Below are 41,779 nucleotides of genomic sequence, written 5' to 3' on the forward strand. Positions count from 1 at the left end.
AACTGCGCCGCGCTAGGCGACCAATGGCCGGGATTGAGGGCAAACATCGGCCCGTGAGCCGTTGCCAGCGGGTCACTGGCCGCGCAGCCCGCCAGCATGCCGGCTGCGCACATGAGGATAATCAGGCGAGACAACATGCGTGAGCCCTTCATTATTTGAACCAGTTGGCTGGGTTCACGATCCCGGAAATATTGAAGTCCACACCGCCGCCAATGTAGGCGGCGATGCCGGGAAGCATGATCGTGATGAAGGCCGTGATGGCGGTATAGGCGGCGATTTCGCCGAGGATGACGATTTCGGTCTGCACCGGATCGGCGGTGAACGTGGTCGAGACCTTGGTGTTCAGAAAATCCGTCATACCCCCCGTGAACAGCGATAGAAGCGCTGTGACGAGGAGCAACAGGATCGCCAGGCCGATCAGCTTACCGAGCCAGCGGTCGGGGATACCCTTGGTATATTCGAAAAGATATCCGATCAGGAGGAATGGGCCGATAGCTACGAGAAGGCCCGTCAATGTTGTCGAGATGAGATAAACCGCGAACACGAGGGCAAGAGCGATGAAAAAGACGACAAGAACAAGCTCGATTTCAATGCCAAGCACGTATGGTTCGAGCACGCAGGTCATACATTTTGCTTTGTTGTAGATAATCTGACCGGCGATCCAGAATGTATTGAATGTATGGTCAAGACTCTGCGGGATGCTGCTCGTATCTCCAGATGAAAAGGTGCTGGCGACAAAGCTTGGCAGCGACTTCATGAAAAGCGTCTGGACGTAGGAATCATAAAGCGACGTTGAAGCAATAATGCCCACCACGATCGCCATCGTTGATACCTTTGAGATGCCGTAACGTATATCCAGGCTGCCGGTCATCATGAGGTATCCGAGGATGATGACCCAGATGACCAGGGCAGCGGAAAGAGGCGGTAATGCCGCCGACAACGCGGAGCCAACATCGCTATTCAGCGATTGCAGGAACCCCGTGCTGTACTGGTTATACATAAACTCAAAGAGATTGATGGTCGTGGTAGGGACGCTCATTAGTTTGAGGTCTTTCCAGCGACATATTGTCCGCAAATGGGCGGGGCGTCTTTCCCATCCGCCTTGCACAAAGCCCTGATTTCAGCGTCGCCTTGAGCCTTGGTCTGACCGCCGTTTGGCAGAGGGACGAGTCTGTCCTGCACCGATGGTGGTGCAATGACGTACACGTAGTAGGCCCCTCCACCTGCGATCACGCCGGCACCAATCAGGGCGTAGATGATGAGTTTCATTGTCCCTGACATGCCGAAGGCTCCCCGCCGAGAGTTTGGGCATCGCTGCACAGCGTTGAGAGCGTTTGTTCGCCGCCCTGTGCGTTTTCTTGTGCGGCAGCTTCCTGGCCCGCGCGGTTCTCCTCGAACGCCAATAGTTGCAGGTTTTGCGCCTGGGCCTGTTGGGCCTGGACATAGTTCTGTTCGGCGGAGAGGCGGGCCTGGATTGAGGCGACCTGCTGGATTGTCTTGGCGCTGTTCAGCTGGCTTTGAATCTGCGGCAGCTCTTGTTCGCGGGCCTCCAGAGATTGCAGATTTTGTGTGGCGATCGCCTCGAAATTCGCGGTCTCATTCGCGCCCTGTTGGATCTGCTTTGAACCGAAATCCGAGCCGGCCGGGATATAGACCTTGTTCATATTGTAATATTGTTGCGCGAGCGAGCCGACATTGCCGCTCAGCGAGGAGGGCGGACTGATCCCGTCAAGCATGTTTGGCAAGATGCTGGTGTTGGGCACCGTGTCCTGCATGGCCGATTGATCGAGCTGTTGCGCCCATTGGTTCGGATTCACGTTCTGCGAGAGCGCGTTATATGTCGATTTTAGCTCATTATATTGGCTGACGAGTTCAGAATATTGCTGCTTGGCTTCATTTAGCTGGTTGACGATTTGCGCCAATGAGGCGCTATCGATCACCGGGATTTGCGCCATGGTGGGTGAAGCAAAGCCGAGGATGGCGATCGCGCTGGCGATTCCGAGCCGGCGAGAGGGCTTGAGCATTTGGTCCTCCTATTCAACTTCCTCGTGGAACCGCGCCATGAACGCCGGCAGCCAGGCCGCCGGATCGTCGCCGTGGGTGGCGCGTAGCTGTTCGACAAACCCAACCGAGGATTTGCGGCTCGACAGGATCGCGACGAACTCAGGCAGAGCGGACAGGTCGAAATCGATGATCGCGGAGCCGCCATGCCGCTTGATGAGCAGTTGCCGGGAGTTGGGCAGCATGTCCTCGGCAATGGCGCGGAACTCGCCGGCGGTGAAGTTGAGCCGTTTGCGGTAGAGATGTTCTTCCGCACCAGGTGTTGGGCAGAACACCAGGGTTTGGCACTGGCGCAAGATGCTATCGCCCTGCGGTGAATCGAGCACCGGCGCGGGCTCCTGCGTCGCCAGAAGCACCACGGCGTTGCTCTTGCGGACGGTGAGCATGAAATCCGCCCAGATTTTGGCGAACAGCGGATTGAGCAGATAGAAATTGAACTCGTCGCAGGACAGCACAAAGCGGCGGCCATCGAGCGCCTGGCTGATGCGATAGAGCAGGTAATTCGCGGCCGGAGCACAGACGGTCCCATTGTCGAGGATGGCCGTCAGATCAAACCCGACCGTGGTTGCCTCAAGCGACACGTCATCACGTTCGCCATCAAAGGCCCAGCCGAGCGACCCGCCCTTGCACCAGCGTTCGAGGCGCGCGCCTGCCCCCATCGGATTGCGCCAGTCGAGGAACTGACGCAGCCCGGCCAGCGAGCGCATGTCCGGGGCCAGGCGCAGCAGGGCTTGAACGCCTCGGGTCAGGCGAGCGTCATCCTCGGGCGGGAGCGGGCCGTGCCCGTCTTGCTGGATCAGGGCGGTGAGCCACTGAACCAGGAAGGCGACCGATTCAGGGGTGTTGTCGAGCGCCTTGAGGGGCGCCAGGCCGCTATCCCGCCCTGCCCTCACCACCAGATAGCGGCCGCCGACAGCACGGCACAGCAACTCGCCGCCCCGGTCCTTGTCGAAGAACACCACCGCGCCGTTGCGCGCCGCGAAATATTGCGGGAACAGCGCCAGCAGGAACAGCATGAACGTGGTTTTGCCCTGGCCGATCTTACCGAAGATCGCCGTCATGCCGACATCCTCGACATGGGGCACGTAATCATAGGCCGTGCCCGCCGTGGTGCGGAAGCGCGCCATGGCCGGCCCCCACTTGCCGGCACGTTGGCCGCGCGGAAAGGCCTCGAAGCCAGAGAAGGCCGCGAAATTCCGTGTGGTGATGGTCCCCGGCCGGGTGCGCCATTTTCTGTTGCCCGGTAGTTGCGCGAAATAGGCCGCTTCCAGCCCGGCGCTTTCTTGCGCGACCACGCCGCCACTATTGGCAATCACCGTGCGGGTTAAGCCGGACAACCGATCCAGCTCCTCGATCGTGTCCGCATAGACCGTCAGCGAGAAATGGTGCTCGCCCATAGCGATCTTGCCCGAGGCGAGATGATCCTGGGCGTCCGCAAGGTCGCTGATCTGCGACTTGGCTTTGTCATTCGCAGCCGTCATCTGGGCGGCTTTCAGGCCAAGCCGTTTTTCAGAGGTATGCCGTGCGTGAAAGTCGAAAGTATGGACCATCACCACCGGGCACGGCAGGGAAAAGACCCCATCATACATGCCGGCATAGGTCTCAGACGGATATTCCCGATAACCGAAGATCGCGCCGAACCGAGACACCCCCGGCCCGCGCAGTTCAAAGGCGCGGCGGCCGAAGATCGCGCGATCGGTGTAGAGGGCGGCACCGAGCGGGCCGCTGACCAGGGGCACCGGCGCCGCCGTGCCCGTCAGGATCAGGCGCAGCGCCTCGGCGATTTCGCTGAAATAGAACTGGCCATTGGCGGCTGGCCGCAGGCCCAGCCGGCGAACATCATAGGGAGCGAGGGTTTGGCTGATGGTTTGCCAAACCTCCTCTAGCTGGCGGATGCCTTCGGCGGTTGCGTGGGGCTTCTGGCGTTCCCGTTTGCCACCGAACAAGGAGCCCGTGGCGCCGCCCGCCTTGCCGCCCAGCGGATTGCGGGGGGAGACAATCACCGTCAGATACCAGGTGTTTTGGTAGAGGCGCCCAGCAAGGACGCGCTCGCGATAGGCGCGATCGAGCGAAGCCGCGAACTCATTGGACATAACCGCGTGTGCGAGTTGCCCAGCCCCAGGCCCGCGCACGAAGGCGGAGTGCAGCGTCACATTGTCATCTGCGACGTTCTTGCAGAGCGCATTGACCGTGACCAGGCTCGCGGCGCGATCTGCATCGGCCGCCAGCTCATAGGGAGCGCCGGGAATTTCGGCCATGGCAAGAACGCTGCCGTCATCCATGAGCAGGATGTCCGGCCGAATATGTCCGAGATACGGCAAATAGCGTTCAGCGCTGCGTTCCGCCCTGATTCGATTACCCGGCATTGGGCATCCCCCTGCCCTGCTGGACCTTCATCGGGAACGGCGCGGGGGACGCCCCGCCCCAAGCCTGATTTTCACCGGCGCCGGTGGCCTTGGTGCGGAACCACAGCCAGGCCACACGGGGAGCGTTGTAGTCGTATCGAACGAGCCAGCGCGCCCCGAACCAGAGCGGCAGCACCAGCGTCAGATAAAAGGGATTGTGTCCAAAGATGACGATCATGGCGCCGATCATGATCATCACCACGGCCATCTCGATCGGCAGCCCGAGAAACAGCGCGGGCCTTGTCGCGGCGACAAATAGCGGATCGCGCTGCCGCTCGGTCATGGCTCAGCCACCGCCCACGAAGGTTGTCACGAGGTAGGAGCTGCCAAACACCAGCACCAGGCCGGCCGCGAGCCAGCCGATCGCATGGAAGCCCATGCGGCCGGTCCAGCACATGAAGCCGACTGCGGCCACGGCGAGCACGGCAACCCCCTCGCCGAATGGGCCGAGGATGAATGTCGCGATGTTGTCGATGATGGTTGTCGGGCTGGTGCCGCCAGAAACGACCTGCGCATGGGCCACGGCGGGCAGGAGGAGGCCGGCCGTCACAAGGACGGCGGGCTGTAGCCATGAACCCCGGCCCGTTTTGGTAGCCGTCCCAGCCGCGAAATTTGCCGCGCGATCGCGCAGCCTAGTGAGCCTTTGTTTCACCGCGAGTTTCCTGTTTAGAGGGTTGAGCGAGGCCGCTGGGGCCAGAAGCGCGGGACGCTTGAAGCGTCACCGCATGCGCCGACGCGAAGCCTGCCGGACCGATCGAGTTCGGGAACACATCCCAGGCAGGCGCATGCCGAGGGACAGGTGAATTTGAGAGGGTGGTAGGTTGGCTGGATTTGGCGCCGCTTGCCCTTGGGGCTGTTACGCCATCTGCGGGATCGATTGCCGGTACAAGGTATTTGGCGGTTGAGACTACGCGGCTGACATAGCCGTTCTGGAAACCTTCCCAGGCCGAGCCTGTATTGTAGCGTGACAGCGCCGCCAGGAGGGCCGCTTGGCGCCCCTGCCCGCCCGGCCGCTGGTAGTCCTGCACTAGGAGTTTCCCGGCTGCTCGCACCGATGCGCAAGCGTCGAATGCCGTGGCGATCGTCAAGCTCAAGCGGGCGAGGTTCGCGCTATCGATCTGCATGAGGCCGAGATCAACTGAATGCCCAGCGGCAATCAGATGTGTGGCAACGGCAATGGCGCCGCGGGCACCCTGCGGCCGCACGGTCTGGCGCGTCGTGTTGTCGTGTATCGCTAATGTGTTGAACCCCGATTCGGCACCTGCAACCGCGGCTAGCGTCGTTGGTGCGACCTCAGAGGCGCAGCGACTCGCGAGCACGAGGAAATGGGCCGGGGTGATCAGCAAGCTGCTGGCTCCTGTGCAAAACATGGTCGAGATCGGGTGACAGCAAGCACGAGTTGCATTCTTAGAAGAGGTGGCGTTAAAGTCAATAAAAGGTGGCTTTTAAAATGATTGAAGACATCTGTTTGCTGAAAACAATAGGGTTGCCTTATCGTCACGAGATGGCACGACCTAAGCGACTGACGATTGCAACGACCTTGAGGTTGGATGCTTCGACCGTAGAGCGCCTGGATAAGGTTCTCGGCGATGATGAGAATCGAGCCGAGTTCATCCGTAGCGCCGTCGAAACCGCGATCGCGTTGAAGGAGATTGGTCTCCCCGGCGATGTGAATGAGGTTCTCTTTGCGAATGAGACGCTGGTTGAGTTCTTGGCAAACGCCATGCGGCGGCTGATTGAGACCCGGCGGGCAATGCGGGGCAATGAAGCCGCGACGCTCAGGGATGGCGGAACAAAATAAAAGCGGATTCGAATATGTGGGCGTAATTAAAAGTGCGTTATGTTTCTTCTTGGACTTATCTCCGGCTTTGCAGATCAGTGCAAAAATGCCGAGTGCTTTTTTCATCCGTCGTTTAGAATTCACCGTCCTATGGCGGGAGCCGTAACCTGCTTACTGGTCTGTGATTGAGAAATCCCCAAACAGGTGAAGATTTAAGGTGCCGCAAGTTTGGGTTGCAAGAAGCTATCGTATTACACGTTAATGACACTTGCGATCCGCAGCATTCTATCGACGGGATTATTGAATCCTTCGAATTTCACTCGTGCAATAAAGAACCGGTGTTGATTTTCAGCGAGATGTGATCGGCGCAGGCCTGGCTTTTCCATCGGGGGTTGTCCGATGCGTGGGAGCTCGTATCCGTAATCGCGCCAAGCGGATGGTCCGGTACATGGATTACAATCTGGTGGAACCAGAGTGGTAATCCGAAGCGGTAATCAACACCCGGGCAAATTCTCCGGAATCCGCAGTCTGGCGTTGGAATCGGCGCCAGAATGCAGCGGCTACTGTTCTAAAGGAGCGGTAATCCGGAAGGGACGAACCGCCCTTGGATTGTGCGGAGGTTCCGCAATAGTAATGAGAGTGATAAACGACAGCCGTGATCCCGGTTGATTTTCCGCACCCATGTCCGAGAACCACCGGCCTGCCGTCCCCGCCTGGAAAATTTGTGGGAAGCCCACGAACCGTGCGCCCGCGCGCCACGGCAGAATCATCCGATACAAACAGAACGTCTTGCATTTTATCGCGAATGCGTCTCTGTAAGTCTATAAACGCCGCATGATCTCCGGGAGGAAAAGCTGTGGAAAAGCCGCCGGGACGCCTTGGTCCCGCACCGATCCGACGCACGCAGAGCCAGCGCACCGGCGCCATGCAGGAGCGTCTCTGCAAGGCCACGCTCGATGTCCTGGCCGATATCGGCTACGAASGCGCCTCGACCACCGAGATCTGCCGCCGCGCCGGCGTCTCCCGCGGCGCGCAGACCCATCACTACGCCTCGAAGCGCGATCTCATCCTCGCGGCCTACGACCACCTGCTCGGCACCTGGGAAGTCGAGCGCAAGCGCCTGCTGGCCGCTTACGAAACGGTCCCGCTGGAGCCGGAAACCTATATCAGCTTCCTCTGGGCCAAGTGTTGATTTTCAGTGAGATGTGATCCGAGCAGGCCTGGCTTTTCCATCGGGGTCTGCCCCACGCGTAGGAGCGCGTATCCGCACTCGCGCAAATGGGCAGTTTTGGTACATGGGTTACAATTCGGTGGAAACAGAGGGTCAATCCGAAGCGGAAATCAACACGGGCATCTCAGGGGGAGCTATGAAGTGCCTTGGCCTCGCCGTCCCGACCGGGCTGATGGCGTGCTTCCGTGAGGAATTCATGGACAAGGTTGACCGTGTGCCGTTCATGAGCGGCCTTGCCGTCACCGACCCGACCTGCAAGGCGCTGCGCGCCGGCCACCGGGTGCCGATCGTCTCGACCGGACGGCCCGGCGAGCGACCGGCGCTCAAAACCCCGAACCGCCTCGGGCGCGCCGCGCCGGCGCCGGGCCCTGATGCGGATCAAGAGCCCGGCCCGGGCTGAGCGGAAAGCTGCGAAAATCCCCGAACAGAAAATCAATATCTTGATCCGTATATTGGCACCATATGACTTATAACACGAAATAACCGTCTTTTTTGGGGCCAATCAGGTTTTTTAACTGATTTCCTGATATATATGTATAGCGCGATTTCATTACAGGCGGAGGACTCTCTGTGCGACTACTTGTTGTTGGAGCCGGATCCACGGGTGGTTATATCGGCGGTCGTCTTGCGCACATCGGACGAGACGTTACTTTTCTCGTCAGACCAGCGCGAGCCGCAGATCTGCGCGAACGAGGGCTACGCATTGTCAGTCCCCATGGCGATATAACACTGTATCCGAAAGTCGTGACGGCTGGACAAATCACAACCCAATATGACGCGGTACTCCTCACTGTGAAAGGTTTTCATCTCGATGCGGCGGTTTCGGACCTCGGACCGGCGGTCGGCCCGGAGACCATGATCCTTCCAGTTCTCAACGGCATGCAGCATGTTTACACTCTAGTCCGACGGTTCTCTCCACATAGCCTCATTGGCTGTACCTTAAAGGTCGCTACCATTCTTGAAGACGACGGACACATTGTTCAATTAACGCCACTCCAAGAACTGGCATATGGCGAATGGCACGGCCGTATAACCGGGCGTATCACGGAACTCGATCAATTTATGCAGGGCGCCTCAATCGGAGCACGATTGTCCAATGCAATACGTCGGGAAATGTGGGAGAAATGGATCCTGCTTTCAGTACTTGGGGCGAGCACATGCTTCATGCGCGGAACAATTGGGGATATCGAAGCTTGTTCTGGCGGTAGCGCGTTCGTGCTGGGATTATTCGATGAGATCGTTAATATTGTTAGTGCAATCGGCGACGCCCCATCCGACGACTTCTTAAAATCAACTCGAGTGCAATTAATGAAGGAAGGGTCTTTACTGACATCATCGATGTTCCGCGATCTCCAACGCAACAGGCCGATTGAGGTTGAAAATATCGTAGGCGACCTCGTGCGACGAGGCATCCGGGCTGGTTTAGAAGCCCCTCTACTCTCCGCAGCTTATGTTCATCTTCGTATCTATCAAAATCACATTGCCTCTATTGAATAGATTACGGAAAACAGCCCTCCCGCCAAGAGTATCAAATCGATCTCGATTTATTATATGACATGGGTGTTGTCCAAAACCATAGATGATAAGTGTCTGTCCAAGAACATCTTGAATCTCTGGAATCATTTATGATTCCATGGTGGTAGCCTCGATTCGAGGAACTGCCGATGTGGACTGTCGAGAACCGCGCCCGTTATGGCCGCAGCCGGCTTCGCTACCCCAGCGACCTGACCGACGAAGAATGGACGCTGGCCAAAGCGGAGATCCCGCGCGCCAAGCGTGGCGGCAACGCTCCTGGCCTCAACAGCGGCGCTTCCGCCATGATCGTGGCCGATCGCGCATTCGCCGAGACACAAGGGATCGCTCCGATGGGCCGCTTGGTGGCCTATGGCGTGGCGGCGGTCGAGCCCGGCTTCTTTGGGCTTGGACCCGCGCCAGCCGTCCGCCAAGCTCTGGAGCGCGCGGGATGGACGCTTTCCGATGTCGATCGGATCGAGATCAACGAGGCCTTCGCCGCCGTCCCCCTGGCGGTCATCAAGGAGCTTGGCATCGCCCCAGACATCGTGAACGTCGAGGGCGGAGCGATCGCGCACGGGCATCCGATCGGCGCGACTGGAGCGGTGCTGACCACCCGTCTGCTGCACTCCTTGCGGCGCGACGGCCTGCGCCGCGGCGTCGTCACGCTCTGCATCGGTGGAGGGCAAGGCATTGCGCTCGCGTTGGAAGCGCTCTGACGCGTTCGGGGGGCTTATCCTATCCTCGTCGGATGAGAAGTTGGCAGGCGCCCGCGATATCGGTGCCGATGTCGGGCACAATGACGCGAAAGATTTTAACGCATCGTGAGTGGGTCGGTGATGGCTTCTATCACGTGCTTTGCGACGCTGTGCGCGCCGCCGAAAGTTCACGAATCGTTTCATGCCAAGCGCGGAAGTCGGCCTATCCGCGGGCGGAAGCTTTTTAGGACTGTAGAAAACCTAGGAGTGCGCTTTCCGTCGCCCGCGGATTTTCCTCACACATGAAGTGTCCAGCAGCAACGGCCTCGCCCGTCACGGTCGTCGCCCATCGCTTCCAAGTCTCTATCGGCGAGGCCGTCGCGCCGGAGGCAATCCCCTTGGAGCCCCAGATCACGTGCAGCGGGACAGCGATTTGCCGCTTTCGGTCGAGATCTGCCTTGTCGTGGTCGAAATCTTGGTAAGCCCCAGCGCGGTAGTCTTCGCAAAGAGCCTTCACACGGCGGGGATCGTGCAGCGCCGTCAGGTAATGGGAGACCGCTCGAGCATCGAATCCGGCAGCAAATACCGGCCCGAAATAGCCTTCCGGGTCCGCGGAAATCAGCTTCTCCGGGACAGGAGAAGGCTGGGCAAGAAATGTCCAGTGGTAAATGCGCAGCGCCGATATACGGTTGAGAGTCGCCCAGTAGTCGTAGGTCGGTAGAATGTCCAGAACAGCGACACGTTCGACCTTGTCCGGATGATCGAGGGCGAGCCGGTAAGCGACCCGGCCTCCGCGGTCATGGCCGGCCAGGCAGAATTTTGCGTGACCGAGCTTTTCCATCACCGCCACCATGGCGTTGCCCATGGCGCGCTTGGTGTAAGGCGTATGGTTGGTATCTGTCTCGGGGATATCCGACCGGCCGTAACCTGGAAGGTCGGCGATAACGAGTGAGAAATGGTCGGCCAGCGCCGGCGCCACGCGATGCCACATCACGTGGGTTTGGGGATAGCCGTGGAGCAACAGCAGAGGCGGTCCTTTGCCTCCGAGCCGCACAAAAATGCGTCCGGCCGGCGTCTCGACGTGCATCTGTCCAAAGCCGGGAAAGAGATCGGCAAGCTCGTCCATAGTCTACCTCATCCGTTTACGTGGTCTGCGTCCGATAGACCATCAGCAGCGGCGTCGGTGGGCAACGACAAGCCTCCGACGGCGGCACGGCACGCGGCAAGTCCCTGGCCCACAGCCATGCCCTGCCACGTCGAGTCGTCGCTGTGAAACGCCCCACGGATCAGCTTCTTGATCTCCATGGCTTCTGGAGCAGTCGGATCGCCGTGGGCGTGAAGCCAATTGTCAGCGCGAAGCGCCGTATCGACCTTGTCGATCGGCTGAACCCCGCATTCCAAAGAAACGGCATCGACGATAGCGTTTGGGAGCAGGGCAGGCATCGCACTCAAACCATCCCCGTGGACCTCCGCTGAAATCGATCCTCCGCCGTAAATTGAAGTCGCCGCCGCTCCGATCCACGATCTCGTGCGGGCGAAGCCAGGATCGTCGCGCCGGCGGTGGATGATCGGTTCGGCATAGCCGTGGGGACCGAGCCCTGTGTGGAAGTCGACGATCATGACGCGAGCCGCACCAGCGAGATAGGATTTCAGGATCTCGGTCAGAACCATGCGGGACCAACTCGGCGCGGTTCCACCGAAGAATAGGCCATCGGGATGGCGCCATTGTCCCCCCGTCACCGCCTGCAAATACGCGCCCATGCCGTTGCGCTCCCGCCAAGCCGAAAGCCCAGCGGCGCTCGACGCCTGCGCCGCGGTCGACCAGCTCGCCGGACAGAGGTCCTCGGCGATCTCCTCATAGCGAGAGTTGTCCGGCAAGGGGCGATCGAAATCAATCCAATTCCGATTGAGATCGACATTGTCTTCGTTGGTACGACGCAGCCACGCGAAGCCATAAGGATTGACTGCGTGGACCAGGAGCGCCGCGGCGTCTTTCGGCAATCGGCGATACTCGCCACGAAGCATCCATTCGATCTGGGTCGCCGAACCGAAAAAGCCCTCGACACCATGAACGCCCGACAAGGCCACGAACACTCGGCTGGCGGAGCGGTCGCCGAACCAAGCGATGTCGACCGACAGATCGCCGCCGTCTGGGGCACGCGCATCATGTGTGATGCGTTCCAATTGCCCGCCATGAATGCCGGCTGCTTCGACGAATTTAGAGCGTGCCTGATCGTAATTTTCACCTAAACTATTCATTGCGCGATAATCTCCGACGAGTGATGACTATGCATGTACGGATCGCATGGGGGTTTGATCCTGGCCCTGGGTTCGCACTGTGAGGTATCGGCACAGTGTCCGTAGCTTTAGCGGCCCTGGAACGGGAAGGCAGGACGTGGCTTCTTCGCGTTGAACGCTTCGACAGAAGCGGGGAGAGCGAGCTTCACGTCCTCACTCTCGAATAGTGGCATGGCGATGTCGAACATCGCTTCATCAGCGGCGGTAACGCCGCCCGTTGTCCATAGGCGGAGCAGCGCCTTGTGAGCGACGTGAGCACGAGTTGGACCTCTCGCAAGCTTGGCGACAAGCGCGGAGGCCTCGCGGAGTAGATCCTCGTCCGGCACGACGCGGTTGATGACGCCGTACCGCTCCATGACACGCGCGGGCACCTGCTCGGAAGTCAACGCCCATTCCATCGCCTTTGATCGCCCCGCGCGTTCGGCGATGCGATAGACGCCGCCCAGCATGGTGACGATTGCAAGCGACTGCTCCGGGTGGCCGAAGCGCGCCGTTTCACCAGCGATGATTACATCGGCCCGCACCGCGAGTTCCAGACCGCCGCCAAAGCAAAGCCCCTGGACCGCTGCGACGGTAGGCATCGCTAATCGCTCGAAGCGATTGAAGCTGTTCATGTAGCGTTCGAACAGGGTGCGCAGTTCGCGGCTGGTCATCTCCGGCCAGGGGACGATATCCCCGCCAAAGCTGAAGTCGTCACCCTCCGCCCGCACAAGCAACGTCCGCGCGCTACTGTCGCCGATAGCGGTAAGCGCCGTTTCCAGCTCATCGATCATCTGGGGCGACAGGCGGTTCTGTGGCGGATTGTTCAGGATAATCGTGGCGATGCTGTCTTCGATCGTATGCGTCAGATGAGCCATGAGCTTTTTCCTCTTCAGACCAAATGCTCTCGGAACCAGGCAACGGCGGCCGCGCTCGCTTTCGGAAACTGCCCGACATAGGGATCGAAATGGCCTCCGGGGATCGTCACGAGCCGCTTCGGCTCCAGCGCGCGTTCATAGGCGGCCAGCGCGACGTCGGTGACGGTGATCGTGTCGTTCAACGCCACGACCATCAGCAACGGCGTCGGCGACACGCGTGAAACCCACGCACCGGGTTCATACATCCGGGCGGCCCGAGTCGAGCGAACCGTCACGCTGTTTTCCCAGACGCCGGCCGGTAGAGGCTGCAGGTAGAATTCAATCGCGTCCTTGGACCGATATGATGCCGGCACGGAAGGGTCTGCGTTCACGATCGCCTGGCGGCGCGGGGGCTCGCCGCGAAGTTGAGCGCGCTCGTCCTCTGAAAACGCGTGTTCGATCGCCGCGATAGCGTCCGGAGGAATGCGGCGTAGTCCTTGTTCATAACCGCTGATCGTCGGCACCTGGGCGACCACGGCCTTGACCCGCCGGTCCGTCGCGCCGAGTACGATGACGTGGCCGCCGGCATAGCTCGTCCCCCATAGGCCTATCCGCGAGGCGTCGACTTCCGGCTGCGCCTCCAGGAAGGACAAGGCGCGACGCCAGTCGGCGATTTGCCGCCAGGGATCGACGTCCTGGCGAACGGCGCCGTCGCTGGCGCCAAAGTTGCGATGATCGTGCAACAGGACAGCGAAGCCTGCGTCAGCGAAATCACGGGCGAAGGGCTCGATGCCATGCTCCTTCACGCCAGCATAGCCGTGAGCCATCGATATGGCGGGGCGCGGGCCGGCCGCGTCCGCCGGAACAAACAACCATCCCCTGAGACGATCGCCGCCATCGGTCTCGAATTCCACGTCCCTGCGATTGATCATGTCAGGTCCTCTTGCAAATACGGGCATATAAGACTTAATATAGGGGCATATGAGATGTTATGCAATCCGGTTAGCCCCATGACCCACGCGCATGAGACGGGAGGACTTCTTTTGAGCACGAGCAAGACCCTGGCAGCTTCAATCCCGTTCAGGAGTTCGGGATACGGATCGTACGTATTACTGTTCATTCATGGCTTCATGGACGCGGGCGCCGTATGGGATCGGGTGATCGCTGCGTTGCACGCAGATGTGCAGAACATAACGGTCGACTTGCCGGGCATGGGCTCGCTCTGCGCCTATGATGGCGAGATATCGCTCCGAGGCTATGCGGCGGGGGTTGGCCGGCTGGTTGAGAATCTCGGCAAGCCCGTGGTCATCGTCGCGCAAAGCATGGGTGCACAGATTGCCGAGCTTGTCGCGGTCACTAATCCTCGGCTTGTGAAGGGGCTCGTTCTGTTGGCCCCGGCGCCGCTCGGAGGGGTGCATGCTTCGGCGGAGATGGTCGAACCATTCAAGCGGCTCGGTGGAGAGCCTGTCTTGCAACGGCAAGCGCGTCGGAACCTCTCGCACGCGCTCTCACCCCAGGATGAGGCGCTGTTGGGCGACCTGGGCGACGTCGTGAAGCCGTCCGTGGTCTCCGCCCTGGTGGATGCCTGGAATAATGGCGATCTGGCCGGCGCCGAGCCCAGCGCCTTCACAGGTCCTGTCCTGATCATCCGGGGCGCTGCTGACCCCTTCGTCACGCGGGAGATGGCGAAGACCGAAGCCGAGCGCTTCGCCGAAGTCCGTAGTGAGGTGGTAGCTGAGGCCGGCCACTGGGCTCACATCGAACAGCCCGCACGCATCGCCGCACTCATAGACGGCTATCTGGAGGGTATGGATCGGTCTTCCGCCGCCGAGGGTGCGCTGGATTGGAAGGGCGCCTTTGCTAAGCGAAATGCGACGGCTTTCGCCGACGCCTTCGCCGAGGATGTGGTGCTGGAAGCATCCGTCTTGTACCAGCCCATCAGCGGCCGCGAAAACGTGAAACGCGTTATGGAGGCCGCCAGCAAGGTCTACGAGAGCCTCGAATTCACTGATGAGACGGCCGGCGAGTCCCGTCAGTATGTCGAGTGGACAGCGCGCGCCTTCGGGGGCGTGAATCTCAACGGCGTCACGGTGATCACACGCAATGACTCCGGCGCCATACAGCGCGTCGCGATCCACCACAGGCCGCTGGGCGGAGCCCTGCAATTTTCTGCGGAGATCGGTCAGCGCCTGCGGGGTGTGATCGATGCGTCCCATTTTCTGGCGGCGGAGGATCTGCCGCACGCGAACCGGAGTTAACGCCGATGATTCTCGATGCAGATGACCTTGACGCGGCGCAGACCTACAAAATCTTGATCTCGACGATCGTGCCGCGCGCCATCGGATGGATCAGTACTCTCTCGAAGGATGGGATTCCCAATCTGGCGCCATTCTCCTTCTTCACGGTCGTTGGTCGCAAGCCTCCGGTCCTGTCCATTACGATTCAGCACAAGTCGGACGGCGTCACGCTGAAGGACACTTACGTCAACATTCATGACACCGGAGAATTCGTTGCAAACCTCGTGACGCTCCCACTCGCGGAGAGAATGCACAAAACCGCGTTCGAGCATCTGCCCGAGGTCGACGAGTTCGAAGCGGCAAGCCTCGAGAAGGCTCCGAGTGTGGTCGTACGTCCCCCACGTGTCGCCCTGGCCCCCGTTGCTATGGAGTGCAAGTTGGAACGCGAATTCACCGTCGGCGACTTTGGCGACCACGTAGTGTGGGGCCGCGTGGTGCGTTTCCATCTTCGGGACGATATTTATAATCCCGCAAACAGTCACGTTGACACCGCGGCCCTTGCGCCGGTCGGCCGGCTCGCGGCCGAATACACGCTGGTCGAAAACGTGTTCACCACGCCGCTCGAACCGACAATTTTACAAGAGCGCCAGGGGACGCGCATGCACCGCCTCGACGGACGCCCAGCGGATTGGTCGGCCGTCGGCCAGAAAAACTGGTCGCCGTCTGGTTCCGTCCTGGAGAAATGAAGGTGTCGAGCCCTGAACCCGATATCCCCGGCCTTTGCAACTGCACCAAACTCAGGCGGGCGGCTCGCCACGTCTCCCGCTTCTACGACGTGCAACTCGCGGCCTCGGGGTTGCGCGTAACCCAGTATGCGATCCTCGGACTCCTCAAGCATCGGGGTCCGAAGTCGATGCTTGAGCTGGCGGCGCTGATGACCATGGATCGCGCTACGATCGGACACAATTTGCGTCCCCTTGAACGGGATGGCCTGGTCAAGATCGAGGTTGGTCCCAATGATCGCCGTGTCAGGATGGTCTCCGTTACCCAAGCGGGTCTGGAGCGGGTCGCGTTAGGACGGCCGGGATGGGATCGGGCGCAGGCCGAGTTCGAGGCCGAATTCGGCGCCCATAACACAACGGCCATGCGTGAGATGATGGATAGGGTTGTCGCTTGCGATCTAGACGGAGCGGATCGCAGCTGACCAGCAGAAGAAGCACAGAGGGTCTCCAGGACGCGGCAGGTCCTGAACGTGCAGGCCTGAGTAACCGCGAAGGCCGACCCGGAATGAGATCGCCATTTTGGACATCCCCAATCTGGTGCTCACGCAGTGACATGACTTGGAGGACGCAATGACAGCCGAAGTAGTCACCAACACGACGATACCGGTTCGGCATGTGAAAATCGAACTTCCTCAGACGTTTGAGCATGCACGAGCGACCTTTGAATCAATCCTTCCCAAATTTGACGGCCGGATCTCCAATCTCTTGCGTGAAGGCGAATTCGAGGGCGCAAGAGAAAAACTCGAGAGCGGCCCGGAGCTTGCGATTTTTCAGAGCCGCGACCATGGAAACGTATTGAAAGTCGCCGGATTGGCACGCAAGGCATTGCAGTACGACGTCGGAAATCCGCTCACCGCATCAAGGATGACCAGGCATCAACTGGCTGCCGCGCTCTACGCGCCATTCCGTGTAGTACTGTACGAGAACGAGAATAGCCATGCGGTGTTCGAATACGACAAGCCATCATCGCTATTCGGACAATTTGGGGACAAGGAGGTTCTGGCGGTCGCGCAGACGCTTGATGCGGCGATTGAGCGGACCCTTCAACAGGTGAGCAAAGCAAGCCTGAACAAATAATGGGCCGACCGCGCTCCCTGCGTCCGAGCAGATAAGGGAGCTATGGTTCGCCGACGCGCAAAATTGCGGGCCTCCGCACTCAGGCGATGATTCCGATAAACTGCCCGCTCGGGTCGATCGGTGAAGGCGTGAACCTCGGAAAAGGTCCACTGATGTTTCGACATTATTCGGGACTCGGGCCCCGCTCAAGATAGGTCGAGAGCGCGATGTAGCTTCTCGTCCCCTTGAAGCCTTCAATTGCGTGGATTTTCTCGAGCAATTCCTCAAGCGATTGGGTATCGCGTGTCCGAACCTTCAACAGCATGGAGCTTTCTCCGGTTGACGAATGGATCTCCTCAATGTCCGGGAATTTCCGAAGTTCGAGAATCTGTCTGGTCACGGTCCAGTTATCCGTCAGAACGTGGACAAATGCCAATAATGGCCGTCCAATCTTCGCTCCATCAAGTTGAGCCGTCGTGGCCTTGATGACTCTTTCCTGCTTCAGCCGCTTCGCTCGCTCATGGACGGCGGGCGCGGACAGATGGAGTAGACGGCCCAATTCTGCGTAGCTGCGCGTCGCGTCCTCCGCGAGGAGGCCTAATAGCTTTCGGTCAGTTTCGTCCAATCTGGCGGGTGGTGACGGTCTTTGCCGAACCGCAGTCGTTTCTGACGTCATAGAGGCGCCCTTCCGTTGATTTCGAACGTAGTACGGCAATATCGTAGTTTCACCTTACCCCATAAGGATATGCACCATTTACTCTGAACGTCTAGAGGTCGCCATGAACGGGTTGAAGACCGCCATCATCGTCCTGGAGACCCTGCCGACATGGCAGAAGCTCAACGTTACCGCCTTCCTTGCCACCGGCATCGGCGATGCGTCTCCGAACGCGATGGGCGAGATTTATCACGACGCCGCGGATCGGCCGTTCACGCGTCTTTTCGGTGAGCCCATCGTCATTTTCACGGCACCGCAAGGGATTCTGGTACATGCTCTTAATCAAGCTCTTACGCGCGATCTGACGCGCGCTGCCTATGTCGATGCGATGTTCTTTCAACCCAATGGTGAAGCAGGCCGAGCCGTTTTCCGACGAGAACCTCTAGACGCCCCTAACTTGGTCGGGCTCGCCTTGCGTGGCCCACGCAATGAGGTCAACGGCGCCACCAAAGGGGCGCGGCTACATACGTAACGCTCGAAAATCGGCAGGCCTGACGAACGCGGGGTTGCGTCAGCAGCGATCCAAGTCACTCAAAAACTAGGAGAAGGTACATGAAAACTGTCGTGCAGCATGTCTTATCGCGTCTGAATGACATCGGCGTGGAACATGTCTTCGGCGTTCCTGGCGATTTTGCGTTTTCGGTAAACGATGCGATTGTAGCACATCCGGAAATCCAATGGATCGGATGCAGTAACGAGCTCAACGCAGCTTATGCGGCTGACGGTTACGCACGTGTGGCGGGCGTCGGCGCGATCTGCACGACGTTCGGCGTCGGGGAGCTCAGCGCGAACGCCGGTGTTGCGGGGTCCTATGCAGAGAAGCTGCCCATCTTCCATTTGGTGGGGATGCCGAGCGTCGCGACACAGGCATCGGGCGCATTGGTACATCATACCCTCGGAGACGGAAACTTTGACGTCTTCCGGCAGATGGCGGATGCGATCGTCTGCGCCAGCGCCGTCATGACGCCGGAGAATGTGGTCGCGGAAACCGAACGCCTGATCGCGGCAGCATTGTACCACCGTCGGCCGGTCTACATGGCTTTTCCGTCCGATCTCGCAGACAAGCCTGCTTTGGACCTTCGGTCTCAAATCCCCACGTCGGCCAGTGATCCCGCGATGTTGACGGCCGCTGTTTCAGGAATCATCGCGGGCCTCAAAGCTGCGAAGACCGCCTGTGTTTTGCCAGGAATTCTCTGCGCTCGGCTCGCTCTCGAGCGGACCATGACGGAGGTGATCGAAGCAACGAATCTTCCGTTCGCCACCATGTTTGGTGATAAGGCCGTACTCGACGAACAGCATCCGTCGTACATCGGCATGTATGCAGGCCGGATGATGAACGAAGATGTCCGAGCCTTCGTCGAATCTCGCGACTGCGTCCTGATGGTCGGCACAGAGATGAATGACTTTAACACGGCGGCTTTTACGTCACGTCTCAATCCGCAATGCCTGATCACGATTTCCCATCACGAAACGAAAATCGATGGAAGGGTCTTTCCCAGTGTCGAGATCGAAGACCTGTTGCACGAACTCGCAAGAAAGGCCCCGAGGTTTGCAGATCAGCCGCATCCTGCTGTCCGCAAAGCGGTCGTTCCGCTACCGTCCGGCGGGGTCATCAAAGCAGGCTTCTTCTATCCGAGGTTCGAAAGCTTCCTGCGCGACGGAGACATTGTCGTCGCCGAAGCCGGAACAGTGTCGATGGGGATGGCCTTTGCCCACCTTCCCAAGGGGGCGGCATTTCTCAACCAGACATTGTGGAACGCCATTGGGTGGGCAACGCCCGCGGCCTTTGGCGCGGCTATCGCTGCGCCGGACCGTCGCGTCGTCCTCTTCACTGGTGAAGGATCGCATCAACTAACGGCCCAAGAGGTGGGCCAGTTTGCCCGCTATGGCCGACGCCCGGTCATATTCATTCTGAACAATGGCGGCTATCTGATTGAGCGTCTGCTGTGCCGCGAGCCGCAAATTGAATACAACGACTTGGCGCAGTGGCATTACGCCGAACTTCCAAGAGCGTTGGGTTGCGACGACTGGCACACCGTCCGGGTCGAGACCGAGCAAGACCTCGACAAGGAGCTCGGGGCGATAGGATCGTCAAACACCGCCAGCTACGTGGAAATCGTGACGCCGCCGGATGAGGCGTCACCGTTTGCATTGAAGATCCATGAGAACATCGCTTCGCTGTATGGGTCAGGCGTCGAGCAACACGCCTGAACCTATTTTGTGGAAGCGTGGCTATCGCTGGCTAGGGCGATAGCCACGCTTCTGATACGCAGACGTTGGGGTCGCCGTCTGCCAGAAGTGGATGAACAGCACCTGGGTCTCGGGTCTTGACAGGCTATGCCGACATCGCGCTCGCCTCGCTAGACCCCACCAAGTCGGACCCACGTCCATTATCGAGGAATGATACCGAGAACACCGGCGATTGCAGCGGGACCCAGACGGAGGCCGAATGAGTGAAAATTGCTCGCTAAAACCTCTTTCTGCCGTCAGCAGGTTAGCCGAGCGGATTCAGTCCGATCACCAGTTTGTGCAGCCAGAAGGCAACGACTGTCCATGAGGTCGTGCCGATGACGAGGCTAAGCAGATCGCCGCGCAAAGTCCCTGCAGGATAGATTGTGCCTACAATTTGATCGTGACGACGCGACACGACAAAGTCAATGATAGCCCAGATCAGAAATGAGCTAAACAGGATGACGTCACGTAGCATGCCGATAGACGCGAGATGGCCAAAGGCCCATGCGATCACACCCGCAAGCATCGGGTGGCCAAGCCATTGTTTCAGGTGGTTGCGAGGCACATACGCGGCCGCGATGAGGATAAAAGCTGCCAGGGTGAGTAGGATGGTTAGGTAATGTAACCAACCAGGGGGGGCGTACAGCCGGTAGGAGGCGTCCCGTGCTTGTCCAAAGCCAACGATCATTAGGATGAATCCGATCGCAGATATCAACGAGTAAATCCCCTTCCAGCCCACCGCTCCAAGTCGGGTTACCTGCCGGTCACGCCAAGCTTTTGCGAGTATTCCAAGTGAATGCATACTCAGAAAAATCGCCATGCCTAGAAAGAATAAGAACACGGAATATTCTCCATAATTACTTTATTTCGTTTTCGGATTGCATTGAATTCTGTATGGTGTATCAGGTCGCCATTCGAATAACCATCTTCAACATCCCGGCCATAAAAGTTCATCTCGATCCTTCGGGCAGACCTGCAGTCATCCCGAGCAAAGATCAATCCGTTCTTGCGGCTGATGATCCAGAACACTGGTTCATCAGCTGGACACCCGCATTAACACTGTGCCGGTTCTTGAATTCGTAATTCACTGAGCCGGTGGTGAATTGGAGGCGGGTGGAGGGAGGCGTGGTCGCTATTCGGGCTTTAGCAGGCCGCTACAGAACCCTTGTCCTGGTTTAATTTGACTGATTCTATTCTCCCGAGAGGAGAATGGGATGCGTGACCTGCTCCCCGATTTGTCCGCGACTATAAGTTAGCGCTGTTCGAATTTGGTCCGTTCTGGAGCGAGTTGCAAATTCGGTCGGGATGAACCCGTCGAGGCTCGTGTGCGGCCGGTTGAGATTGTAGTCGATCCTCCATTTTTCGATGATGTGGCCGGCGACGCTTTTGCAGGCGCTGTACTCGGTGCGCTCGGAGCGGATGCTGATGGAGCAGATCAACCGCTTTGACCTTGGCGGGCCGACGCCGGATGAGAACACGATCCGGCAGTTCCGGAACAACTGAAATCAACTACTATTAGTGTCCCCTTTTTTGATGAATACGAGGCGATCCCAAGATATGTCAGAGACGCCCCGTAGGTCGTTCTGAGCTTCAATCCGCTGGATGCAACTCATACCGGCCTGCTCTGCCAGAGAAATTGTCTCGTCTGGTCCTACTTCAAACATTCGCCGTCCAGGCGGTGGCGGTCCATGACGAATCGAGAATACCACGACTCCCCCTGACCGGATGAGGGCGCTGATTAAAGGCATGGCATGCTGTCTTTGGCTTTGATCTAGGTGCATCCAAACCGCAGTCAACATTATGACATCAAACATCTGGCGGCGTTTGGTAACGGTTGGTAATTCGGGTAGGCAATCATTTAGCCATTCAATGCGGCGGGATTGGTGCAACTGAGCCGCTCGTCTGCGCAGTTCGGAGACGGGTTCGATTGCAGTGACATAATATCCTAATTGCGCAAACCCTGCAGCATCACGGCCTGTTCCCGCCCCTATATCGAGTAGGTGGGAAGGCGCCGGTGGTATGCAGTACATTATTGGTCTATGAACAGCCTCGAATGAAATGCATTCATATTCCTGAAAAAGCTTATCTATTTGATTCGCATACCCTTCGGTTCCGCTGAGATCAGTTCCTTTCATCTGTTAGTCACCTTCCAGATCTGCATGTAGACATTCCGCCTGGGTGGTAGCAGATTGTCAAAACCCAAATGTCAATCGTTAAACGCTTCCAATGCAAGTGCGATGCCTTGTCCCCCACCGATACAAAGCGTGACGACGCCGCGCCGCAGGCCGTCGCGCCGCATCGAATGAAGCAGGCGCGTGGTCAGCACCGCTCCGGTCGCACCGATCGGATGCCCGTGCGCGATCGCTCCGCCTTCGACATTCACGATGTCTGCGGCCAGGCCGAGTTCCTTGATAATCGCCAGCGGGACTGCGGCGAAGGCCTCGTTGATCTCGATCCGGTCGATGTCGGAAAGCGTCCATCCCGCGCGCTCCAGGGTCTGGTGGATGGCTGGCACGGGTCCCAACCCGAAGAAGCCGGGCTCGACCGCCGCCACGGCATATGCCACCAGGCGGCCCATCGGAGCGATCCCTTGTGTCTCGGCGAATGCGCGATCGGCCACGACCATGGCGGAGGCGCCGCTGTTGAGACCAGGGGCGTTGCCGGCGGTGATTGTGCCGTCTTTGCGGAACGCCGGCTTCAGCTTGGCGAGACCATCGAGCGTCGTGTCCGGCCGCGGCGCTTCGTCGACGGCGAAGCTCTCCTCACCCCTTCGACCTTTGATCATCACGGGGAAGATCTCAGGGGCAAACTTCCCCGCGACTGTGGCTTCGGAGAAGCGTCGCTGAGATCGCTCGGCCCATTCATCTTGTGCCTCGCGGCTGATCTGGCAACGCTTGACCATATCCTCGGTGTGCCAGCCGGAGTGTTCACCCGAGAAGGCGTCGTTCAGCCCGTCACGCAGCATGCTGTCGACGATCGCGCCATCGCCCATGCGGTAGCCCCAGCGCCCGCCTTCGACGAGATAGGGCGCGCGGTCCATGTTCTCCATGCCGCCCGCGACGGCGGCGTCGTAAAGCCCGAGTTGCACCTCCTGGGCGGCGGTGACGATTGCCTGCGCGCCGGACCCGCAGACGCGGTTGATAGTCATGGCCGGTACGGAGACGGGCAGACCTCCGTCGACGCCGGCCTGGCGCGCGGGATTCATGCGGTTACCGGCCTGGATGACGTTGCCCATCACCACCGCACCGATCTGCCCGGGCGCGATATTGGCCCGGCCTAGGGTTTCGCGGATGGCGCCCGCGCCGAGCTCGGTGGCGGGAATGCTATTGAGCGCGCCATTGTAGGCGCCAATTGCGGTCCGCACGGGGTGCGCCAGAACGATGTCGCGTATCATTTACGGCTCCTGTCTGCTGGGGATTGCGGCAATTGAGCTTCAGTGAAGAGGCACAAAAGCTCTTCGGTGACCTCGTCGGGGTTTTCCATCCAGGCGTTGTGCGCGCCGCTTGAGAGGATTTTGCACGATGCGCCGGGGATCATCCGCGCGAGTTGCTGCGCTTCGTCGATCGAGAAGAAGCGCTCCTCGGGCCCGACCAGCACAACGGCCGGGCTGCGGATGTTCGGGACCACGGACGTCGCGTCATGGGAGCGGCAGGCCTCGATCTGCCGGATGAAGTCTTGCGGCGTTTGCGAAGCCGGCTGCGCCGTCAAATGGGCGATGATCTGTTCAAGCGCGTCTGGATTGTCGAAGAAGGTATTCTGGCAGCACCAGAGAAGCTGCGAATGGACGAGGATTTCGCGCGGCGTTCCGCTCAGCGCCATCCTGCGCCATAATTTCACCCGCGCGTCGGTCTGCGCGTTGGGACGCACCGTAGTCGAGAGAAGCGCGAGCGAGCGCACATGCTGCGGGTGCGCCCCGGCGAGATGCTGTGCGATCATGCCGCCCATAGAGAAGCCGACGACATGCGCCGGCGATCCAACCACCTGGGTCAGCAGCTCCGCGACGTCGCCGGCCATGTCAAAAATGCTGAAGGGGCCGTCTGGCGCTTGGGTCGATCCCACGCCTCGGTTGTCCATAGTGATGACGCGATACGTGTCAGGGAGGCGGTCGACGATGGGCGCCCAGACGTCTCCGGGAAATCCCAGACCTTGGATAAGGACGACCGGGTCGCCCCAGCCTGTCTCCTGATAAGATAGGCGAACTCCGTCAGACGTCGTGATATGTGGCATATTATAGTCCTCCGCCAATTCGAACAGTTGCGCCGGTGGCATAACTTGCCTCCGACGAATGGAGCCACATAACAGCCGCCGCTATTTCATCAGGCTCGCCCACGCGCCCGAGTGGCACCTTGGCGGAGAGCCGCTCTGGTCTGCCCGGGTCTCCGCCCCTTGCGTGAATCTCTGTCTGGGTGGTGCCTGGCGAGACAACGTTTACTCTGATGTCGTGCGGGCCAAGTTCTTTGGACAAGCCGATCGAGAAAGCTTCAATAGCCGCCTTCGATGCGGCGTAATGGACATATTCGTTAGGTGCTCCCAATGTGGCGGCAATAGACGAGATGTTCACGATCGAACCCGGCACACCATCAGCGATCCAGCGTGCGGCAAGAATCTTGCAGCTAAGGATTGTGCCGATTACGTTTACGTCGAAAGACTTGCGCAGAATGTCCTCTGGTAAATCGACGAGCATCCCGATTCTGCCAGTGATCCCTACATTATTGACGAGATGAGTTACTGGGCCAATCGCGGATGAAACATCGTTGATTAGCGCGGCGATTTCGCTGCTCTCAGCAGATGCGTCACATTGACGTGCGTAACCCTTTCGTCCGGCAAGCTTGATTTTCGCGAGAACGTCTTCAGCCGCAGAGGAATCCTCTACATAGGTAATTGCCACATCGTAGCCAACATGGGCGGCGCGAAGCGCGATGGCTCGGCCGATACCTCTGCTTCCGCCGGTTATCAGAATTACGGGTGTTTCCTTCGACATCTTATTTATCTCGTCTGGTGTTGTGAGTCTTGTGTTCTGCATGGGACATGACTGCCTCCGCCGACGCATCGAGAAACCTACCAGACAGCTCCGGGTCAGTAACAACCCGGGAGATCAGCAATGCGCCAACCATGGTAGACAATGCGGCAATCACGCGGTCGCGGGCCTCCTCATCCGGTTCGTCTGAAATCAGACTTTCGAGAAAGCCGAGATGCGTTTCGATCTCGCTCGAAAATACCTCGCGCAACTTGCCGCTATGCCTGGATGCGTCAGGGCCGAGGGCGGCGAAGGCGCAGCCATCTCCTGGATCGTCGCGATGCCGTGTGGAAAGGTAGGCCCGGACGACTGCCGCGAATGGATTTTCCTGCGTATGTGCCACAAGACGCAGCCACTTCATCCGACTCTTACCGAGAGCGCGGGCACATGCTTGCGCTGCGAGATCTTCCTTCGATTCGAATTTCTTGTAGAAACCGCCATGCGTGAGGCCAGCCGCACTCATCAGCTCGTTCAAGCCAATTCCATCGAAGCCTCGCTCCCGGAAGAGACGGCTGGCGGCGGCAATCACCATTTGGCGATTTTCCTCTGACTGGGCTCGGCTAACTTTCATTTGGAACTCCAGTTGCTCAATCGAGTGACTCTTCCAATGCGGACGCCAATATTTCGTCCGAGCGGTGAGGCGCGGTATCGGCGGCGTCGACAAAGATGACGGTGAGAAGCGCAGAGATTGCGGCGATGGCGGCAGCGGCCAGCAACACTGCGGAGAAGCCGCCTCCAAAACTCAGCCTGCCAATATCGAGCATCGTGTCACGCGCTGTCACAGGAGTCTGCGCTACGACGCCTGCGAGATCGCCGGCAATGATCCGGGAGACCAACGGGTCAGACGTTCCACTGGCCAGTGGCCCGAGTTGAGCGTTTGCTGCCGCCTGCAGGAAATAGTGCTGGGTCTCGTCCGTCAGGATAGCGCCAAGGCCCGTGATTCCGGTGACGAGGCCGACGAAGCGGAGCGTACCGCCGATACCCGACGCCATCCCGCTGCGTTCCGGCGGGATGACGCTCATAGAGACCTTGGCGGTTTCGCCGTTGAGCAAGCCTGCACCGCAGCCCGTGATCACCATGCCGATTGCCACGACCAGGAAGGGCTCCTGCGTGGCGACGACGACCGCGGTCAATAGATTTCCGGCGACAACGATAACCAGACCGATGGTCAACAGCATCCGTCCCGAGATCCTCGCCGCGAGGGCAGCAGCAACCCGAGGGAAAAAGAACAGCGGCAGGGCAAAAGGGAGCATACGCACACCGGCTTCCGCCGGGCTGTACCCGAAGCTGTTCTGTAGATAAAGCGGCAGGTAGGTCATCATCACCTGGGCTGCAGACGCGAAACCCAGCATGGCGAAGCTGCTACCGAGGAAAGTTCGTTTGCGGAAGAGCCCGAAATCCACCATCGGCCGCCTTTGCACCAGTTCCGCTACGACGTAGAGACACAGAAGAATCGAGGCCGCGACGAGTTTTACGACAGTCGGTCGGCTCGACCAGCCATCGCCGTTGGCGTCGATCAGGGCCCACACCAGCGCGAACAATCCGGTTCCGAAGAGTGCCATACCGGCGAGATCGAGCCTTTGAGCGTCAGGGTCGCTGGACTCTTCCACTGACGCCAGCGCGAGCAACAGCAAGCCGATCCCCACGGGAACGTTGACGAAGAACGCATAGCGCCATCCGAAAGCGGAGGTTATAAGTCCGCCGACCAGCGGGCCAAGGGCAACAGCGACGCCGATGACCGTGCCCCAAAAGGCGAAGGCTTTGGAACGGTCGGGACCGCGAAAGGTGTGCCCCAGCACGGCGAGCGCCGCGCTGAGCTGGATTGCCGCGCCGATGCCTTGCAGGGCACGGGCAGCGTTGAGGACGATCGTCGTTGGCGCAAGTCCGCAGAGCAACGAAGCGAGCGTGAAGAGAACGAGCCCGAATGTCAGCAGGCGGCGGCGGCCGAAACGGTCGGCAAGCGCGCCAGCTGGCATCAGCAAGGCGGCGAAAGTGAGGATATAGGCGCTGACAACCCACTCGATGTCCGTGAAGGCGGCGTTGAGGTTGCGGGCGATGGCCGGCAGGGAGACGGCGACGATATTGGAGTCCAGCATGATCATAAAGGACACGCCAGAGGCGCAGAGAAGCACCCGCGCGGCGCGCCCGCTGACCCATCGCTCCTGCTTTGGACGGTCGGTGTCACAAAGCACGTCCTCGAGTGGTTGCGCGCTGGCGATGGCCTGATCACGCGCACGAAGACCTCGGGGTATGCCGTTCTTGTTGGTCATGGCGATGTGTCTCTGAAACTGGCGCGGACGCCGGCCGGTGCGGTGCTATCGAGATGGGGCAATTCTGTTCTGGTAGACGCTGAGGTGGACGAAAGCCGCCGAGAGCAGCGGCGCACCGAGCCCGGCCTGGGCGCCCCGGCGCAGCATGTCGCCCACAATGTCCTCCACCTCGATCGGTCGTCCACGCTGGATATCGCGGAACATCGACGATGCGAGCGGAGACCCCTTCCTGGTTAGTTGCTCGCGCGCCGCCTTCAGAAACCCCTCGGACGGGGGCTCGCCGACGGTCTTGACGATGGTTACGACCTCATCGAGTAACTGGAGTGCGAACTGGCCGCCCGCACAAGCTTCGATCTCACCGATCGTTCCGCGCATCAGGCAGGTGATTGCGCCGAGTGCCGCCAGCAGGACCCACTTCTCCCACATTTCGCGACGGATGACATTGGAGAGCCTGGCACCGATCGCGACGCCTTGCATGAACTGGTCGAGGGCCGCGATGCGTGGACTCATGGTGCCATCCAGTTCTCCATAGGCGAGATCCTGGAGCGGGTTGAGTTGGATGATCCTCCCGTCGTCCTCCAACACCGTAGCCACTTTCAAGGCACAGCCGACCACGTTATGCGGAGGGAACCCCTTGGTGAGAACGTCTATGTGCCGCATACCGTTGAGTACTGGCAGGATCATCGTTTCCGGCCCTACCGCCGGCGCGATGTCGGTGAGCGCGGCATCGAGCTGGAATCCCTTCACTGTCAGAAGCACCGCGTCGTAGGGGCCGGTAATTTCGTCCGCAGTCACGATTTTCGGTTGCAGCGTCGCATCGCCGTGAGGGCTCACAATCTGCAGACCGTTTTCACGCAACTGCGACGCGCGCGCAGGCCTGACGAGAAAAGTGACATCTCGACCGGCTTGAGCGAGGCGTCCGCCGAAATAACCGCCCGTCGATCCGGCTCCAACAACAAGTAAGCGCATGATGATATTCTCCGTATATACTCACGCGGCGTTGCTCATTCGGCCGCGATAGAGGAGCCAAGACGCGGGTAGTCCGTGTAGCCCTCTGCGCCACCTCCATAGAAAGTCGCGCGATTGTAGGAATTGAGCGGCGCGTCCTTGCGGATGCGCTCTGGAAGGTCGGGGTTGGAGATGAACAGCCGCCCGAATGCGATGGCGTCGGCATGACCGGCCGAAACCGCCGCATTGGCCGACGCCGGCGTGTAGTTGCCGGCAGCAATCAGGACGCGGGGCCAGGTCGGCCGGAACAGCTCCGACGCCGAGGGAACATTCTTGTGGTCGACATCAGCCTGCCCGGCACCGCTCGCGCGGGGTTCAATCAGGTGGAGATAGGCAAGTTTCAGTTTAGCAAGCCCCTGGATTGCAAAGCCGTATAAGTGTTCGGGTTCGGCTTCGCCGCTATCGTTGGCGACTCCGAAGGGAGAGAGCCGCACGCCGACCCGATCGGGGCCGTAGACCTCGGCGACGGCTTGCGCGACCTCGAGCAGGAAGCGGACGCGATTCTCGATCGATCCGCCATAGGCGTCGGTGCGCGTATTCGTTCGGCTCTGAAGGAATTGCTCGATCAGGTAGCCGTTGGCGCCGTGGATCTCGACACCGTCGAAGCCTGCAGCGAGCGCATTGCGCGCGGCCGCCCGATAGCTATCGATCACACCAGCGATTTCCGCGACCGTCAGGGTGTGCGGCGTCTCGTAGGGCGCACGCTCGAAGGTGGCAGTATAGGCGCTGCCTGCAGCCGCGATGGCCGAGGGCGCAACCGGAAGCGCGCCGTGCGGCTGATGGCTGGAATGCGAAATGCGCCCGACATGCCAGAGTTGCAGGAAGATCAAGGCGCCAGCTTGATGTACGGCGTCTGTGACAGCCGTCCATCCCTGCACCTGCTCAGGCGAATAGATGCCGGGGGTCGCAGGCATCCCCTTGGCAGACGGTGATATTGGAGAGCCCTCGGCGATGATCAATCCACCGGGCGTTGCCCGCTGGCGGTAGTACTTGACATTGAGCGCATGCGGCACATCACCGGGCTCGCCGGCGCGCATACGGGTAAGAGGGGCCATGACGATGCGGTGACTCAGATCATATCGGCCAAGGCTAAGTGGAGAGAAGAGAGGCTGAGCCATCAAAGTGTTGATCCTTTCTACAGGCGGAGACCGTCGACGGGGCGTGGGCCGCGACACTCTTGCTCCGTGAGGGGCAGAAGAATCGCACAAGACACGCCCGCTATCGAGCCTGTCGATCTGCGGTCACTCTACAGCCTAATGATGTCATACGCAATCAGAAACGCGAATCCAATCTGCCGGCCAGCTTCGCCTGAGCCACAAAAAGGCAACGGCTCGATGTCAAGTTCGAGTGTTTATGCCGCCCCATTTGGGTAACTCAAGGACATGGTTTCTGGTAGAAGGATCCTATGAAAACGTTGTGTCGGAAGCCGGCGGGAATCAAGACTCGACAAAATATATCGACTCCATATATGACATGATACATCAATATACCTGCAATCCCGAGCGACTGAATAGCGCTTCGGCGGGATGCGCTGAGATAGGAACGCTTGTGGGATGACGAACTGGACATTCCCGTAGCGGTCACGAAAAAGGATGCAATGAAATGAAAATCGAAGGTTCGGTTGCGCTTGTTACTGGTGCGAATCGTGGAATTGGTGAAATATTTGTTCGAGAGCTTCTTCGCCGTGGAGCGAAGAAAGTATACGCCGGGGCACGGGACATTGCGTCTTTGGGAGCAGTGGTGACCAATGACAGGCGGATTGTACCTCTCGAAGTCGACGTGACCAACCCCGATCAGGTCGACGGAGCGGTGGCGACGGCACAGGATCTGACCCTGCTCATTAACAACGCCGGTATGGCGGGATGGCAAGGGGTGCTATCAGCGCCCGACGTCAAGATCGCGCGGGACGAAATGGAGGTTAACTATTTCGGTGTACTCCTCATGTCGCGGGCGTTTGCACCAATCCTGGCGGCCAATGGCGGCGGAGCGATCGTCAATATCTTGTCAATGTTGTCGCTCGTTACCTTACCCGCGGCCGGAACCTATTCCGCCTCAAAGGCGGCAGCTCTGGCCCTGACCCGCAGTCTCCGGGCAGAATTGAAGCACCGGGGGACAGCGGTGATCGCAACCCTACCCGTTCAGGTCGAAACTGCCATGGGTCAGCCGCTGCCCGAACCACGGCTGAAGCCCGAAGAGGTGGTGCTTGATACACTCGACGGCGTCGAGCGTGGAACGGCAGAAGTCTTTCCGGGCGCACTCACTCGCAATGTTGCAGAGGCTTTTGAAGCAAGCCCGAAAGCTGTTCAGGCGCAGTTGTCAGAAATGCTGCCTGCGATGGGGGGCTCTGTTGCAAATTCTGGTTTCCTCTGATGGGATTGGATGCAGGCTGGTGGAGTGCACCGCCCCGGGTTTGCCGGAGGGGCTCTGTTGCAAACGGCTGGCCCCGGTATCGCATTAGCCATTTGGGTGCGTTTGCGGGAGGGGGCGAAATCCTACGCTAAGCCGAGGACGCGCTTCCCATAGTCTCTAAGATCGCCTTTTGGACCGACATATCGGTAGAGAGTGACGCGCTCGATGCCGAGTTCACAGTGCCGAAACCATCACGCCGGGCGCCAGGCTCGCCTCCACAATCGCCCGCTTCACCGACCTCGACCACCGCCGGCGCGCCCCGCGTGTGATTACCCCAACCCGCTCCTTCGAAGCACTCGTATGAGCACTCGTACGAGCCGCTCCTATCGCCTCAACCCGATCCGCTTCAAAAATCTCAGAAATACTGACGTCGCTCATGCCCACAATCATCGGGAATAGTCCGCGTCAGCACAACAATGCCGGCCCGACAGCACTTACGCTTGCCTGGCAGGGCTCTTCAACGCTGATTTCTGATCTGGCGTGAGTCTGATGTGCCACACTGCGGCGAGAACTGATTTTCTGGATGATATGGGGATCCCCGGGCGGCGGGATTTCGGATTCTTGGGAAGGCAATCGATTCGGAGGTTGCCATGCCTACTGCGAGTCCTTCAACGGCTCGCTGCGTGATGAACTGCTCAACGGGGATATCTTCTACACCTTGGTGGAAGCGAAGATCCTGATCCCGGCTTGGCGGCAGCACTACAATACCGTCAGGCCACACAGTTCGCTTGGATATCGCCCGCCGGCCCCGGAAACCGCTACGCCGCCACGGCCACCCTCCAGTTCCGCTTCGCTCCACCGACAGCCGGCCATGGCGGCGGAGACAACAATGCACTAACTTCCAACACGGACTACTCAATGGGGGCCGGGGGTGTTGACGGTGGAGGTTTATGTGGCCGGCTTTTACACCGCCGTGTACAGCCCCCGCATCATGAGCATCTTTCAATGCTGCCGCAGTTACTAATGGTGAATATTGGCGCACGATCTGCGAGACAGCGAAGTTATCGCCGCGCCTGCTCACTTCGATCAGCCGAACGATGGCCGTTTACAGCAGGTTTGTGGAAGCTGAAAATCACCCCGGAGCGTCACGTTTATGGGCAAGCAGCGCCATGAGGCGCCGGTCACGCCAGGCAGATCGCTCGCGCAACTGTTCCTCCGAAAGTGCCTGCCGACGCTGCTGTTCGACCTTCTCAATCAGATCGTCATGCCACTGGCTTGCAAATCCTCGGGAACCGGCGATCCGCTCATACATCGGGCCAAAGCGCCGCGCATAATCTGCGACACCGCCAGGGGCGTTCAGGTCGATGGTCTCAAACGGTCCTATGAAGCTCCAGCGCAGGCCAAGACCGGAGGAAACGGTCCGGTCCACATCTTCGACCGACATGATGCCGTCGGCGACGAGCCGCCATGCTTCTGCGAGCAGGAGCCCCTGCAGGCGGTTCAAGGCGAAGCCCTCGATCTCGCGGGTCAGTTCGACTGGTTCCTGGCCGACGCTTTCCATTAGCGTGCGGACGCGCCGAACCGTCTCGGGCGCCGTCCATGGGGCCGGAACGAGTTCTACCACTGGCACGAGATAGGGCGGATTGACTGGATGAGCGATCAGGCAGCGATCGCGGCAAGCGACGTGCTCCGTGAACACGGAGGCCGGAATGCCTGACGACGAACTGCCGATCAGCGTGACCGGCCCGACGACTCGATCGAGTTCCGTAAAGATCTTCTGCTTCTGCTCGACGGTCTCAAAGACGCTTTCCTGGATATAGTCGGCGTCCCTGACGGTCTCCGCCAACGAAGCCGCGACCACTATTCGTCCGGCGATCGCGGCCGCATCCTCGATGAGATCGACCGCTTTCAGCGTGCGCAGCCGATCGGCGATGACCTCGAGGCTCCGCTCGGCAGCGCCCTCGACCGCATCGAACATCGCGACATCGTGACCCGCTCGCGCGAAGACGATCGCCCAGGCTGACCCGACAAGACCGGCACCGATAACCCCGACTTTCATCCACTTCTCCGAAATCACTCAACTATGAACGCTGTTGCCGCCGGCTCAGAACGCGACGCGGTCGGGCCCTTTGAGCGCGAGGATGTCGCGTGCCTCATCAGGCGTCGCAATATCCAGCCCGAGTCCCTCGAGAATCTGGCGGACGCGGCGAACCTGCTGGGCATTCGATTCCGCGAGCTGGCCCGCATCGATCCATAGCGAGTCCTCAAGGCCAACCCGTACATTGGCGCCCATCGAGGCGGCCTGCGCCGCGATCCGCATCTGATTCCGGCCGGCCCCGAGGACCGACCACCGGTATTGGTCGCCGAACAGCCGGTCGGCCGTGCGCTTCATGTGCATCACATCCTCGGGGTGTGGACCTATGCCGCCGAGAATGCCGAAAACGGTCTGGATGAAGAGCGGCGGCTTCACCAGTCCCCGGCCGAGGAAATGGGCTAGATTGTAGAGGTGCCCGACATCGTAGCATTCGAACTCGAACCGCGTGCCGGAATCGCTGAGCGTGCGGAGCACATATTCAATATCCCGGAAGGTGTTGCGGAAAATCAGGTCCCGCGAATTCTCGAGGACCTCGCGCTCCCAAGGATGCTGAAAATCCGTGAACCGGTCGAGCATGGGGAACAGGCCGAAATTCATCGACCCCATGTTCAGTGAGGCTACCTCCGGCTGGAACCGAGCTGCCGGCTGAACCCTCTCCTCGACCGTCATATATGGCGCGCCGCCGGTCGTCAGATTGATCACCGCCCCGGTGCGTTGCTTGATGCGCGAGAGGAACCGGCCGAACGCCTCGGGCGACTGGTCGGGCCGCCCGGTCTCTGGATCGCGTGCGTGAAGATGCAGTATCGCGGCACCAGCCTCCGCCGCACCGACCGCGGAATCGGCGATATCCTCCGGCGTCACCGGTAGATGCTTCGACATGCTCGGCGTATGGATCGCACCCGTGATGGCGCAGGTGATGATCACCTTCTGCTGCCGGCGCTGTTCTGCACTCATCGCCCTTCCCCCTTTTTTGCTCTCACTCATATCAATTGTCTCACCCGGCAAACCGCGCCTCGGGAACACCCCTCACGCCAAGGTCGTAAATGGCGAACAGCGAGCCGCGCATCACCCCATCTTCCGGGAATCGCGGCAGCGGCGGCTTCGCCATCGATGTGACATAGAGGATGTCGAGATCAGGCCCGCCGAACATCACGCTCGTGACCTTCTTGACCGGCATGTCGATGATCCGCTCGATCTCACCATCCGGACGGTAGCGGACAAGCTGGCCGGCATAGACATGGGCACTCCAGACACAGCCTTCGGCATCGACCGTCGCGCCGTCGAAACCGCCACCATTGGGAAGGCTGCCACAGAAGCGCCGCTTGTTGGAGGGCGTGCCGTTGTCGCTATCATAATCATAGGCCGAAATCTGCCCGGACCACGTATCCGTGAAATAGAATGTCCGTCCATCCGGGCTCCAGCACGGACCGTTGCTGACGATGATGCCGGATTCCAGCCTGGTCACCCGCAGATCGGGGTCGAGGCGGTAAAGCGCGCCGTTGGGTCCTTCCTCGAGCGTGTCCATCGAGCCGGCGACGAACCGCCCCTGCCGGTCGACCTTGCCGTCATTCAACCGGTTATTGGGGCGATCCGGCTCGGGATCAGCGATTAGGGATAGATCACCAGTGGCGAAATCGAGAAAGTGGAAGCCGCGGGCCAGGGACACGACCGCACCACCCGATTTGCGCAGACACATCGAGCCGATCTTCTGCGGCACATCCCAGGCGCGCACCTCGCGCCCATCGGCGGTGCAGCGAAAGACACGACCATCGAAACTGTCGATCCAGTAGAGCCGCTGCTCGTCGACATCCCAAAGAGGCCCTTCACCGAGTGTCGTCTTGACGTCGACAAGAACTTCGATCCGCATCACCCACTCCTCACCCAACGAACCGTGTTTCAGGAATTCCCCGCACACCAAGCCCTGTCACCGCGAACACGGCACCCGCCTCCCGCTCCAGCCGCCTGCTGCCGAGAAACGGCCTTGCCATCGACGTCACATAGAGAATGTCGAGATCGGCGCCACCAAACATGACGCTCGTGATACTGTCGACGGGCATTCCGATCAGCCGATCGATCGTGCCATCCGGCGCGAAGCGCACAAGGCGCCCGCCATAAACTTCGACCGACCAGACGAAGCCATCCGCATCCACGGTCGCGCCGTCGGGATAGCCACGCAGATGCAAGGCGAAATCGGCGAAGACCCGGCGGCTTAACAGATCGCCGGTCGCCGTATCATATTTGTAGGACCAGATCCGGCGCTGCATGCTGTCGGCGAAATAGAAGGTGCCGCCATCCGGGCTCCAGCACGGCCCGTTGCTGACGGCGATGCCGTCTTCGAGTTGGGTCACGCTGCGGTCCGAATTCAAGCGGTAGAGCCCGCCCAATCCTTCCCGCTCTTCGTAATCCATGTAACCAGCCAGAAAGCGGCCTTGACGATCGACCTTGCCGTCGTTGAGGCGCGTCCGCCGGATACCGCTCTCTGGATCGGCAATCGGCGTCGCTCGACCCGACGCGAAGTCGAACTCGTGAAAGCCGTTACGCAGGCTGACGATCGCACCGCCCGCCTTGCGCAAGCACAAGGAGCCGATGTGTTCGGGTACGCACCAGGATTGAAGATCCTTGCCCTGAGCATCGGCGCGATAGATCGTGGCGCCGTGGCTGTCGATCCAATAAAGCCTCTGCTCGTCGACATCCCAGAGTGGACCTTCACCAAGGTCGCAGGCCGGAACCGGCAGCGTCTCGACTCGAACCATCATGACACCTACAGCGTTTCGACGTTGCCGCACACGCCGAGCGACTGGCCCGAGACATTGGCCCCGAGCGGCGAAATGAGGAACACGGCCATGTTGGCAACGTCGTCCGGCGTCACCATGCGACGTAACGAGACGCTTTCGAGATACTGAGCTTCCATTTCCTCGTAGGAGACGCCGACCTGTTCGGCCCTGGCCCGGATGACGCCTTCCATCCGCGGTCCCTGGACGATGCCGGGAAGGATCGCATTGACCGAGATCCCCGCCGGTCCGAGTTCCTTGGCCAGGCTCTGAGTGAGCCCAATCACGCCCCATTTCGCCGCGGAATACGGTGTACGGTACGCATAGCCGTGGCGGCCTGCCGAGGAGGACATGTTCACGATGGCGCCACCACCCGCCGCCTTGATAAGCGGCACGGCACGACGCACGCAGAGAAATTGCCCGGTCAGATCGATGTCGATGCAGCGGCGCCAGTCATCGGGGTCGATGTCTTCGACGGCACCGGTCGGCCCGGCAATTCCCGCATTGTTCACCAGCGCGTCGAGCCCGCCGAGACTGGCATGTGCGGCGTCGAACATTCGATCGACCTGCGACCGATCCGAGACGTCGCAGACAGACGTCGTCACCCCAAGCCGTACGCTGCACGCCTCGAGCGCCTGCGCATCGACGTCGCAGATATGAACCCTCGCACCTGCGGCCACCAAGGCTTCGACGATTGCCAGGCCTATCCCCCCGGCTCCGGCCGTGACGACAACCCGCCGGCCCTGCGCTTCCATTTTCATAATCTTGATTTCTCCGCTCTGTGTCAGGCCTGGCGTTCACGCATCGCGAGCAATGCGGTGAGCACGACCAAGCCGAAGATGATGTTGCGCACGGCATCAGGCAGTACCGTCCCGGCCAGCAGGGTGGAGATCGCGGTCAGGAGCAGCGCGCCGCCGAGCATGCCGAGATAGTGGCCCTTGCCACCGCTGATCAGCGTGCCGCCGACGACGACGATTGCGATCGAGGGCAGGAGGTAGCTGTTACCCATGCCGAGACTGGCTTGGCCGGAGAAGCCTGATAACAGGATACCAACAAGGGCGCTGCAGAATCCGGACAACGCATAGACGCCGATCGTCGTGCTGCCGACGCCGACGGCGCTAAGCCGCGCGACGGTCACGCTGTTGCCCACGGCATAGATGCGTCGTCCGAACGGCGTGCGTGAGAGACCGATCACGGCGGCCGCGACAAACAGGATCAGAAACCAGACGACCGGCGTCAGGCCGAGGAGATGCCCGGTCATGAACCAACGCTGTGCCGGCGAGGCAAAACCCGACGGCGTGCCGTTGCAGTAGAGCAGGGCCAAACCTTCGAGGATGCCGTTCATTGCGAGCGTCATCACGATCGGTGGCAGGCCCAGGAAAACGATGCCGACACCGTTCACAGCGCCGAACAGCATACCAACGCCGAGACCCATTGGCACGGCCCACAAGGCGACAACATTCGAGCCATTGATGATCGCCGATGTCAGAATGCCAACGAAGCCGATCATCCAGGGAATCGACAGATCGAGACCGCCAGTCAGGATCGCCGCCCCCTGGCCGAGGGCGAGAATCGCAAGGAAGGATGTCAAAACCAGGAGCGAGTTGATGTAGTCGAGATTTGCCAGCGCCGTGCCGAAGGCAAGCTGCGAGACGGCTAGCACCACAAAGAATCCCAGATAGGCCGGCCAGATCGATCGCAGCGTGTCTCGATTGCGTACCAACCAACCAGGGCCTTGGCGTCCCGCTCTCGATTTGGCGGATCGTTTGTGCTGAAGCGTCGCTGGCACGGCTTTGGCGGCAAGGCCGATTCCACGCTTTGCCGCGGTCAATTTGGTCCGCCACAGCTGGAGATAATGTGCTGCCGGCGACCGCCGGTTGAGCGCCGAGCCGAGCACTGCAAGCAGCAGAACAACGCCTTCCGCGATCGAACTGTAATAGGCGGATACGTTGAGAACCAGCAGAATGTTGACGACCATCATCAGCGTGTAAGCGCCGATGATTGATCCGATGCATCCACCACGACCACCGCCAAGCGCCGTACCGCCAAGCACGACGGCGGCAAAAACCTGCAGCAGCATCGGCTGGCCGATCAGGGGATCCGCCGACCCAGTCTGCGCCGAAATGAAGGCACCGGCTGCGCCATACAGCATGCCGGCGATGACATAAGCGGCAAATTTCGTGCTGCGCGTGCGAATGCCTGTCGCCCGCGCCGAATCCTCATCGCTGCCGACGGCATAGAGGCTGACGCCCAATCTGGAATTCTTCAGTAGGTACCAGAATAATGATGCAACGAGCAGAACCGCGACCGGTGCCGGCAAAACATTCGGGATCGCTGTCCCTGTGAATACTGAAGAGAAGCCGGCAGGAATCGTGCCGCCCGGCTTGTTCATGATCAACAGCGTGACGCCCTGCACGACGAACATCGTCGACAAGGTGACGACGATGGATTGCATTCTGCCGAAGGCCACGAAGAAACCGTTGACCGCACCGACGACAGCACCCACGCCGATAGCGACGAAGAAGAACAGAAACTCGGAAACCCCGTTTGGTTTCATGCCGACGGCCAAGATCACATTGGCCAGTGACACGACCGCACCGGTGGATAGGTCGAAGCCACCCGTCAGCACCACGAAAGTCTGCCCCATCGCTGCGAGAGCAAGCGTGGCACCGCCCGCCGACATGAAGCTGAACTCGAAATAGTTGAACGAGCCCGAAGACACCGAATTGACGATACCGAAAGCGACGAAAAATGCGCACCAGGCCACGATAAGACCGCGATGCCGACCCAACCGCGCAAAGGGCGATGAATGACCGGGCCAGATCCTTGCGGAGAGCGCCGCGCTCATCGATTCCCTCCGGCGTCAAAATCGGCATGGACTCCGTTGAGTGCGGCGCGCATAATCACCTCTTCATCGATCTGGTCGCCGGCGACGGTCGTGACGATCCGCCCCTGATAGAGAATCATGACGCGGTCGCACATATTGACGATCTCGGGAATTTCCGTGGAGTAGAACAGGATCGACCCGCCTGCATCGACGAAGTCGCGCATCATCACATAGATCTGGTGCTTGGTTCCGACATCGACGCCGCGCGTGGGGTCGAACAGCAGCAGGATCCGGCTATCGGCCAGCAGCCATTTGGCAATGACGAGCTTCTGCTGATTGCCGCCAGAGAAGGCGCTTGCCGGCTCGTATAGTGCGCGGGGGGCGACCTCGACCTGCTCGAGAATGTCGGTAACAGCGTCGGCTTCTGCCTTGGTGTCGATCAGGCCATACCTGACGAAGCGATCGACCACCGGCAGCGAGACATTGAATTGTCCAGGCAGTTTGAGGAATAATCCCTCGGTCTTGCGATCTTCCGGTACCAGGCTGATGCCGACGCGTCGGGAAATCGCATCGTGCGGCGATGTCAGAAGGAGTTCCTGATCGTCGATGAAGAGCTTTCCGGCAGTGAGCGGTTCCATGCCGAAACAGGCGTGGAACAGATCCGCCTGTCCCATGCCCTGCAATGCGGCGACGCCTAGGATCTCGCCACGATGCAAGGTGAAGCTTGCATCGTGGAGTTTGTTGCCGGCAGCTACAGTTTCGGCACGCAGAATCGGCTCCTGAGATCCTGGCGCCGATGGTCTCGCGGGGAAGGTGCTGGCCAGTGAGCGGCCGATGATCATGCGGATCACCTCATCGTCGCTGATCGCGCCAACCGTGGCGGTGCCGACGCTTTCGCCGTTCCGTAGGACCGTAAGACGGTCGCAGAACTGCCGGACCTCCCGCATCCGGTGTGAGATGAACACAACCGTGACGCCGCGCGCACGGAGGATCGAGATGTGCTCGCCGAGCCAATCGATGTCATTGCCCGACAAAGTCGACGTCGGTTCGTCGAGCAGCAGAATTCTCGGTTTTCGAAACAGGGCGCGGGCGATCTCGATTTTTTGCCGGAGCGGCAGTTCGAGTTCGGAAACCAGGTCCCTCGGATCGACATGGGACAGACCCATATCGGCGAGATGCGCGGCGACCTGCTCCAACCCGCGACGCCGACGAAGCTGGCCGAGCGGCCCCTTAGGCGCATAGGGGGCCAGCATGTTTTCCGTGACGGTAAGATCGCCGACAAGGGTGAGTTCCTGAAACGCGGTCTGCACGCCGCGGTCATGCGCATCCCGCGGACTCCGCAATGCGACGTCCTGGCCGAGGATGCGGATCCGTCCGGCGTCAGGGGTCAGTAGGCCTGACAGCAGCTTGACCAAGGTGGACTTACCGGCGCCGTTCTCGCCAAGAAGCGCATGCACCTCGCCGGCATGGACCGTGAAGGACGCATTCTTCAGAGCAATGGTCGCCCCGAAGCGCTTGGCAATCTCGGTAAGATCGAGAGCGGGCTCCGTAAACCCCTCCCCTGCCGGCGGAGCCATGCTGGAGAGGGAGCGGGGGGCCACGTGACCGATCGTGCTCACTGCTCCGGCGTACCGTGGAGGGCCGCCTGCAGACCGACCTCGGGCGTCTGTGGCGAGTAGATCGAGGCGAACCAGCCCGGATTACTGATGATGGCCGGCTGGAAGACGTTGCACCCCGCTTCCATCTCCATCCACGCACCCTTTTGGCACAGTTTGACGCTCGCATTGGTCACCAGCGGCAGAGGCAGCTTCGTGAGTTTGGGCACCTTCTTGCCTTCGAGAATCTGCACCGCAAGCTTGAGCGCAAGCGCACCGGAATACGGCGGTGAGGCGTAGGAGATGCTCGGCGCCCCCATCGGCCGATAAGTATCGTGCGCGCCCTTCACCGTCTTGTCGCCAACGGGAAGCATTTGGATGCGATGGCCGTTCGAGCCTTCACCGGCGCAGGCTCGAAGCTTGCTGTCGGGGATGCCCGCCTGTTTCTCCATCGAATTGGCTGTATAGCAGCCGACCTGCATCCACAGACCATTGATGTCCTTCCAGGGATGCGTGGTCACGATCTTGGTCAGCGCCGTCCGGGCGACGGCCTGGCTCCACATACCCGGAGCCGACGCGATGATGTGTATACCGGGATATTTGGCGAAGACCTCTTTGGCGGCCTTGGTACGATCGGTATCGACGGACGTTCCAGGAACGCCCGTGATCATCACGACATTGCCCTTGCCATGGAGTTTCTTGACCAGCCATTGCGCCGTGACCCGGCCCGCTTGCAGCTGATCAATATGGACATTGTAAGCGCATTTTTCCGTTATCTCTGAATCATACGCGATGATCGCCACATGCCGCCGGCATGCATTACGCACGACCTGGTTGAGCGCGGTCGGCGAGATCGGATAGACGACGATCGCCTGCGCACCTTGCTGCACCATGGCGTTGATCTGCTGGATCTGCCGCTGCGCGTTGGGCCCGGCAACCTGAACCTTCAGATCGACTTTGTTCCGATATTCCTTCGAGGCAGCCATGGCCTTGACCATGTTCTCCGCCTCGGCCTGCCAGTCATTGCCGATATAGCTCATCGACAGGAAGATTTTGTATTTCTTGTTCGCCGCATGAACGGCCGGCATTGTGAAGGCGATCCCGCAGGCAAGCGCCATTGCCACCAGCGCGTGAATCCAACGCATCGTTCGTTTCCTCCTCTTTGCAATAGCCCCCTCGGCCCGACATACTGGATTGAAAGGACTGACTTTGTTTTATATCGATGTAGTATTTGATCAAAGATCGCATATCGTAGATCATAATTGCACAGCCTTGCAAGACCGAAGTCACGCACGCAAAGAGCTCAGGATGATGGTCAGCACCAGCTGATCCGGTTCAGAGTATCTGCTCAACCCGGTAGGGGGGCGATGGGCAGTGATGCTCCGGTGACGGCGTTTTTGATAGCGGTGTAGGCATCAAGGCCGTGCCGCGCGGCGGTCCCGACGACGGATCGGACGTTGGCGAAGAAATCGGCGCCCCAGTTGGATCGGAACCCTCCGGTGACCTTGCGATATGTCGCGGTAGGCCGGAGTTCGCGCTCGGAGCCGTTGTTGTCCGCGGCGATATCCGGGTGGTCGAGGAAGGTGAAGAGATGATCACGAACCTTGCCGTATCGTCGGCGCAATCGTCTGCCGTGGTGGTTGATCGGGGCGAGCGCCATGACGGCGTCGAGATCATGGTCGAGGCGCCGCCGCCAGGCGCGTCTTGTAGCGTCCGCGAGCGTGCGATGGCGCCGCGCCAGCACGACGGCGCGGAGCAGCAGGGCCTTCATTCTGGGTGCGAAGATCGTATCACCCGCCTCGATCGCGAATTTGCAGTCCCGGAGTTGGTGGGCGAGGCAAATCTGCCAGTCATCGGCATGACCGCGCTGGGCGCCATAGAGATCGGAGATCCAGATAGCGGGGGCATGGGCCCGTCCATTACCTCCGGCGACGACGTTGGCGCCCCGGCTTGGCCGGATCACATGGATGACGACTTCGTCGTTCTGAAATACCCAGTTCCAGT

44 protein-coding genes and 3 pseudogenes are annotated in these 41,779 nt (G+C 60.0%); 15 read left to right on the forward strand and 32 right to left on the reverse strand.

Annotated features, from left to right (window positions below; genetic code table 11):
* The 8 genes from RT91_RS23045 to RT91_RS20655 all read right to left on the reverse strand — a co-directional run.
* The coding region (locus RT91_RS23045) for a type IV secretion system lipoprotein VirB7 (protein WP_408735339.1) at positions 1 to 152 on the reverse strand (152 nt) is incomplete at its 3' end.
* Complete coding sequence (locus RT91_RS13705) at positions 152 to 1,039, reverse strand: type IV secretion system protein (RefSeq protein WP_035187739.1); 888 nt, start codon at positions 1,037 to 1,039, stop codon at positions 152 to 154. The genes RT91_RS13705 and RT91_RS23045, both read right to left, overlap by 1 nt.
* Positions 1,039 to 1,269, reverse strand: coding sequence for a hypothetical protein (locus tag RT91_RS20650; protein ID WP_082468602.1), 231 nt, complete (start codon positions 1,267 to 1,269; stop codon positions 1,039 to 1,041). Before RT91_RS20650 ends, RT91_RS13705 begins: the two co-directional genes overlap by 1 nt.
* Positions 1,266 to 2,024, reverse strand: coding sequence for a type IV secretion system protein (locus RT91_RS13710; RefSeq protein WP_035187740.1), 759 nt, complete (start codon positions 2,022 to 2,024; stop codon positions 1,266 to 1,268). The genes RT91_RS20650 and RT91_RS13710 overlap by 4 nt, the downstream gene beginning before the upstream one ends.
* Before the next feature lie 9 nt (positions 2,025 to 2,033).
* On the reverse strand, positions 2,034 to 4,427 hold the full coding sequence (locus RT91_RS13715; RefSeq protein ID WP_035187741.1) for a VirB4 family type IV secretion/conjugal transfer ATPase: 2,394 nt from the start codon (positions 4,425 to 4,427) through the stop codon (positions 2,034 to 2,036).
* Positions 4,417 to 4,749, reverse strand: a complete 333-nt coding sequence (locus tag RT91_RS13720; RefSeq protein WP_035187742.1) for a type IV secretion system protein VirB3 — start codon at positions 4,747 to 4,749, stop codon at positions 4,417 to 4,419. The genes RT91_RS13715 and RT91_RS13720 overlap by 11 nt, the downstream gene beginning before the upstream one ends.
* Positions 4,750 to 4,752: 3 nt before the next feature.
* Complete coding sequence (locus tag RT91_RS13725; protein ID WP_051788299.1) at positions 4,753 to 5,118, reverse strand: TrbC/VirB2 family protein; 366 nt, start codon at positions 5,116 to 5,118, stop codon at positions 4,753 to 4,755.
* The gene (locus tag RT91_RS20655) at positions 5,099 to 5,812 is read right to left on the reverse strand and encodes a lytic transglycosylase domain-containing protein (protein ID WP_082468603.1); all 714 of its coding nucleotides are present in this window, start codon (positions 5,810 to 5,812) and stop codon (positions 5,099 to 5,101) included. Before RT91_RS20655 ends, RT91_RS13725 begins: the two co-directional genes overlap by 20 nt.
* Positions 5,813 to 5,916: 104 nt before the next feature.
* On the opposite strand from RT91_RS20655, the gene RT91_RS22005 reads away from it, so the two are divergent.
* From RT91_RS22005 to RT91_RS22605, 6 genes and pseudogenes are all read left to right on the forward strand, one after another.
* Positions 5,917 to 6,267: a hypothetical protein gene (locus tag RT91_RS22005; protein WP_035187743.1), complete on the forward strand. Its 351-nt coding sequence runs from the start codon at positions 5,917 to 5,919 to the stop codon at positions 6,265 to 6,267.
* A gap of 835 nt (positions 6,268 to 7,102) precedes the next feature.
* Positions 7,103 to 7,438 carry a TetR/AcrR family transcriptional regulator gene (locus RT91_RS13735; RefSeq protein ID WP_055726024.1) on the forward strand — a complete coding sequence of 112 codons (336 nt, stop codon included), beginning with the start codon at positions 7,103 to 7,105 and terminating at the stop codon, positions 7,436 to 7,438.
* A gap of 175 nt (positions 7,439 to 7,613) precedes the next feature.
* The gene (locus RT91_RS13740) at positions 7,614 to 7,877 is read left to right on the forward strand and encodes a hypothetical protein (protein ID WP_035187744.1); all 264 of its coding nucleotides are present in this window, start codon (positions 7,614 to 7,616) and stop codon (positions 7,875 to 7,877) included.
* Positions 7,878 to 8,047: 170 nt separating this feature from the next.
* Entirely contained in the window at positions 8,048 to 8,974 is a 927-nt protein-coding gene (locus tag RT91_RS20665) for a ketopantoate reductase family protein (RefSeq protein WP_082468605.1), read from the forward strand.
* Positions 8,975 to 9,141: 167 nt separating this feature from the next.
* A pseudogene (locus RT91_RS22600) lies at positions 9,142 to 9,261 on the forward strand (IS5/IS1182 family transposase); the annotation flags it as partial.
* Between the two features lie 81 nt (positions 9,262 to 9,342).
* Positions 9,343 to 9,708, forward strand: coding sequence for a hypothetical protein (locus RT91_RS22605; RefSeq protein WP_240314307.1), 366 nt, complete (start codon positions 9,343 to 9,345; stop codon positions 9,706 to 9,708).
* 223 nt (positions 9,709 to 9,931) lie between these two features.
* Here RT91_RS22605 and RT91_RS13755 read toward each other — a convergent pair whose 3' ends face one another.
* From RT91_RS13755 to RT91_RS13770, 4 genes are all read right to left on the reverse strand, one after another.
* On the reverse strand, positions 9,932 to 10,813 hold the full coding sequence (locus RT91_RS13755) for an alpha/beta fold hydrolase (RefSeq protein ID WP_035187746.1): 882 nt from the start codon (positions 10,811 to 10,813) through the stop codon (positions 9,932 to 9,934).
* 8 nt (positions 10,814 to 10,821) lie between these two features.
* Positions 10,822 to 11,946, reverse strand: a complete 1,125-nt coding sequence (locus tag RT91_RS13760) for a M14 family metallopeptidase (protein WP_082468606.1) — start codon at positions 11,944 to 11,946, stop codon at positions 10,822 to 10,824.
* A 107-nt stretch (positions 11,947 to 12,053) separates the two neighbouring features.
* Positions 12,054 to 12,842 carry an enoyl-CoA hydratase/isomerase family protein gene (locus RT91_RS13765; protein ID WP_035187747.1) on the reverse strand — a complete coding sequence of 263 codons (789 nt, stop codon included), beginning with the start codon at positions 12,840 to 12,842 and terminating at the stop codon, positions 12,054 to 12,056.
* 14 nt (positions 12,843 to 12,856) lie between these two features.
* Entirely contained in the window at positions 12,857 to 13,753 is an 897-nt protein-coding gene (locus tag RT91_RS13770) for an alpha/beta hydrolase (RefSeq protein ID WP_035187748.1), read from the reverse strand.
* A 78-nt stretch (positions 13,754 to 13,831) separates the two neighbouring features.
* Between RT91_RS13770 and RT91_RS20670 the strand changes: the two genes are divergently transcribed.
* The 4 genes from RT91_RS20670 (at position 13,832) to RT91_RS13790 (ending at position 16,917) form a co-directional block, all read left to right on the forward strand.
* Positions 13,832 to 15,079: an alpha/beta fold hydrolase gene (locus RT91_RS20670; protein WP_160321859.1), complete on the forward strand. Its 1,248-nt coding sequence runs from the start codon at positions 13,832 to 13,834 to the stop codon at positions 15,077 to 15,079.
* Between the two features lie 5 nt (positions 15,080 to 15,084).
* On the forward strand, positions 15,085 to 15,804 hold the full coding sequence (locus RT91_RS13780; protein ID WP_035187750.1) for a flavin reductase family protein: 720 nt from the start codon (positions 15,085 to 15,087) through the stop codon (positions 15,802 to 15,804).
* The gene (locus RT91_RS13785; RefSeq protein ID WP_035187751.1) at positions 15,801 to 16,262 is read left to right on the forward strand and encodes a MarR family winged helix-turn-helix transcriptional regulator; all 462 of its coding nucleotides are present in this window, start codon (positions 15,801 to 15,803) and stop codon (positions 16,260 to 16,262) included. The genes RT91_RS13780 and RT91_RS13785 overlap by 4 nt, the downstream gene beginning before the upstream one ends.
* A gap of 148 nt (positions 16,263 to 16,410) precedes the next feature.
* Entirely contained in the window at positions 16,411 to 16,917 is a 507-nt protein-coding gene (locus RT91_RS13790) for a DUF302 domain-containing protein (RefSeq protein WP_035187778.1), read from the forward strand.
* A gap of 163 nt (positions 16,918 to 17,080) precedes the next feature.
* Here RT91_RS13790 and RT91_RS13795 read toward each other — a convergent pair whose 3' ends face one another.
* Positions 17,081 to 17,572, reverse strand: a complete 492-nt coding sequence (locus RT91_RS13795; RefSeq protein ID WP_035187752.1) for an Lrp/AsnC family transcriptional regulator — start codon at positions 17,570 to 17,572, stop codon at positions 17,081 to 17,083.
* 103 nt (positions 17,573 to 17,675) lie between these two features.
* Between RT91_RS13795 and RT91_RS13800 the strand changes: the two genes are divergently transcribed.
* Together RT91_RS13800 and RT91_RS13805 are read left to right on the forward strand one after the other, a co-directional pair.
* Positions 17,676 to 18,083 (forward strand): DUF2000 domain-containing protein, encoded by a 408-nt coding sequence (locus RT91_RS13800; protein WP_035187753.1) that lies wholly within the window; start codon positions 17,676 to 17,678, stop codon positions 18,081 to 18,083.
* An 80-nt stretch (positions 18,084 to 18,163) separates the two neighbouring features.
* Complete coding sequence (locus RT91_RS13805; RefSeq protein ID WP_035187754.1) at positions 18,164 to 19,822, forward strand: alpha-keto acid decarboxylase family protein; 1,659 nt, start codon at positions 18,164 to 18,166, stop codon at positions 19,820 to 19,822.
* Between the two features lie 283 nt (positions 19,823 to 20,105).
* Here the strand turns inward: RT91_RS13805 and RT91_RS13810 are convergent, their stop codons facing one another.
* The gene (locus RT91_RS13810) at positions 20,106 to 20,684 is read right to left on the reverse strand and encodes an NnrU family protein (RefSeq protein ID WP_240314302.1); all 579 of its coding nucleotides are present in this window, start codon (positions 20,682 to 20,684) and stop codon (positions 20,106 to 20,108) included.
* A 524-nt stretch (positions 20,685 to 21,208) separates the two neighbouring features.
* Here RT91_RS13810 and RT91_RS21530 point away from each other — a divergent pair.
* Positions 21,209 to 21,346 (forward strand): transposase, encoded by a 138-nt coding sequence (locus tag RT91_RS21530; protein WP_152982832.1) that lies wholly within the window; start codon positions 21,209 to 21,211, stop codon positions 21,344 to 21,346.
* A 2-nt stretch (positions 21,347 to 21,348) separates the two neighbouring features.
* Here RT91_RS21530 and RT91_RS20675 read toward each other — a convergent pair whose 3' ends face one another.
* The 8 genes from RT91_RS20675 to RT91_RS13840 all read right to left on the reverse strand — a co-directional run bounded on the left by RT91_RS20675 (position 21,349) and on the right by RT91_RS13840 (position 29,256).
* Entirely contained in the window at positions 21,349 to 21,978 is a 630-nt protein-coding gene (locus RT91_RS20675; protein WP_082468608.1) for a bifunctional 2-polyprenyl-6-hydroxyphenol methylase/3-demethylubiquinol 3-O-methyltransferase UbiG, read from the reverse strand.
* Between the two features lie 71 nt (positions 21,979 to 22,049).
* Positions 22,050 to 23,237 (reverse strand): thiolase family protein, encoded by a 1,188-nt coding sequence (locus RT91_RS13815; protein ID WP_035187755.1) that lies wholly within the window; start codon positions 23,235 to 23,237, stop codon positions 22,050 to 22,052.
* The gene (locus RT91_RS13820) at positions 23,234 to 24,112 is read right to left on the reverse strand and encodes an alpha/beta fold hydrolase (protein WP_035187756.1); all 879 of its coding nucleotides are present in this window, start codon (positions 24,110 to 24,112) and stop codon (positions 23,234 to 23,236) included. Before RT91_RS13820 ends, RT91_RS13815 begins: the two co-directional genes overlap by 4 nt.
* Positions 24,072 to 24,824, reverse strand: coding sequence for an SDR family oxidoreductase (locus tag RT91_RS20680; RefSeq protein WP_082468609.1), 753 nt, complete (start codon positions 24,822 to 24,824; stop codon positions 24,072 to 24,074). Before RT91_RS20680 ends, RT91_RS13820 begins: the two co-directional genes overlap by 41 nt.
* Position 24,825: 1 nt before the next feature.
* Entirely contained in the window at positions 24,826 to 25,392 is a 567-nt protein-coding gene (locus RT91_RS13825; protein ID WP_240314304.1) for a TetR/AcrR family transcriptional regulator, read from the reverse strand.
* 55 nt (positions 25,393 to 25,447) lie between these two features.
* Entirely contained in the window at positions 25,448 to 27,130 is a 1,683-nt protein-coding gene (locus tag RT91_RS13830) for an MFS transporter (protein ID WP_152982833.1), read from the reverse strand.
* 45 nt (positions 27,131 to 27,175) lie between these two features.
* The gene (locus tag RT91_RS13835) at positions 27,176 to 28,099 is read right to left on the reverse strand and encodes a ketopantoate reductase family protein (protein WP_035187758.1); all 924 of its coding nucleotides are present in this window, start codon (positions 28,097 to 28,099) and stop codon (positions 27,176 to 27,178) included.
* 35 nt (positions 28,100 to 28,134) lie between these two features.
* A complete protein-coding gene (locus RT91_RS13840) occupies positions 28,135 to 29,256 on the reverse strand; it encodes an alkene reductase (protein WP_035187760.1) in 1,122 nt (373 codons plus the stop codon).
* Positions 29,257 to 29,740: 484 nt separating this feature from the next.
* Here RT91_RS13840 and RT91_RS13845 point away from each other — a divergent pair, with 484 nt between their 5' ends.
* Positions 29,741 to 30,508 carry an SDR family oxidoreductase gene (locus tag RT91_RS13845; RefSeq protein WP_035187762.1) on the forward strand — a complete coding sequence of 256 codons (768 nt, stop codon included), beginning with the start codon at positions 29,741 to 29,743 and terminating at the stop codon, positions 30,506 to 30,508.
* 122 nt (positions 30,509 to 30,630) lie between these two features.
* Here RT91_RS13845 and RT91_RS20685 read toward each other — a convergent pair.
* Positions 30,631 to 30,723, reverse strand: a pseudogene (locus RT91_RS20685) (transposon DNA-invertase); the annotation flags it as partial.
* A gap of 413 nt (positions 30,724 to 31,136) precedes the next feature.
* Here RT91_RS20685 and RT91_RS20690 point away from each other — a divergent pair.
* Positions 31,137 to 31,385 (forward strand): annotated as a pseudogene (locus RT91_RS20690) (transposase); the annotation flags it as partial.
* Positions 31,386 to 31,619: 234 nt separating this feature from the next.
* Here the strand turns inward: RT91_RS20690 and RT91_RS13850 are convergent.
* The 9 genes from RT91_RS13850 to RT91_RS13890 all read right to left on the reverse strand — a co-directional run.
* Entirely contained in the window at positions 31,620 to 32,546 is a 927-nt protein-coding gene (locus RT91_RS13850) for a 3-hydroxyacyl-CoA dehydrogenase (protein ID WP_035187763.1), read from the reverse strand.
* A gap of 45 nt (positions 32,547 to 32,591) precedes the next feature.
* Entirely contained in the window at positions 32,592 to 33,536 is a 945-nt protein-coding gene (locus tag RT91_RS13855) for a 3-keto-5-aminohexanoate cleavage protein (protein WP_035187764.1), read from the reverse strand.
* 40 nt (positions 33,537 to 33,576) lie between these two features.
* Complete coding sequence (locus RT91_RS13860) at positions 33,577 to 34,449, reverse strand: SMP-30/gluconolactonase/LRE family protein (protein WP_035187765.1); 873 nt, start codon at positions 34,447 to 34,449, stop codon at positions 33,577 to 33,579.
* Between the two features lie 10 nt (positions 34,450 to 34,459).
* Positions 34,460 to 35,338 carry an SMP-30/gluconolactonase/LRE family protein gene (locus RT91_RS13865; protein WP_240314306.1) on the reverse strand — a complete coding sequence of 293 codons (879 nt, stop codon included), beginning with the start codon at positions 35,336 to 35,338 and terminating at the stop codon, positions 34,460 to 34,462.
* Positions 35,339 to 35,343: 5 nt separating this feature from the next.
* Positions 35,344 to 36,114: an SDR family oxidoreductase gene (locus tag RT91_RS13870; RefSeq protein ID WP_051788306.1), complete on the reverse strand. Its 771-nt coding sequence runs from the start codon at positions 36,112 to 36,114 to the stop codon at positions 35,344 to 35,346.
* A gap of 23 nt (positions 36,115 to 36,137) precedes the next feature.
* Entirely contained in the window at positions 36,138 to 38,201 is a 2,064-nt protein-coding gene (locus RT91_RS13875; RefSeq protein ID WP_035187768.1) for an ABC transporter permease, read from the reverse strand.
* Positions 38,198 to 39,799 (reverse strand): sugar ABC transporter ATP-binding protein, encoded by a 1,602-nt coding sequence (locus tag RT91_RS13880; protein ID WP_205408974.1) that lies wholly within the window; start codon positions 39,797 to 39,799, stop codon positions 38,198 to 38,200. Before RT91_RS13880 ends, RT91_RS13875 begins: the two co-directional genes overlap by 4 nt.
* Complete coding sequence (locus tag RT91_RS13885; protein WP_035187770.1) at positions 39,796 to 40,920, reverse strand: sugar ABC transporter substrate-binding protein; 1,125 nt, start codon at positions 40,918 to 40,920, stop codon at positions 39,796 to 39,798. Before RT91_RS13885 ends, RT91_RS13880 begins: the two co-directional genes overlap by 4 nt.
* A 203-nt stretch (positions 40,921 to 41,123) precedes the next feature.
* Positions 41,124 to 41,779 (reverse strand): transposase (locus RT91_RS13890; RefSeq protein ID WP_035187771.1); only part of this gene is annotated, 656 nt, incomplete at its 5' end.

This window comes from Acidiphilium sp. JA12-A1, from assembly GCF_000724705.2.
GTDB lineage: Bacteria > Pseudomonadota > Alphaproteobacteria > Acetobacterales > Acetobacteraceae > Acidiphilium > Acidiphilium multivorum.

Excerpts from the sequence above, each read along its gene's own strand:
- RT91_RS13705 (WP_035187739.1), bottom strand. The coding sequence starts at position 1,039 with ATGAGCGTCCCTACCACGACCATCAATCTCTTTGAGTTTATGTATAAC.
- RT91_RS20650 (WP_082468602.1), bottom strand. The coding sequence starts at position 1,269 with ATGAAACTCATCATCTACGCCCTGATTGGTGCCGGCGTGATCGCAGGT.
- RT91_RS13710 (WP_035187740.1), bottom strand. The coding sequence starts at position 2,024 with ATGCTCAAGCCCTCTCGCCGGCTCGGAATCGCCAGCGCGATCGCCATC.
- RT91_RS13715 (WP_035187741.1), bottom strand. The coding sequence starts at position 4,427 with ATGCCGGGTAATCGAATCAGGGCGGAACGCAGCGCTGAACGCTATTTG.
- RT91_RS13720 (WP_035187742.1), bottom strand. The coding sequence starts at position 4,749 with ATGACCGAGCGGCAGCGCGATCCGCTATTTGTCGCCGCGACAAGGCCC.
- RT91_RS22005 (WP_035187743.1), top strand. The coding sequence starts at position 5,917 with ATGATTGAAGACATCTGTTTGCTGAAAACAATAGGGTTGCCTTATCGT.
- RT91_RS13740 (WP_035187744.1), top strand. The coding sequence starts at position 7,614 with ATGAAGTGCCTTGGCCTCGCCGTCCCGACCGGGCTGATGGCGTGCTTC.
- RT91_RS22605 (WP_240314307.1), top strand. The coding sequence starts at position 9,343 with ATGGGCCGCTTGGTGGCCTATGGCGTGGCGGCGGTCGAGCCCGGCTTC.
- RT91_RS13755 (WP_035187746.1), bottom strand. The coding sequence starts at position 10,813 with ATGGACGAGCTTGCCGATCTCTTTCCCGGCTTTGGACAGATGCACGTC.
- RT91_RS13760 (WP_082468606.1), bottom strand. The coding sequence starts at position 11,946 with ATGAATAGTTTAGGTGAAAATTACGATCAGGCACGCTCTAAATTCGTC.
- RT91_RS13765 (WP_035187747.1), bottom strand. The coding sequence starts at position 12,842 with ATGGCTCATCTGACGCATACGATCGAAGACAGCATCGCCACGATTATC.
- RT91_RS13770 (WP_035187748.1), bottom strand. The coding sequence starts at position 13,753 with ATGATCAATCGCAGGGACGTGGAATTCGAGACCGATGGCGGCGATCGT.
- RT91_RS20670 (WP_160321859.1), top strand. The coding sequence starts at position 13,832 with ATGACCCACGCGCATGAGACGGGAGGACTTCTTTTGAGCACGAGCAAG.
- RT91_RS13780 (WP_035187750.1), top strand. The coding sequence starts at position 15,085 with ATGATTCTCGATGCAGATGACCTTGACGCGGCGCAGACCTACAAAATC.
- RT91_RS13785 (WP_035187751.1), top strand. The coding sequence starts at position 15,801 with ATGAAGGTGTCGAGCCCTGAACCCGATATCCCCGGCCTTTGCAACTGC.
- RT91_RS13790 (WP_035187778.1), top strand. The coding sequence starts at position 16,411 with ATGACAGCCGAAGTAGTCACCAACACGACGATACCGGTTCGGCATGTG.
- RT91_RS13795 (WP_035187752.1), bottom strand. The coding sequence starts at position 17,572 with ATGACGTCAGAAACGACTGCGGTTCGGCAAAGACCGTCACCACCCGCC.
- RT91_RS13800 (WP_035187753.1), top strand. The coding sequence starts at position 17,676 with ATGAACGGGTTGAAGACCGCCATCATCGTCCTGGAGACCCTGCCGACA.
- RT91_RS13805 (WP_035187754.1), top strand. The coding sequence starts at position 18,164 with ATGAAAACTGTCGTGCAGCATGTCTTATCGCGTCTGAATGACATCGGC.
- RT91_RS21530 (WP_152982832.1), top strand. The coding sequence starts at position 21,209 with ATGATGTGGCCGGCGACGCTTTTGCAGGCGCTGTACTCGGTGCGCTCG.
- RT91_RS20675 (WP_082468608.1), bottom strand. The coding sequence starts at position 21,978 with ATGAAAGGAACTGATCTCAGCGGAACCGAAGGGTATGCGAATCAAATA.
- RT91_RS13815 (WP_035187755.1), bottom strand. The coding sequence starts at position 23,237 with ATGATACGCGACATCGTTCTGGCGCACCCCGTGCGGACCGCAATTGGC.
- RT91_RS13820 (WP_035187756.1), bottom strand. The coding sequence starts at position 24,112 with ATGCCACCGGCGCAACTGTTCGAATTGGCGGAGGACTATAATATGCCA.
- RT91_RS20680 (WP_082468609.1), bottom strand. The coding sequence starts at position 24,824 with ATGTCGAAGGAAACACCCGTAATTCTGATAACCGGCGGAAGCAGAGGT.
- RT91_RS13825 (WP_240314304.1), bottom strand. The coding sequence starts at position 25,392 with ATGGTGATTGCCGCCGCCAGCCGTCTCTTCCGGGAGCGAGGCTTCGAT.
- RT91_RS13830 (WP_152982833.1), bottom strand. The coding sequence starts at position 27,130 with ATGACCAACAAGAACGGCATACCCCGAGGTCTTCGTGCGCGTGATCAG.
- RT91_RS13835 (WP_035187758.1), bottom strand. The coding sequence starts at position 28,099 with ATGCGCTTACTTGTTGTTGGAGCCGGATCGACGGGCGGTTATTTCGGC.
- RT91_RS13840 (WP_035187760.1), bottom strand. The coding sequence starts at position 29,256 with ATGGCTCAGCCTCTCTTCTCTCCACTTAGCCTTGGCCGATATGATCTG.
- RT91_RS13845 (WP_035187762.1), top strand. The coding sequence starts at position 29,741 with ATGAAAATCGAAGGTTCGGTTGCGCTTGTTACTGGTGCGAATCGTGGA.
- RT91_RS13850 (WP_035187763.1), bottom strand. The coding sequence starts at position 32,546 with ATGAAAGTCGGGGTTATCGGTGCCGGTCTTGTCGGGTCAGCCTGGGCG.
- RT91_RS13855 (WP_035187764.1), bottom strand. The coding sequence starts at position 33,536 with ATGAGTGCAGAACAGCGCCGGCAGCAGAAGGTGATCATCACCTGCGCC.
- RT91_RS13860 (WP_035187765.1), bottom strand. The coding sequence starts at position 34,449 with ATGCGGATCGAAGTTCTTGTCGACGTCAAGACGACACTCGGTGAAGGG.
- RT91_RS13865 (WP_240314306.1), bottom strand. The coding sequence starts at position 35,338 with ATGATGGTTCGAGTCGAGACGCTGCCGGTTCCGGCCTGCGACCTTGGT.
- RT91_RS13870 (WP_051788306.1), bottom strand. The coding sequence starts at position 36,114 with ATGAAAATGGAAGCGCAGGGCCGGCGGGTTGTCGTCACGGCCGGAGCC.
- RT91_RS13875 (WP_035187768.1), bottom strand. The coding sequence starts at position 38,201 with ATGAGCGCGGCGCTCTCCGCAAGGATCTGGCCCGGTCATTCATCGCCC.
- RT91_RS13885 (WP_035187770.1), bottom strand. The coding sequence starts at position 40,920 with ATGCGTTGGATTCACGCGCTGGTGGCAATGGCGCTTGCCTGCGGGATC.